The following is a 55,378-nucleotide window of genomic DNA, read 5'->3' on the forward strand; positions in this document are numbered from 1 at the left end:
CCCCGGCAGGCAAGCGGGGCGAAAGGGAGCCGTCCAATGGCTGCAGAAAAGGGTCAGTGGCCGAACCGTGTCGCCTCGAAGCGATTGAGCAGCCGGTGGATGAGGTAGCAGGCGAGCAGGGTGACCACGATGGCAAAGAGGATGCTGCTCACCCGATAGAGGGCGCTGAACACCAGGTCGTTGCCCGGGGTCAGGTACTGGCCGAACAGGATGCCGAGGGTGGTGAGGGCACCGAAGCCGACTCCGGAGCCGCTCGCCTCCTTCACATGGGCATAGCTGAACAGCATGGCGCCGAGCCAGAGCACCGGGGTCACCAGCAGCAGCAAGCCGGACCAGTCATAGAGCACCAGCTGCCCCAGGATGCCGAAACTCACCCCCAGCAGGGTGCCCATGGCCCGCTTGCGGGCATAGTCCAGGGCGCCGTTCCAGTGCATGGGGAAGAGCAGCAGCAGGGTGGTGGCCTGGGCGGACATGGAGTCGCGCAGATCGAAGATCTGGAACACCAGGAACGAGAAGGTCGCGATGGACGCCCCCAGCAGGGCTTCGTGGCGCATCCGGTGCGGCGCCTTGGGGGAGGGGGCCGGCCTGGGGCGCTCCTCCACGTCCGGAATGAGGGCCGTCATCAGATAGGCGATGAGCACCGACAGGACGCTGGCCCAGAGATTGCTGAAGATGAGGTCGTTCAGATCAATCCCGGGGTAGCTGGCAAAGTGCAGCATGATGCTGAGGCTGAGCACCCCGTTGGCACCGAACAGGAACAGGCTGCCCCGGGACATGGCGGCGAAACGGTAGAGGAAGAGCAAAAAGACCAGGGGAGTCATGAGCCCCGGGTGGCCGCCGAACAGGCCGCCGAGCAGCCCCACTTCCAGACCGCACATGGCGGCGGAGGCGATGAGCTGGCGGGCGGCGTGACCGTTCATCACCGGCACCAGGCCGAGCAGCAGCACCGGGGTGACGGTGAAGAAGACCCCGTTGCTCCAGCCGAAGATCTTGCACAGCACAAACCCCAGGGTACAGCCAAAGGCGATGCGCAGACACTGGCGCAGTTCGTTGGGGGTGAGGGGTCTGTGCCACAGGTTCATGGTCGTCATCTCAATAGATGTAGTGCAGCAGGCTGAGCAGACGGATCTGGCCGCGGGCCAGCAGCCCGGTCAGGGTGTTGTCCGGCAGCAACTGCACCGTGGCGCGGGCCCCGGCCGGCAGGTGGGCGGGCAGTTGCTCCAGGGTCAGGTGCAGGCGCAGGCGCTGGGCATCCCGCACCCAGCGATCGGACTCGACAGGGTTCGCAAGCTGGCCGTTGGCGTCAAACTGGCCGGCGCTGACCCCGGCATCCAGGCTGGCGACGCGGGCAGGATAGAGGCGACCGGGCTCGCCGTCGAAGGCGACGAGGGCCTGACTGCCGGCGCTGACGTGGCGCAGGCTCTTCTCGCGAAAATCGGCGATCACGTCCACCTGCTCGGAGACCAGGGCCAGCAGGGGGGAGCCCGCATTGGCCACGCTGCCAGGCTTGAGCTGCAAGTTGGTGATGATGCCGTCCTGGCTCGCATGAACCCGGCTGTAGGCGAGGTTGAGCTCGGCCTGGGCGAGGCGGTTGCGGGCCTGGCGCAACAGCAGGTTGTCTTCCCCTGGCAAGCCGCGGTTGACGCGGGCCTGCTCTACCCGGGCCTGGCTGCCGAGCAGGTTGGCACGGGCGGTGCGGGCGGCGCTGTCGGCGTCATCTTTCTGCTGTTCAGAGACCATGTGACGGCGGTAGAGGGCGTCGATGCGCGCCGCTTCCCGCTGTTTCTGGTCGGCCTGGGTGCGCAGCGAGCTGTACTCCGCCTCGTAGGCGGTCAGGGTCGCGTCCAGCTGGCGGTTCTGCTGCCTGGCCTGATCCAGGGCGAGCCTGGCCTGATCCACGGCGAGCTGGAAGGGTTCCGGGTCGAGGGCGAACAGCAGATCCCCCTGCTTGACGTGCTGGTTGTTGGCGACGGCGACTTCGACCACCTTGCCGCTGACCTGGGGGGCCATCCGGGTGACGACCCGGGTGGCCATGGCCTGGGGGGTCAGGGGCATCTTGATGTCGGCCAGCAGAAAGTAGCCAAACACCAGGACGAAGCAGGCGATGGCCCACTTTATCCAGCGCTTGAATTGTTGATCCGGTGTCATCTTATTCTCTCTCTTCATGCTGTGCGGCTATCTTGCCAAGGGCGTTGGCGGAGATGCGGTGCACAATGTCTTCAAACTGGGCCAGCTCCTGCTGGCTGATGCCGGTGAGCAGCTCCCGGCGCACGGCGATGATGCGGCCCTCGATCTGATCGAGCAGCGCCTTGCCCGCCGGGGTCAGGGTGACGATGCGGGCCCGCTTGTCCTGGCTGCAGCAGTGGCGCTCGATCAGCCCCTGATCCTCGAGCTGACCCAGGGTCCGCATCAGGGAGGGGAGCTCTATCTCCAGGGCCTCGGCCAGGGTCTTCTGGCTGAGGTGGCCGCCGAGGCGGCTGAGTTTCCACAGGGCGGTCCAGCGGGGATGGGTGAGCCCCAGAGGTGCCAGCTCGAGATCGGCCACGGTGCGCCAGAGCCGGTGCAATCGCCCCAGCTGCTCGGCGAGGGAGAGTTCTCGCAACATCTCCAGATCCTTTTTCATGACGGGCACCTCAATTACTTAGCTTGCGAAGCATTATATTTATTTCGCAGGCTAAGTAAATAGTGTGATACAGCTCACGTTCAGGTTTTTTGCCCGGGCCGTGGTGTTTAAGTTTTTATATGGCTTTGCGGGCTAGCTAACCGACAACGGCCGGAGGAGGCGCTAGAGTGGCCACCTTTGAGGTGCGCCAGGCTGGCCATTGACCCGGCCGGGGGACACCCTCACCCTGGGCTTTCCCGTCCGCTGCAAGGTTGAACGATGAAACTGCGCCACCAGCTAGTCACCCTCTCGCTTGGCTTGTCACTGCTGCTGATCCTGATCCTGGGCTGTCTGCTCGCCCTCTTCATGCGCCACCTGCTGGAGAACAACCTGAAGGAGAAGGGGAGCGATCTGGCCCGGGTGCTGGCGGCGGACAGCCGGGTGGTCCAGGCCCTGGAGAAGGGGAGCGATCCCGGGCTGCGGGATTATGTGCAGGGGATCTGCAGCCGCACCGACGCCGCCTACATGGTGGTGACCGACGAACATGCCAGGCGCCTGAGCCACCCCTCCCCCGAGCTGGTGGGCCAGACCTTCCGGGGGGAGGACATCTGGCCTGCACTCCAGTCGCGCGAGAGCTACTGCTCCCGGGACGTGGGCACCCTGGGCCCCGCCATCCGCTGCTTCGCTCCCGTAGTGGGGCCCGATGGCCAGGCCATCGGCGCGGTGGCGGTGGGTTATCTGATGCGCACCGTGGAGGGCACCTATCAGGAGCGGATCGCCCTGCTGGTCGGCGCCATCGCGGCGGTGCTGGGGTGCGGCCTGCTGCTGGCGCTCTGGGTGCAGCACTTGCTGCGGCGCACCCTGCTGGATCTGGAGCCGGAGACCATCGCCAATCGCTTCGCCCAGCAGGATCTGGTGCTGGAGGGGATCTCGGAGGGGATAGTGGCCCTGGACAACCAGCACAGGATCACCATGCTCAACAGCGCCGCCTTCTATCAGTTGCGACTGCCCGGCACCGGGCGCCACGCCCTGCTGGGCCGCTCCCTGGCGGAGCTGGCCCCCGGCCTCGTGCCCACGTTGCAGCAAGGGGGGGCGGTCAGGTTCACCGTGCAGGGGGATGACTTCGTCGGCCACTGGCAGGAGCTCAGCGGTCGCGAGCCGGGGCGCATGCTCATCTTCAGCCGGCCAGACGGCACCGGCAGCCTGGGCATGCAGGTGACCCACCTGCGCCAGTACGGCGAGATGCTGCGCATCCAGACCCATGAATTCGCCAACAAGCTCAGCAGCCTCTCCGGTCTGCTTCAGCTCGGCCACGTGGATCAGGCGGTAGACCTCATCCAGCAGGAGAACGAAGCCTGCCAGAACATGTTGCAGGATCTGCTGCGGGTCATCGAGAACAAGCCGGTGGCCGGGCTCATACTCGGCAAGTTCAGCCGGGCGCGGGAGCTGGGGGTGGAGCTGGTGCTGGATGCGGGGTCGGCCCTCGGGGAGTATCCGGCCGAGGTGTCGGCGGATCTCATCACCTGCATCGGCAACCTGCTGGACAACGGCATTCGCGCCGCCTGGGGGAACCGCGAGCACGCCGCGCCCAGGGTGCTGCTCTCCCTCGATGATCTGGGGCGGCGGCTGGTGATCGAGGTGGAGGACAGTGGCGAGGGGGTGGACGAGGCGCTGGCGGATCACCTGTTCGACTACGGTGTCAGCCGCCAGACCGGGGATCACGGGGTCGGCCTCTTCCTGGTCAAGAAGACGGTGGCCAGGCGGGGGGGCGTGATAGAATGGCGCCGCACCGCCGAGCAGACGACCCTGTTCGGTATCTATTTGAATAAAAACCAATTGGTGTAAGTCATGAAGCCAATCTTCACGCTGATTATCGAGGATGACGAGCGGATAGGCGCCATGTTGGGGGAACTGGTCTCCTCCACGGCCGGGTTCTCCCTGATGGGGCGGGCCGGCACCCTGGCCGAGGCGGATCGCCTGATGGCGGGGAGCGAGCCCCGCTTGCTGATGGTCGACATCTCCCTGCCCGATGGTTCGGGCCTGGAGTGGGTGAGCCGGCTGCGCAGCCACAACCGGGAGGTGATGGTGATGATGGTGACCGCCTCCTGCGACGTGGAGACCATACAGCAGGCCCTCAACCTGGGCGTGCAGGACTACGTCATCAAGCCGCTGCGGCTGTTTCGCATCCAGCAGAGCCTGGAGGAGATCCTGGTCCTGCATCGCCGCCTGTGCGAGCCGGGGGAGCTGGCCCAGAGCGATCTGGACCGCCTGATGGGCAAGGCGCGCAACCAGGGGCGGGAGGCGCGGGAAACCCCCAAGGGGATCGACGCCATCACCCTGCGCCAGGTGCTGGACCTGCTGGCGGGGGAGCCGGACAACACCTTCTCCACCGACACCGTGGCCCTGCGCCTCTCCCTGAGTCGCACCACGGCCCGCCGTTACCTGGAGTTTCTGGAGTCAGAAGATCGGCTGGACGTGGAGCTCAACTACGGCCAGCGTGGCCGCCCGGAGCGGCGCTACCACTGGCGCCGGGAGTCGTGACCCCGCCGCAGGCACAACGCCGAAGAGGCCGCGCACACCATGCTGCGCAGGCCGCGCAGATAAAAGGGAGCCTTTGAGCTCCCTTTTGCTTTGCCCCGATGCGACCCGGCCCCTCTATCTGGGGTTGCCCGAGAAGGGGTGCAGGGCGGTACGGGCGCGCTCGAACAGGGCGATGAGGTGATCCGCCACGGCCCGCACCCGCCGGGAGTGGGCGAGATCGCTGTGGAGCACCAGCCAGATGGGCTGATCCACCCCGAGCTCCGGCAGCAGGCAGACCAGATCCGTCTGGCGGGCGAGGTAGTGGGGCAGCACCGCGAGCCCCAGACCGGCCTGGGCGGCGGCGAGCTGGGCCGCCAGGGTGCCGGTCTCCACCCGGCAGGGGCGGCCGCGCAGCATGCGGGTCATCCATCTGGCGGCGGGCAGGTGGCTCTGGGTTTCGTTCCAGCCGATGAAGTCATCCTGATCGAAGCTGGCGGCATCCACCCCGGGGCTGCGGGCATCGAGGTAGGCGCCGGTCCCGTAGAGGCCAAAGCCCAGGGTGCCCAGGCGCCGCAGGGTGAGGTGGCCGGCATCGGGCTTGACCATGCGCACCGCGAGATCGGCATCGCGCCGGTGCAGGTTCACCGTCTGCACCCCGGTGACCAGCTCCACCCTCAGCTCGGGGTGCTGGGCAAAGAGCGTCGGCAGGGAGGGGATGATGAGGGGGTTGGCCAGGTTCTCGGCGGTGGCGAGGCGCACGGTGCCGGCCACCTGTCCCTGCAACTGCCCCGCCTCGCCAAAGGCCAGCCCCGCATGTTCCAGCGCCTCGGCTCGCTCAAGCAGGGCCTCCCCGTCGTCGGTCAGGCGATAGCCCTGCTGGTGGCGGCTGAACAGGGGCAGGCCGAGGGCCGCCTCCAGCCTGTCCAGGCGCCGGGAGACGGTGGCCACCCCCATGCGCAGGGCGTGGGCGGCACCGCTCAGGGTGCCGCTGCGGGTGATGGCCAGGAAGACGCGGGCGTCGTCCCAGAGCAGGGGATCGTGCATAGCGTTTCCATAATCGGAAGATAGGTTGCCAGTTATCTCTATATCTCATTCATTTTCGGAAGACCATACTCCCCTGCAACTTGTCAGGGAGAAAATGCGATGCAACGACGAACACTGGGAGCCAATCTGCAGGTCTCTGCACTGGGGCTGGGCTGCATGGGGATGAGCGAATTCTACGGGCCGCGGGACGATGAGACGTCCTTGCGGGTGCTGGCGGAGGCGGTGGAGCGGGGCATCGACCTGCTCGACACCGCCGACATGTACGGCCCCCACCACAACGAGGCGCTGATCGGGCGTTTTCTCGCGGCCCGGCGGGGGCAGGTGAAGGTCGCCACCAAGTTTGGCATCGTGCGCCAGCACGGGGAGTACAGGCGTACCCTCGACAACAGCGCCCGCTATGCACGCCAGAGCTGCGAGGGTTCCCTGCGCCGCCTAGGCATCGAGCAGATCGATCTCTACTATGTGCACCGCCTCGATCCGGCCCATCCCGTCGAGGAGACCATGGCCGGGCTGGCGCAACTGGTGCAGGAGGGCAAGATAGCCCGCATCGGTCTGTGCGAGGTGAGCGAAGCCACCCTGAGGCGCGCCCATGCCGTACACCCGGTGGCGGCGGTGCAGACCGAATACTCCCTCTGGACGCGGGAGGTGGAGGCGGCGGTGCTGCCCGCCTGCCGGGAGCTGGGGATTGGTCTGGTGGCCTACTCCCCCCTGGGGCGCGGGTTTCTGACCGGGCGCTACCAGCAGGAGGCGGTGTTCGAGGAGGGGGATTTTCGGGCCGGCCTGCCGCGGTTTCAGGGGGAAAACCTCGCCACCAACCGCACCCTGGTGCAGGCGGTCATGGCCCTGGCGCAGCAGAAGGGATGCTCGGCGGCGCAGATAGCCCTGGCCTGGCTGCTGGCGCAATGGGAGGGGATAGTGCCCATCCCCGGCACCCGGCGCCTGACTCACCTGGCGGATAACCTCGGCGCCCTTTCGGTGCGCCTTACGCCTGCGGAGCTCGAGGCCCTGGGACAGGCCATCCGGACCCTGCCGGTGGCGGGGGAGCGCTATACCGCCGAGGGGATGAAGGGGGTGAACGCATGAGCGGCTCGCACCCGGATCGCCGTGAACGGGCGTTCGCGCTGCTGGCCCGGCTCGATCCCCAGGAGCCCACGCGGGTCGCTGCCAGCCTGGATGCCCTGTCACCTGAGCTTGCCGAGCTGGTGCTGGGGTTTGCCTTTGCCGATGTGCTCGCCCGTCCCGGCATCGATCTCTGCACCCGCGAGATGCTCACGGTGGCGACCCTGATGGGGATGGGCACGGCGCCCGGACAGCTCGAGTTCCATATCCGGGCCGCCCTCAATGTGGGGGTCAGCCGGGAGACCATCATCGAGATCCTGCTCCAGGTCGCCGTCTATGCCGGAGTGCCCGCCTGCATGAATGGCATCCGTGCGGCCCGCAGCGCCTTCGCCGCCCATGACAAGGGGCGGGGGGCAGGGATTAAGGTGGAGACGTCACCCTGACGAAAAGGTCAGGTGTGCCCTGACGAGGGCAGCAAGAAGGGAGCCGAGGCTCCCTTCTTTCATGGTGCTGGCGGGCTCAAGCCCCTTCCGGCAGAGGACGGCGTACCCTCGGCTTGAGCTGGGAGAGCATGACCCCGGTCAGGATGAGGCCGCCCCCCAGCAGGTGATAGCCGTGGATGGGCTCCCCCAGGGTGATGACGGCGATGAGGGCCGTGCACAGGGGCATCAGGTTCATGAAGACCGAGGTGCGCTCCGCCCCCAGGGTGGCGAGGCCGCGCATCCAGCAGTAGGCGGCGAAGATGGAGGAGGCGAGGCCGGCGAACAGCACCATGCTCCAGCCCTGGGCGGGAATGGCCAGGGAGTCGGCAGAGAGGGCCACCGGGATGAGCAGCAGCACCGCCAGCAGGATCTGCAGATAGAGGTTGAGCCAGGGGCCGAACGGCAGTTGCCAGCGGCGGATCAGCAGGCCATAGAGGGCATAGCTGGCCGCCCCCAGCAGCATCATGCCATCGCCCGGGTTGATGCCGCTGTGCAGCAGTGCCAGGGGGTTGCCCTGACCCAGCAGCCAGAGCACCCCGAACAGGGAGAGGCTCATGCCGAGCAGCGCCTGCTTGCCCGGCTTCTGGCCAAAGCAGCAGGCCCCGATGAGCAGGGTGAGCAGGGGCAGCAGGGAGCCGATGACCCCCATGTTGGTGGCCGAGGTGCTGTGGGCGGCGTAGTAGGCGAGGCACTGGTAGAGCACCATGCCGAGCAGGGAGAGCACCAGCAGCTTGCCGAACCAGGGGCGGATGTCGGCCCGGCGGCGCCAGAGCTGCGGCAGGCAGAAGGGGGAGAGCGCGAGGGCGGCGATCACCCAGCGATAGAAGGAGATGGCGGCGGGATCCAGCACGCCGGCGGCGGCCTTGGAGACCACGGTATTGGCGGCCCAGATCAAGATGGCGAGCAGGGGGAAGAGAAAAGGCATAGGCACTCCTTGGTACGATGGGGAGAGTCTAGCCTTGTCTTGAACGAGGTAAGTAGCGTAAATAAGACATGTCATAACCGCTTTGGGACAATCTGCATGGGCACCCTCACCCTGGCCGAGCAGGATCGCCTGCTGGCCGACCCCAACCCCCTCTACTTTCGCTACAGCCAGATCCAGGGGGGCAACGCCTGCGCCGAGCACGCCCACCCCTGGGGTCAGCTCAGCCTCATCAGCCTGGGGGTCATGGTGGTGGAGGTGGGGGGAGAGCGGCTGGTGGCGCCTCCGGACTACCTCATCTGGGTGCCGGCGGACCTGCCCCACACCGCCTTCAACGAGCAGACCCTGGATTACACCTCCATCTACGTGAGCCACGCCCTGGCACCGCGCCTGCCACGGGAACCCCAGCTGCTGGCCCTCACCCCCTTGCTGCGGGCCCTGCTGGAGGACTTCACCCAGCGCCGGGTCGGCCACATGGAGGATGAGTGGGATGCCCGTCAGGGTGAGCTCTTCATCGAGAAGCTGGCCCGCACCCGTTGCCAGCCGAGCTACCTGCCCCAGAGCCGGGATCGCCTGCTGGCCCCCTTGCTGGCGGCATTGCAGGCGGCGCCGGAGGACAACCGCACGCTGGTGGAGTGGGCCAGGGCGCTGCACACCACGGAGCGCACCCTGGCGCGGCGCTGCCAGAAGGAGCTTGGCATGAGCCTGGGCCAGTGGCGCACCCGGTTGCGGCTGGTGAAGGCGCTGGACTGGCTGCGGGGCGAGATGCCGGTGCAGGAGATCGCCTGGCGTCTCGGTTACGCCTCCACCTCGGCTTTCATCGCCATGTTCCAGCGGGAACAGGGCTGCGCCCCCCAGCGCTATCGCCAGCAGCTGGGCCAACCCGTGGCCTGAACCGCATGAAAAAGGGCGCCCGCGGGCGCCCTTGTGGATCAGGGGATGGGCTTAGAAGAAGCCGAGGGGGTTGATGTCGTGGCTCACCAGCAGGTTCTTGGTGTTCTGGTAGTGGTCCAGCATCATCTTGTGGGTCTCGCGACCGATCCCCGACTTCTTGTAGCCGCCAAAGGCCGCATGGGCCGGGTAGGCGTGGTAGCAGTTGACCCAGACCCGGCCGGCCTGGATGCCGCGCCCCATGCGCCAGGCCAGGTTGCTGTCCCGGGTCCACAGGCCGGCCCCCAGCCCGTACTGGGTGTCGTTGGCAATGGCCAGGGCATCCGCCTCGTCCTTGAAGGTGGTGACCCCGAGCGCTGGCCCGAAGATCTCCTCCTGGAACACCCGCATCTTGTTCTGGCCCGAGAAGATGGTGGGCTGGATGTAGAAGCCCCCCTCCAACCCACTGACGTTGGCCGGGCCGCCGCCCAGCAGCATCTTGGCCCCTTCGCCGCGGCCGATCTCCATGTAGCTCAGGATCTTGTCGAACTGCTCGCGGGACGCCTGGGCCCCCACCTGGGTCGTGGTGTCGAGGGGGTTGCCCTGCACTATGGTGCGGGCGCGGGCCAGCACCTTGTCCATGAAGTCGTCATAGATGCTGGCCTGCACCAGGGCGCGGGAGGGGCAGGTACACACCTCCCCCTGGTTGAAGAAGGTCATCAGCATCCCTTCCACCGCCTTGTCGATGTAGCTGCTCTCATGCTGCATCACGTCGGCGAAGTAGATGTTGGGGGACTTGCCACCCAGCTCCACGGTGGAGGGGATCAGCTTGTCGGCGGCGCAGCGCAGGATATGGGCGCCCACTTCAGTTGAACCGGTGAAGGCGAGCTTCTGGATCCGGTTGCTGGTGGCGAGCGCCTGGCCCGCCTCGGCGCCGAAGCCGTTGACCACGTTGACTACGCCGGGGGGCAGGATGTCCTTGATGAGATCCATCATCAGCATGATGGTGACCGGGGTCTGCTCGGCGGGCTTGAGCACGCTGCAGCAGCCGGCCGCCAGTACCGGGGCCAGCTTCCAGGCGGCCATCAGCAGGGGGAAGTTCCACGGGATGATCTGGCCGACCACGCCGATGGGCTCCTTGAAGTGGTAGCTGACGGTGTTCTGGTCCAGCTCGGCGGCGGAGCCCTCCTGGGCGCGGATGCAGCCGGCGAAGTAGCGGAAGTGATCCACCACCAGGGGCAGGTCGGCGGCCAGGGTCTCGCGCACCGCCTTGCCGTTCTCCCAGGTCTCGGCGACGGCGAGCACTTCAATGTTCTGTTCGATGCGATCGGCGATGCGCAGCAGCAGGTTGCTGCGCTCGGTGACGCTGGTCTTGCTCCAGCTGGCGAACGCCTTGTGGGCCGCGTCCAGGGCGAGCTCGATGTCGGCGGCGTCGGAGCGGGCCACCTCGCAGAACACCCGGCCATCCACCGGCGAGATGTTCTCGAAATAGCGGCCGGCGCGCGGCGCCACCCAGTCGCCACCGATGAAGTTGTCATAACGGGATTTGAAGCTGACCAGGGCACCTGCCTGACCGGGAGCGGTATAAATCATCTCATCATCCTTATGTGTGTGTGGTCCTGACCGGCCTGGCGGGCAGTCCGGTTGCTTCCTGTCATCGCAAGGGGCGTGCCAGCGGGTGGCGCTCTACACAAAAAGGTTGCAAAAACGTTATCAAACGGGGTGCCAAGGGGTATCTTGGTTAACCAGTGCCCCTCAGGACGGCCCCCGAACTGTGCCGTTTCTGAACATCGGGTGTGACACTGTGCCGTTTGTGAACAGGAGACGTGATGAAGGCGCTCCCCCAAGGAGGCCCTATTCGCGAGTGTGTAGAAGGAGGTGTGATGAGCGAGTTGCCTCAATCCGGTGCCAGCCCAATCCAGCGCTCCTGGGAGCGCTGCCTGCATCAGGGGCTGAGTCGCCAGCAGAGCGCCGAGCTGGACTTGCTGCCCCAGGGGGAGCTGTCGGCTCGCCAGGAGCAGCACAGGACGCTCATCGCCTGCTTCCAGCGCTTCGTGCTGCCGCTCTTTGGCCAGTTGCTGGCGGGCAGACCCTGTCGTCTGCTGCTGTGTGACGGCGAGGGGGCCATCCTCGCGGTGAGCGGAGACGACCGGTTTGCCCGCCATGCCGAGCGCATTTTTTTGCGCAGCGGCGCCCGCTGGGGGGAGGCGAGCAAGGGCACCAACGCCATCGGCACCGCGCTGGCCGAGCAGAGCGAGGTGCAGGTGCTGGGGGCGCAGCACTTCTTCGCCCAGCACAGCTTTCTCAGTTGCAGCGCCTGCCCCCTGCTCGGGCCGGACGGGCAACTGCTCGGCGTGCTCGACATCTCCACCGATGCGGCCCACCACGGCGGCGACATGCTGGGCACGGTGCGCCTCCTGGCCATGACCCTGGAAAACGCCCTGCTGGCCCGCCAGCCGGGCTGGCTGGTGGATCTCGATCCCCAGAGCCTCTGGTCTGCCCGTCTGCTGCTGGGGGAAGGGGGCGAGCTGCTCGGGGCCAACCGGGCCGGTCGGCTCTGGCTCGGCCAGCACCCCTTCGACGGCAAGCAGCTGCTGCGCGAGCGCCGCGGGCTGCGATTGGTGCCGGAGGCGGGGGAGCGCGCCGCCAGGCTCCCCCTGCCGAGCGCGGTTGAGGAGGGGGGATCGCAGGCGCAGCAGGTGCCGCTCAAGATGCTGGAGCGGGGCATCTCATTGCTCATCGAGGGGGAGACCGGCAGCGGCAAGGAGCACCTGGTGCGCACCCTGCACGCCAGATCGAGCCGTCGGGCGCGGCCTCTGGTGTGCGTCAACTGCGGCGCCCTGCCGGCGGAGCTGGTGGAGGCCGAGCTGTTCGGCTACGTGGGGGGGGCCTTCAGCGGTGCCCGCAGCCAGGGCAGCCAGGGCTATCTGCGCGCCGCCCACGGCGGCATCCTGATGCTGGATGAAATTGGCGAGCTGCCGCTCCAGGCCCAGACCCGGCTGCTGCGGGTGTTGCAGGAGCGCGTCGTCACCCCGGTAGGCAGCCACAGACCCGAGGCGGTGGACTTCTGGCTGGTCAGCGCCAGCCATCGGGATCTGGCGGCCATGGTGGCGGCCGGCACCTTTCGCGAAGATCTCTACTACCGCATCTGCGGCTGGCGCCAGCAACTGGCCCCCCTGCGGGCCTGGTCGGTGCCCGAGCGTCAGGGGCTGATCCTGAACCTGCTCGCCCAGATGGACCCGGCACTGCAACTGAGCCGGGAGGCGGAGCAGCGGTTGCTGGCCCACCCTCTGCCCGGCAACGTGCGCCAGCTCAAACAGGCGCTGGAGGTGGCCTGTGTACTGGCAGAGGGGCAGGGCTGGATTGAACCTGCCCATCTGCATCTGCCCGCCGTGGCGGGGGGGGCGAGCTCACCTTTGGGAGGGAATACCCTGCGCGAGCAGAGCCGGCAGCGGGTGCAGCAGACCCTGGCAGAGTGCGGCGGCAACGTGAGCGAGGCGGCGCGCCGTCTTGGCATCAGTCGCACCACCCTCTATCGGGCGCTGCGGGAGGAGGGGTGAAGGGTGTCGCGCCGTCCAGCGCTTGTGTAGACTGCGGTGGCAAGGACGTTTTTTCGTTATGTTTCCATCGCAGGGAGTGCGCAATGATCCATCTTACGACCGACGAGGCCCCCCGCCTCTCTCCCGGCGGCTGGCCGATGCCGCTTGCGCCCCATGGGGCCCGTGCCGGCTAGTCGGCACCCGTCTGCGCCCGGTGCGGCGCGTGTAATAACCTTGGATCTGGATCAGCGCGGTCCGGCGCTTCAAGGTGTAGGGTAAAAGCCCTTTTTCAGGTGTGATGCCGATGATCCCTTCCTATTCCCGCATGACGACGCTGTTGTTCTGGTGCCTGCTGGCGGCGAGCCTGCTGGCCATGGCGATATTCGAATTCGGACCCGAGCGGCGGCTCGACATCCTGAGCCAGGCCGGTTTGTCCGTGCGTGCCCAGGATGACAGGGCCCACAAGGGCTCCTCCGTCGCCACCCTGAGTCAGGGGGGCGACAGACCCGCCATCCAGTGCACCCTGCGAAGCCAATATGCCTATCCTTTCTGCGAGCTGGTTTTGACCCTGACCGACCCCGAGCGGGGGCTGGATCTCTCCGGCTTCACCGGGGTGCGGGTGAGGCTGGATGTAGAAGGGCAGGGGGTACAGGCCTGGCGCCTTTATCTGCGCAACTACGATCCCGTCTACTCGACGCGGGAAGACGAGAGTTCCCACAAGTTCAACGAAGTGCTCTTCACCGCCAGGGATTTTGGTCGTGAGCAGGATGTCCCCCTGAATGTCTTTGCCCCCAGCTCCTGGTGGGTGCAGCAGTACGACATTCCGCTGGTCCAGCAGGGGCCGGATCTGCACCATGTTTACGCCATCGAGATCGCCTCCGATGACAAGATGTTGCCGGGGGAGTACCGGTTGCGGCTCGAGCGGCTGGAGTTCTATGGCCGCTGGTGCAAGCCGGGGGACTTCTACCGCTATCTGCTGCTGGGGTGGCTTGTCTACGGCGTGCTGCTCTTCCTGGTCCAGAACCTGATGTTCGGGGATCGGCTGCGCAAGGCCAGGGAGGCGCGCCTCGCGGCTGAAGCCCTGAGTGCGAGCCTGTGCGAGCAGAACCGGCGCACCGAGGAGGAGGCCCGCTACGATCCCCTGACCGGGGCCCTCAACCGGCTCGGCGGCGAAAAGCTGCTCGGGGAGCTCGGCGAGATGCCGCTCTCCTTCATCTATATCGACATCGATCACTTCAAGGGGGTCAACGACGGTCACGGCCACCCGGTGGGGGACGAGGTGCTCAAGCACATGGTGAGCGAGCTGCTGCGCCATTGTGACAGCCTGTGCCGACTGGTGCGCTGGGGCGGGGAGGAGTTCGTGCTGGTCTGCCTCCATTACGACGAGGGACGGGCCGCCGCCCTGGCGGAGCGGCTGAGAGGGGCGCTGGAGGGGTACAGGCACTGGCCGCTGGGGCTCGGGATCACCGCCTCCTTCGGGGTGGCCGAGCGGCGCAAGGATAGCCTGGAGCAGGCGCTCAAGCGGGCCGACGAGGCGCTCTATCAGGCCAAGCAGAATGGTCGCAACCGGGTGGAGGTGGCGCCCGACTGATCCGGCGCTGGAGCCCATGGCCGGGCGGGGCTATCATGCGCCCCATCATTTATCCGAGGAGAGATGCCATGGCACAACACATTGGCGCCCTGACGCTGCTGGTGGCGGATTACGACGAGGCCATCGCCTTCTTCACCCGGGGAATGGGCTTCGAGCTACTGGAAGACACCCCCCTCGACGAGCCGGGCAAACCGGGCAAACGCTGGGTGCGGGTCGCTCCCAAGGGGGCTCCCGGCTCCGCCCTGCTGCTGGCCCGCGCGGCCAACGAGGAGCAGTGCGCCGCCATCGGTCGCCAGGGGGGCGGTCGGGTCTTCCTGTTCCTTGAGACCGACGACTTCTGGGGCGATTACGAGCGGATGCAGGCCTATGGTGTTCATTTTTGTGAACAGCCGCGCCTCGAACCCTATGGCACCGTGGTGGTGTTCGAGGACATCAGTGGCAATCGCTGGGACCTGCTGCAACTCGCTGCTGCCAACTGAATCTGAAAACGTTTATCATCCCGCCCGTCATAAAGTCATAAAAGTGTCACAGAAAGTTCTAATAATTGGCGCACCCATCTTCACAGAGGAGAGAGAAGGGATATGGCTAAGCGAATTCTGGTGGTCGAGGACGAGGCACCGATCCGCGAAATGCTCTGCTTCGTGCTTGAGCAGAAGGGATATGAAACAGTAGAAGCAGAAGATTACGCCGATGGACTGGCAAAGGTGCGCGAACCCTACCCCGAACTCATCGTGCTGGACTGGATGATGCCAGGCGGCAGCGGTATCCAGTTCCTCAAGCAGCTCAAGCAGGATGAGATGACTCGCCAGATCCCGGTGGTGATGCTGACCGCCCGGGGCGAGGAAGAGGACAAGGTGCGCGGGCTCGAGGCCGGTGCCGACGACTACATCACCAAACCCTTCTCCCCCAAGGAGCTCACCGCCCGCCTGCACGCCGTGATGCGCCGTGTCTCTCCCACCTCGGTGGACGAGGTGATCGAGGTGCAGGGGCTCAAGCTGGATCCTGTTTCCCACCGGGTCAGTGCCGAGGAGAAGGCCCTCGACATGGGGCCGACCGAATTCAAGCTGCTGCACTTCTTCATGACCCACCCCGAGCGGGTCTACAGCCGCGAGCAGTTGCTCAACAACGTCTGGGGTACCAACGTGTATGTCGAGGACAGGACGGTGGACGTGCACATTCGCCGCCTGCGCAAGGCCATCGAAGAGACGGGGCACGACAGATTGATCCAGACGGTGCGCGGGGCCGGCTACCGCTTCTCGACCCGTCTCTAGGTCAGGGCCAGTGCCGCCAGCGCCTGCCGGCGGGCATTGGACCCGGCTCTTTGCTGTCTCTAGGAGATCTTAATGTTGCAACCTTACGCCTGGCGGCGACAGTTGTGGCGAATGGCGTTCTTCTACAGCCCCTTCGTCTTGGTAGGTTGGTTAATCGATCATCTCGTTCTCTGCCTGCTGGTGGCCACGGTGCTGCACCTGGTATGGCACTACCGCTTCCAGAAGCGGCTGTCGGACTGGCTGTGGCACGATCGCAGCCTGGTGCCGCCCCACGGCAGCGGCAGCTGGGAGCACATCTTCAACGGCATCTACAAGTTGCAGCAGCGTCACCGGGCCCGGCGCCGCGAGCTGGCGGGCCTCATCCGCCGTTTTCGGGAAGGGGCGGAGGCGCTGCCCGATGCGGCCGTGGTGTTTCGCACCGACGGCAGCATCCTCTGGTGCAACCGGCTGGCGGAGCAACTGCTCGGCTTTCGCTGGCCCGAGGATGCCGGCCAGCACATCGGCAACCTGATCCGTCACCCCGCCTTCGTCGCCTATCTGGGCAAGGGGCAGTATGACGAGCCGTTCGAGATGCACTCCCCCATCAACGAGGAGAAGTTCCTCGAATTTCGCATCATGCCCTATGCGGAGGACCAGGCCATGCTGGTGGTGCGGGACGTGACCCGGCTGCGCAGCCTGGAGAAGACGCGCAAGCACTTCGTCTCCAACGTCTCTCACGAGCTGCGCACCCCCCTCACCGTGCTCAAGGGGTATCTGGAGATGACCGAGGAGCCGCCGCCCCCCGCCATGTGGGCCAAGGCGCACAAGGTGATGATGGAGCAGACGATCCGCATGGACAATCTGGTCAACCAGCTGCTCACCCTGTCGCGCATCGAGGCGGCGCCTACCGTGGATCTCTCCCATCTGGTGGACATGCCCGCCATGCTGGGGCTGCTGGAGCAGGAAGCACGGGCGCTCTCCGGCGAGCGGGCCCACGAGATCGTCTTCATGGTCCAGCCCAATCTGCTGGTGCGCGGGGATCAGGATCAGCTGCGCAGCGCCGTCTCCAACCTGGTCTACAACGCCATCCACTACACCCCGGCGGGGCGCAAGATCACCGTGGAGTGGCGCAAGCAGGGGAGCATGGCGCTGTTTGCGGTGCAGGATGAGGGGGAGGGGATCCCTCCCGAGCATCTGGCGCGGCTCACCGAGCGGTTCTATCGGGTCGACAAGGCCCGCTCGCGCCACACCGGAGGGTCCGGGCTCGGCCTTGCCATCGTCAAGCATGCCCTGAGTCATCACGATGCCCATCTCGATATCGAGAGCCGGGTCGGTGCGGGCAGCCGCTTCAGCTTTCTTATTCCCGCCCGCATGGTGCTGGTGAAATAATTTTTTGTGTCAATGTGTTGGCAACGAGAGAAGGGCTGCATCGCAGCCCTTTTTTCATCCGGGCCACTCTCGGCCCATGTCATCAAAGTGTCATATAAATTCCATAAATTTGTCACTGCCAGGCCAGATACTGGCGCCGTCTTAAAGAACGGACCTTCTGTAACACTGGAGAAGGAGTGGTGCTGGCCCACGGATCATTGCGATCGGGTGTCAACCACGTTTAGACGTCAACCTGACGATTGCCTTCTGCAACCTTGGACTTGGAGAGATTGGATGAAACTCAACAAACTGGCTGGTGTCATCGGATTCACCGCAGCAACCCTGTTTTCTGTCAGCGCTCTGGCTGCCGGTGTGGATAAAGACCTGCCGGAATACACACCGACCAGCGGCATCTCGGGCAACCTGTCCTCTGTCGGCTCGGACACCCTGGCCAACATGATGACCCTGTGGGCCGAAGAATTTAAGCGCATGTATCCCAACGTCAACGTGCAGATCCAGGCCGCCGGTTCTTCCACCGCACCGACTGCCCTGACCGAGGGCGTCGCCCAGTTTGGCCCCATGAGCCGCGCCATGAAGGCCGGTGAAGAGGAGGCATTCGAGAAGCGCTACGGCTACAAGCCGACCGCCATCCGCGTCGCCGTCGATGCCCTGGCCGTGTTCGTCAACAAGGACAACCCCATCAAGGGGCTGACCATGTCGCAGATCGACGCCATCTTCTCCAGCACCCTCAAGTGCGGCGAAGCCAAGGCTGCCACCAAGTGGTCTGATCTGGGTCTGGACGGCAGCTGGTCCGGCAAGGATCTGCAACTGTTCGGTCGCAACTCCGTGTCCGGTACCTACGGTTACTTCAAGGAACACGCCCTGTGCAACGGTGACTTCAAGAGCGGCGTGAACGAGCAGCCGGGCTCCGCCTCCGTGGTACAGTCCGTCTCCTCCTCCCTGAACGGCATCGGCTACTCCGGTATCGGCTACGTCACCTCCGGCGTGCGCGCCGTTCCGCTCTCCAAGGATGGCAAGACCTTCATCGAGGCGAGCTCCGACAACGCCATCACCGGCAAGTACCCGCTGTCGCGCTTCCTGTACGTCTACGTGAACAAGCATCCGAACAAGCCGCTCTCCCCGATGGAGCAGGAGTTTGTGAAGATGATGCTCTCCAAGGCGGGCCAGACCATCGTTGCCAAGGACGGCTATGTGCCGGTCCCGGCCAAGGTGGTTCAGGCCGACCTGAAGAAGCTGGGCATCATGTAACAGAACATGCCCTTGCAGAAAAACGAGCCCCATGCGGGCTCGTTTTCATTGGTTCGCTCCAGGATCTTTTTGGTCGCAGGGCGCAGCGCCCGGCTTGCGCCGGGCGGCGGCATTTCCGAGAATAGGGCAACTTCACGGCAAAGGACCCTCTCATGCGCGCATCTTCCCTCTCCAGACTGGCCCTGACGGCCCTGTGCAGCGCCCTGCTGGCCGGCTGCGCCCAGTCGCCGACCGGTCGCAACCAGATGCTGCTCTTCTCCCCCCAGCAGATGAACCAGCTGGGGGCCGACTCCTTCACCCAGATGAAGCAGCAGGAGAAGGTGAGCACGGATGCCAGGATGAATGCCTATGTGGGCTGCGTGGCCAAGGCGGTGACCGCCCAGGTGCCTGCCAGCTATGGCATCACCAGCTGGGAGGTGGTGGTGTTCGACTCCAAGGAGATCAACGCCTTCGCCCTGCCCGGCGGCAAGATAGGCGTGTACAGCGGCCTGCTGAAAGTCGCCAAGAATCAGGACCAGCTCGCCACCGTCATCGGTCACGAGCTGACCCACGTGCTGGCCCAGCACTCCAACGAGCGCCTCTCCCGGGATCAGCTGACCGGTATCGGGCTGGCGGTGGCGGACGCCGCCATCGGCAGCAGCGACAGCCTCGGGGGCGCTGCCACCATGGCCGCCCTGGGCCTCGGGGTCCAGGTGGGGATAGCCCTGCCTTATGGCAGAACCCAGGAGAGCGAGGCGGACCGGCTCGGTCTCGAGCTGATGGCCCGCGCCGGGTTCAACCCTGCCGAAGCCGTCACCCTGTGGCAGAACATGAGCGCCGCCTCCGGTGGCAAGGCACCGCCCCAGCTGCTCTCCACCCACCCCAGCGACCAGAGCCGGATCGCCAACCTGCAGGCCCAGCAGGCCGAAGTGCAGCCCCTGTACCAGCAGGCGAAAGCATCAGGGCTGGTACCCCAGTGCAAGGCGTAAGCCTGCGCCTGGCGCGTCCCGCCGATGCCGCCGCCATGACGGTGATGCAGCGGGCGAGCTGGCTGGCAGCCTACGGGGAGGTGCTGGGGGCCGACATGCTGGCCCAGCTGGCGGTGACCGACCACCTGCAGATCTGGCGACACCGGCTCGCCGAGCCCGGCCCCGTTCCCATGCTGGTCTGCCAGGACGACGTGGTCATCGGCCTGCTCTACTGGCAGCCCTCTTTGGAGGAAGGCTTGATGACGGCGCGGATCCGGGCGCTCTACCTTCATCCCGATCACTGGCGTCAGGGTCATGGCAAACGGCTGTGGCAGGCGGTGGCGGTGCAGATGCGCCGGGCCGGTTGCGAGTGCGTCAGGCTCTGGCTGCTGGATGGCAATCACATCGGCGAGGGATTCTACCTGCGCCGCGGCTTCATGTTCGACGGTCAGGAGCGCACCCTGATGAGCCTCGGACAACCTTGCCAACAGCGACAAATGTTCCGTTTGCTTTGAGCTGGCTCCCGTTTTTCGCCCTCGGTCACTTTATTTTTTTTGCGAATTAATACAATGTGCCCCATCTGGACAGACTGAGGTGGCCGGGTCCACCGCAAGGGAGTGTGGCATGTACTACGGATTTGACATTGGCGGCACCAAGATAGCGTTCGCTGTGTATGACGGCGCCTTGAATCTCTGTCACGAGGAGCGCATGAGCACTCCCGGCAATGATTACGAAGGGTTGCAGCAGCTGATCCGCGAGCGGGTCGAGGCGGCGGATGCGCGCTTCGGGGTGAAAGGGGTTGTCGGCATCGGGTTTCCGGGGATCCTCAATCGCCTCGACGGGAGCATAGTGGCGGCCAACCTGCCCGCCATCCATGGCCGCCATCTGGGGGCGGATCTGGCCGAACTGCTGGGCCGACCGGTCAAGGTCGACAATGACGCCAACTGTTTCCTCTGGTCGGAAGTGCATCAGGGGGCCGCAGACGGTGCTGGCAGCGCCCTCGGCGTCACCATAGGCACCGGCATCGGCGGCGCCGTCTACCTGGCGGGCAAGCTCATCCAGGGGCGCAACTGGCTGGCGGGGGAGATAGGTCACTACCCGCTGCCCGCCACCATCCTGATGAAATACCCGGATTTGCCCCGTCCCCGCTGTGGCTGCGGGCGCCTGGTCTGTTTCGAAACCTATGCGTCGGGCACGGGCCTGGAGCGGCTATACCACCATGTTCATGGGGAACGGGTGAGCGGCCACCAGATCGTCGCCCGTGCCGATGCCCGTGAGGCGGCGGCCCTCTCGACCATCGACTGCTGGCTCGAGATCATCGCCGCTGGCCTCGCCACCGCCATCTCGGTGATTGATCCCGATGTGGTGGTGCTGGGGGGCGGCCTGAGCGCCCTGCCAGCCCTCTATGAGGAGTTGCCCAAACGTCTGCCCGGCCACCTGTTGCCCGGTGTCGCCCTGCCGGCGATCCGCGAGGCCCGCTTCGGTGGAGCCGGCGGTGTGCGCGGTGCAGCCCTGCTCAATCTGTGAGATCGGACAGAGGGTCTGATCTCCCCGAACAAGGAGTCATCATGACCCGTCTTGAAATCTGTATCGACAACCTCGAATCCCTGTTCACCGCCCAGGCGGCCGGCGCCGATCGCATCGAGCTCTGCTCTGCGCTGGGGCTGGGCGGTCTCACCCCCTCCTATGGCTTCATGCAGCAGGTGGCGCGCCACGCCACCATCCCCGTCTACGCCATGATCCGGCCACGTGCAGGGGATTTCTGTTTTGGCGAGGGGGAGTTCGACATCATGCTGCAGGATATCGCCGCCGCCCGTGCCGCCGGCCTGCAAGGGGTGGTGGTCGGTCTGCTGGATGAAGATGGACGGGTACCCGAAGGCAAGCTCCGGCAACTGGTCGAGGCGGCGGGGCCGCTCGGCGTCACCTTCCACCGGGCCATCGATCTCTCCTCCGACTGGCGGCTGGATCTCGAGACGATCGTCGCGGCGGGTTGCGAGCGCATTCTGAGCTCCGGCCATGCGCCGACCGCGCTGGCGGGGCTCGAAACCCTGCAGGCCATGCACCAGGCGCTGGCGGGACGGGCCAGCCTGATGCCGGGGGCCGGGGTCAACGCCGACAACGTGCGCACCATCATCGAATTCACCGGCGTCAATGAAGTGCACATGTCCGGCATGGGCTGGCGCGGCGGCATGGTGCCCCATGGTGTGAACATGGGCACCTCGGACGACGGCCGGGTCAACATCACCGACGGCGCCAAGGTCGCGGCGGTGAGGGCACTGCTGGACAAGGCCTGATACAGGCCGTGCGGCGCCATGGTGCCGCTCTCTGTGACGTCAATATGGGTACCTCGGACGATGGCCGGGTCAACATCACCGACGGCGCCAAGGTCGCGGCGGTGCGGGCACCTCGGACGACGGCCGGCTCAACATCACCGACGGCGCCAAGGTCGCAGCGGAGCGGGCGTTGCTGGACAATGCCTGATACAGGCCGTGTGGCGCCATGGTGCCGCTCTCTGTGACGTCAACATGGGTACCTCGGACGACGGCCGGGTCAACATCACCGACAGCGCCAAGGTCGCAGCGGTGCGGGCACTGCTGGACAGGGCCTGATACAGGCCGTGCGGCGCCATGGTGCCTCTATCTGTGACGTCAACATGGGCACCTCGGACGATGGCCGGGTCAACATCACCGACGGCGCCAAGGTCGCGGCGGTGCGGGCACTGCTGGACAAGGCCTGATGCAGACCGTGCGGCGCCATGGTGCCCCTCTCTGTGACGACAACATGGGCACCTCTGACGACGGCCGGGTCAACATCACCGACGGCGCCAAGGTCGCGGCGGTGAGGGCACTGCTGGACAGGGCCTGATACAGACTGTGCGGCGGCATGGTGCTCTGTTTTGCTCCCTTCTCCCCTTGCGGGAGAAGGGGCGGGGATGAGGGGGCCGATGTGAGGCGTCTCCCACCGGCGGGCAATTGAGGGGCGTCTTGGCAGCACGGTGCAAAAAAGTCTGTTATCATCCCGTCTCTTTTACCATCAGGACCCGGAGCAACCTCTCAATGTCCCAATACGATTCTATCGAACAGAAGGCCAGCTACGGCATCGGCCGCAACATGGGCGACCAACTGGCTCAGCAAGCCTTCGCCGGTCTGGATATCCCGGCCCTGCAACAAGGTCTGGCAGATGCCCTGAACGGCCTGGAGTTCGCGGTCAGCCGTGACGATATCAACGATGCCTTCCAGGTCATCACCGCCCGCATGCAGGAAGAGCAGGAAGCAGCCGCCAAGGCCGCTGCCGCCGAAGGCGAAGCCTTCCTGGCCGACAACGCCAAGCGCGCCGAAGTGAAGACCACCGACTCCGGTCTGCAATATGAAGTCATGGTCGAAGGCAATGGCGCCGTGCCGGTTGCCGGTCAGTCCGTGCGCGTGCACTACCACGGTACCTTCACCCACGGTGGCGTGTTCGACAGCTCCGTTGCTCGCGGCCAACCGGCCGAGTTCCCGGTGACCGGCGTGATCGCCGGTTGGGTGGAAGCGCTGCAGATGATGCCGGTTGGCTCCAAGTGGAAGCTCTACATTCCGCAGGATCTGGCCTACGGTGCCCGTGGCGCCGGCTCCATCCCGCCGTACTCCGCTCTGGTCTTCGAAGTGGAGCTGCTGGACATCCTGTGATCCGGCTGGCGTGATGCAAACGGCGACCCTGAGGTCGCCGTTTGTTTTTGGACCGCCCAAACGGGCCATGTGCCTTCGGCGGGGATTTGGATATAGTCAGAGCGTCGTCCATTCCGGCCATGTGAGGGAGACACGCCATGGCAGCCATCATCGAGGTCGTCGATCTCGTCAAGCACTTCCCCGGTGTCAAGGCGGTGGACGGGCTCAGCTTTGCCATTCCCGCCGGCAGTTGTTTCGGCCTGCTCGGCCCGAACGGGGCGGGCAAGACCACGACCATCGAGCTGCTGGAGGGGATCCTCACTCCGGACAGAGGCCAGATCCTGTTTCACGGCGCCCCGCGCGGCCCGGATTATCGCTCCCGCATCGGCATCCAGTTCCAGCACACGGCGCTACAGGATTTCCTGACGGTGCGCGATACCCTGCGTCTGTTCGCCAGCCTCTACCCCAATCCCTTGTCACGGGAGCTGCTCATCGATCTGTGCGCCTTGGGCGAGTTCATCGACAGGGACAGTCGCAAGCTCTCGGGGGGCCAGCGTCAGCGCCTGCTGCTGGCCCTGGCCCTGCTCGGGGATCCCGAACTGCTGTTTCTGGATGAGCCCACCACAGGACTGGATCCCCAGGCGCGCCACCACTTCTGGCAGCGAATAGAGGCGATCAAAGCCCAGGGCAAGACGGTGGTGCTCACCACCCACTACATGGACGAAGCGCAGCAGCTGTGCGATTTGATTGCCATCGTCGATCACGGCCACCTGCTCAGTCTGGATACGCCGGCTGCCTTGCTGGCGCAACACTTCGACGGCGTACTGGTGCGTCTTGGGGGTCACCCGGCCCTGGCTGGGCTCGGTTATCCCCTGCGTCCGGTCGGCGATCAGGTGGAGCTCTGTTGCCCCGACGTGGCGACCCTGTTGCCAGCCTTGCTGGATCTTGGTGTACCGCTCACCGGCATGCAGGTGCGTTCCCCCAATCTGGAGGATCTCTTCCTGAACCTGACCGGCCACAGCCTGCGGAGCGGCGCATGAGAGGGATGACCGAGTTCTGTCTGACCGTGGCCCCCGTGCTGCGGTACGCCTTGCCGACATCCAATCCCGGGAGTGGACGATGAAGGGATCCCTCAAGCGCATCGGGGCGCTCTTCTATGCCCGCACCCTCGAGTTCGTACGCGATCGCGCGGCCCTGGTGTGGAACCTGCTTTTCCCGCTCCTGCTGGTCATCGGCTTCTCCCTCATCTTCTCCGGCCCGCCCAAACCGCTGGTGCAGATCGGGGTGGTGGGGGAACTACCCGCAACCTATGCCCCGCTGCGCGCCGTGCCGCTGCTCAAGATCATCCCCTATGACGAGGCGTCAAGAGGCCAGCTCAAGGTCCGTCACCATCAGCTAGACCTGCTGCTCTCACCCGCCGGGGGGCGTTACTGGATAAACCCGGACGCCCCTCAGGGGGCCATGGCCGAGTATCTGCTGCGCCAGGCGGTGCAGGAGCCCTTGCAAAGAGAGTCCCTGAGCGGGCGTGCCATCCGCTACGGCGACTGGCTGCTGCCCGGGGTGATCGGCATGAACCTGATGTTCTCCGGCCTGTTCGGGGTCGGGTTTGTCATCGTGCGTTATCGCAAGAACGGGGTGCTGAAACGGCTGCGAGCCACGCCACTCGGCGCGCTGGAGTTTCTCTTCGCCCAGTTGCTGTCACGGGTGCTGATCACCCTGGTGGTGAGCCTGCTGGTCTTCTGCGCGGCCTACTGGCTGCTGGATGTGCCCCTCATCGGGTCGGGGTGGCTGCTGCTGGTGATCGCTCTGGCGGGAGGAACGGCCATGGCCTCCCTTGGCCTGCTCATCGCGGCTCGCCTGCAGAACGAGGAGCTGGCGAGCGGTTTGCTCAATCTCATCAGCTTGCCCATGATGTTTTTATCCGGTGTCTGGTTCTCGCTGGAAGGCGCGCCCGCCTGGCTGCAGCAGCTTGCGGCCAGGCTGCCCCTCAGCCAGATCATCGAAGCAGCCCGCGCCGTGATGCTGGAAGGGGCGGGATGGCAGGAGGTGGCAGGCCCTCTGGGTCAGGTCATGGTGTTCGCCCTGGTGTGCATCTCGCTGGGAACCATGCTGTTCAAATGGAGTGCAAAATGAAACCTGTTCTGTGGTTGTTGCTGGTGGCGGCCTTGCCTGTGCAGGCAGGTACCCTGCGTTGCAAGAACGCCTTGCTGACCGAGGGAGACACCACGGCAGAGCTGCTGGTTCGCTGTGGCCAGCCGATGCTCAAGGAAGATCTCACCCGCTTCGAGGAGAACGGCTTCGGGGCGAGAGTGACGGTCAAGTATGCCGAGCGCTGGACATACAACTTCGGCAAGCGGGAATTCATGCAGTTTGTCACCGTCGAAAACGGCGTCATCACCGACATTGCGGATGGTCCACGGGGAGGATGACCTCCTGGTCTTATGAAGCCCAGCCTGCGGGAGATGAGGTCGCCATTTCCCTGCCTTTTAGCTCCTGTTTATTTGCTTTTCCCTGCCTGTTATTGCCATTTTTCCATATGGGGTCATGCTGCCTCACTCTGGTGCTTTTGGTATAAAACCGAATCTGATGAGTCAGTTGTCAGCAGAAATGGCTGCCCCAATGCGGTGCGGCCGATTTATTTTCGAAAAATAATCCTCATGCCAAGAAGGGTTTTAAGCAGCAGGCTATTTGGCAAATAAGGGTCTACTTTTGATTCTGAGAGTGCATATTCCCCCGTTTAGATATTTTGTTCTGTTGCACCATGGTTGGGCCGGATTGCACCGATTGACAGGTTTTTCTGCGGCTGGATAAGCTGCCAAAAAGCAGGGAAACGATGGCATCTCGCTAGATTTTGATGCCTGTTCGAATCAAACCACAGGGAAGAGTGACATGAAGCAGATACACAAGGCAGGTATGGTGATGGCGCTGTCGCTGATGGCAGCCAATGCGTGGGCGGACGGTACGCTGGATGCCGTCAAGAAGAAGGGATTCGTGCAGTGCGGGGTCGGTGACGGCCTGCCCGGGTTCTCCAACCCGGATGCCAAGGGTACCTGGACCGGGCTCGACGTGGACGTGTGCCGCGCCGTGGCCGCCGCGGTACTGGGGGACGCCAGCAAGGTCAAGTATGTCTCCCTCACCGCCAAGGAGCGCTTTACCGCCCTGCAGTCCGGGGAGGTGGACCTGCTATCGCGCAACACCACCTGGACCCTGACCCGGGATGGGTCGTTGGGCCTCACGTTCGCAGGGGTGAATTATTACGACGGGCAGGGGTTCCTGGTCAAGCAGTCCCTCGGGGTCAAGAGCGCCAAGGAGCTTGACGGTGCCGCCGTCTGTATCCAGTCCGGCACCACCACCGAGCTCAACCTGGCTGACTATTTCCGCGCCAATGGCGGCATGAAGTACACCCCAGTGGTGTTCGATACCTCGGATCAGACCGTCAAGGGCTTCGAAGCTGGCCGCTGTGACGTGCTGACCTCGGATCAGTCCCAGCTCTATGCCCTCAAGATCAAGCTCACCAAGCCAGAGGAAGCCGTGGTGCTGCCGGAGGTCATCTCCAAGGAGCCGCTGGGCCCAGCCGTGCGTCAGGGTGACGATCAGTGGTTCAAGGTGGTGCGCTGGAGCCTCAACGCCATGCTCAATGCCGAGGAGGCCGGGGTCACCTCTGCCAACGTGGACGAGATGCTCAAGTCCACCAACCCTGACATCCGTCGTCTGCTGGGGCTGGAAGAGCCCAAAGGGACTGTGCTGGGGCTGGATGACAAATGGGCCTACAACATCGTCAAACAGGTCGGCAACTACGGTGAATCCTTCGATCGCAACGTCGGTGCCGGCTCCCCCCTCAAGATTGATCGCGGCATCAATGCCCTCTGGAACAAGGGCGGTCTGATGTACGCGCCACCCATCCGCTGAGTCGACAGTCACCGGGGGGCCTGGCCCCCCATGTTATCCCTGGCTTTGTCGGAGTCATCCTCATGGCGTTACACGCATCAAACCATAGGAAAGAACAGGGCCGCTGGTGGTATGACGCCAAGGTGCGGGCGCTGTTCTTCCAGTGCCTGGCCATCGCGGCGGTTATCGGGTTTCTGTTCTATATCGTCAACAATGCCCTGACCAATCTGGCCACCCGTGGCATCACCACAGGCTTTGATTTTCTGGGCAACACGGCCGGTTTCGGCATCTTGCAGAGCCTCATCCCCTACGACGAGACCTATACCTTTGGTCGCACCTTCGTGGTGGGCCTGCTCAACACCCTGCTGGTCTCCGTGCTCGGCATCCTGTTTGCCACCCTGCTCGGGTTCGCACTCGGGGTCGCGCGCCTGTCGCGCAACTGGCTGGTGGCCAAGATAGCGGCCGTCTACATAGAGACGTTTCGCAACATCCCGCTGCTGCTGCAGATCTTCTTCTGGTACTTCTCGGTGCTGCGTACCCTGCCTTCCCCGCGTCAGAGCGTGGATATTGGCGGGCTCGCCTTCCTCAACGTGCGGGGCTTCTATCTGCCCAAGCCCCTGTTCGAAGAGGGATTCGGCTACGTGCTCTGGGCACTGGTGCTGGCGGTGCTGCTGAGCTGGGGGTTGGGCCGCTGGGCTCGCCGCCGTCAGGCCCTGACCGGCAGGATCTTCCCGTTCTGGCGCTGTGTGGCCGCCCTGGTCATTTTGCTCCCGGGGATCACCTTCCTGCTGGCGGGCAGCCCGCTCAGCTGGAGCGTGCCTGCGCTGCAAGGGTTCAACTTCCGGGGGGGGCTGACGGTGCTGCCGGAGCTCGCGGCCCTCTTGCTGGCGCTCACCATCTATACGGCGGCCTTCATCGCCGAGATAGTGCGATCCGGCATCCTGGCCATCAGCAAGGGGCAGACGGAGGCGGCTTCCGCCCTCGGGCTCTCGCCCACCAAGACGCTGCGGCTGGTGATCATTCCCCAGGCCATGCGGGTCATCATTCCTCCCTTGACCAGCCAGTATCTGAACCTCACCAAGAACTCCTCCCTGGCGACCGCCATCGGCTACCCGGATCTGGTCTCGGTGTTCATGGGGACGACTCTCAACCAGACAGGGCAGGCCATCGAGGTCATCGCCATGACCATGGGGGTCTATCTCGTCATCAGTATCACCACCTCGGTGCTGATGAACATCTACAACCGCAGAATGGCGCTGGTTGAGCGCTAGGGAGCTGTCATGTTCGTGAATGAATTGCAGGAGGCGCTGCCGCCTCCCAACCACCGTCGGGGGCCGCTCGCCTGGATCAGGCAGAACCTCTTCCCCAACTGGTGGAACGGCCTGCTGACCCTGGTGCTGGCCTATCTGCTGCTGCCACTCATCTGGTCTGCACTGGACTGGGCGCTGTTCTCGGCCACCTGGCAGGGGAGCAACCGCGAGGCCTGCGTCCAGGGCGGTGCCTGCTGGATCTTCATCGAGAGCCGGCTGGGGCAGTATCTCTATGGCTTCTACCCGGCCGATCAGTACTGGCGCATCAACCTGACCTTCGCCGGTCTGGCGGCGCTGCTGGCCTTGCTCATCTGGCCAAAGACCCCGCGCAAGGGGTGGCTGGCGCTCTTCACCCTGCTGGTGTTCCCTGTCATCGCCTTCTTCCTCATCCATGGGGGAGCGGGGCTGGAGGTGGTGGAAACGAACCGCTGGGGCGGGCTGATGCTCACCCTGGTGCTGGCGGTGGTGGGCATAGTGGTCGCACTGCCGTTCGGCATCCTGCTGGCACTGGGGCGTCGCTCCCACATGCCGGTCATCTCCAGCCTCTGTACCGTCTACATCGAGTTCTGGCGGGCGGTGCCGCTCATTACTGTGCTCTTCATGGCGTCCGTCATGCTGCCACTGTTCATGAGTACCGAGGTGGAGCTCGACAAGCTGCTGCGGGCGCTCATCGGCATCATCCTGTTCCAGGCGGCCTATGTGGCCGAGGTGGTGAGAGGGGGGCTGCAGGCGATCCCCAAGGGGCAATATGAGGCGGGGGATGCCCTGGGGCTCTCCTACTGGAAGGTGATGGGCCTCATCATCATGCCCCAGGCCCTCAAGATCACCATTCCTTCCCTGGTGAACACCTTTATTTCCCTGTTCAAGGACACCAGCCTGGTGCTGATCATCGGGCTGTTCGATCTGCTGGCCATCTCCAAGGTGGCCCTGGCGGATCCGGCCTGGCTGGGGTATTCCACCGAAGCTTATGTCTTTATCGCCATGATCTTCTGGATGTTCTGTTTTGGCATGTCCCGCTACTCCATCTATCTGGAGCGCAAACTCAACACGGGCCACAAGCATTAGGAGTCGTTCTGATATGAAAACGGACGCAGTTGTCGAACTGAAAGAGGTCAACAAGTGGTACGGTGAGTTTCACGTGCTGCGCAACATCAACCTGCAGGTGGGCAGAGGGGAGAAGATCGTCATCTGCGGGCCATCGGGGTCGGGCAAGTCCACCATGATCCGCTGCATCAACCGGCTGGAAGAGCACCAGAGCGGAGACATCCTGGTCAAGGGCACGGCCCTGACCTCGGATCTCAAGAACATCGAGACGGTGCGCCGGGAGGTGGGCATGGTGTTCCAGCACTTCAACCTCTTCCCCCATCTGACCGTGCTGGAGAACTGTTGCCTGGCGCCCATTTGGGTCAAGCAGTTGCCGCGCAAGGAGGCCGAGGAGATTGCCATGAACTTCCTGCGCCGGGTGCGGATCCCCGAACAGGCGCTCAAGTATCCGGGGCAGCTCTCCGGTGGCCAGCAGCAGCGGGTCGCCATCGCCCGCAGTCTGTGCATGAATCCCCAGGTCATGCTGTTTGACGAGCCGACGTCTGCGTTGGATCCCGAGATGGTGCGGGAGGTGCTGGATGTGATGGTGGAGCTGGCCCACGAGGGGATGACCATGCTCTGCGTCACCCACGAGATGGGGTTTGCCAAGCAGGTGGCGGACAGGGTGATCTTCATGGACCGGGGGCAAATCATCGAAGAGAACGTGCCGGATCAGTTCTTTGACAACCCCCAGTCCGATCGGACCAAGCTCTTCCTCTCCCAGATCCTGCAGCACTGAGGCAGGGCACAACCTTCAGAAAAACAGCCCGCACGCTCGAATGAGCGGCGGGCAAATGTGTACATGGAAGTCGACGACAGACAGAAAGGAGTATGTCAGCCCGGCAACAGGGTGGTGGTGCGCAGATCGCGCACGGCCAGGTTGATCTGCCGGGCCAGGCTCAGCGCCTGATGACAGCTCAACGGCTTCACATCGATGATCCCCCCTTGAAACTCAAACCGCCCCAGTGCTTCAACCATGAAACTTCCATGATGGAAGCTCTTGATATAGCGAGCAATTCGACGGGGAGACCACTGCTTGAACACCTTCATGGCAAGAGACCCTGTTGTTTGGACAGGGCACACTATGCCGACGGACCGTGACACTGATGTGACACTTGATAAAGATTTGTATGAATCTGTCTTGTGATCGGCTGGCGTGCAGCTCCGGCGTTGAAAAAGTAGTGAGAGTCCGGGTCCGGGGCCCGATATACTGCGGCCATTGCAGACATGACAAAGGTGCCGCACGTGGAGTGGGTGGACATAGTTGACGAGCAGGACAGGGTGATCGGGGTGGCCGAGCGCGCCAGGGTGCGTCAGGAAAACCTGCGCCATCGTGCCAGCTACATCCTGGTGCTGGATGAGGCTGAGCGCATCCTGGTGCAGCGGCGCACCCCGAGCAAGGATTTTTGCCCCGGCATGCTGGATGCCTGCGCCGGTGGCGTGGTGACCACGGGGGAGGCCATGGCCCTTTCCGCCCGGCGTGAGCTGGCCGAGGAGCTGGGGATCCGCGACGTGCCCCTGCAGGATTACGGCACCTTCTATGCCGAAGGGGAGGCGAGGGGCAGCCGCTACCGGGTCTGGGGCGGCTTGTTCAGCTGTCACTATCAGGGGCCGCTGCAACTGCAGGCCGAAGAGGTGAGCGAGGTGCACTGGATGAGCCTGGGCGAGATAGCCGATCGGGCGGACGAGTTCACGCCCGACTCCCTGCTCGCCATCGCCACCTGGCAGGCAAGGCGCCTGCCATCAGGCCAGAAATAGGGGCGACAGGCGTTCGCTCCCCGATCGCTTTGTTGCTGCTCGATGGACCCCTTCGCCTTCTGGTGGAATGGGGTAGACTGGGCCTCTTTGAACCACAGAAGGATGCGTCATCATGATCACGGTCGGTCAATCCCTGCCCGCAGGGGAATTTACCTTTATCACCGCCGAGGGCAAGCAGGTGAAGGATACCCAGGCCCTGTTTGCCGACAAGCGGGTGGTGCTCTTTGCGGTGCCCGGCGCCTTCACCCCCACCTGCTCCAACGCTCACCTGCCGGGCTACGTGGTGCTGGCCGATCAGTTCAAGGCCAAGGGGGTGGAACTGTGCTGTCTGTCGGTCAACGACGCCTTCGTGATGAAGGCGTGGCAAGAGGCCCAGAACGCCTCTGCCATCACCATGCTGGCGGACGGTGACGGCAGCTGGACCCGGGCACTGGGTCTGGCCAAGGAGACCGGGGCCTTCGGCGGCGTGCGGGCCCAGCGTTTTGCCCTCATCGCCAACGATGGTGTGGTGGAGCGGCTCTTCGTGGAGGCGCCAGGCAAGTTCGAGGTGTCGGATGCCCAGAGCCTGCTGGCGGCGCTGTGAAAGATTAATCGGTGTTTGATTACACCTTGAAATAGCAAGCGGCCCCGTTACACTGAGGCCGCGTTTGGATGGAGCCAGGCAACTTGCCTGGCTCTCGTGTTTGCCGTGGATGAGATAGAACAATATGACCCTGGCTTTTGTTGCCCTGATTGCCGGACTGGCGTTGCTGGTCTGGAGTGCCGACAAGTTCGTGGACGGCGCCGCCGCCACCGCCCGTTACGCCGGTATGCCGCCGCTGCTGATCGGCATGGTGATCATCGGTTTTGGTACCTCGGCCCCCGAGATGGTGGTCTCCGCGCTGGCGGCCTCCCAGGGCAATCCCGGGCTCGCGCTCGGCAATGCCTATGGTTCCAACATCACCAATATTGCCCTGATCCTGGGTCTGACCGCCCTGATCAGCCCCATCGCCGTCGCCTCCCAGGTGGTGCGCAAGGAGATCCCCATCCTGCTCGGCATCACCCTGCTCTCCGGCGCCCTGCTCATCGATGGCCATCTGGGCCGGATGGATGCCGCCATTCTGGGGGCCGTGTTCGCAGTGCTGATGGGCTGGTCCATCTGGGCCGGCATGAACGGCAAGGGGGATGCGCTGGATACAGATACCGAGAAGGACATCGTCTCCGAGGGCATGTCTCTCAAGAGCGCCATCCTCTGGCTCATCGTCGGCCTGGTGTTGTTGATCGGGGCTTCCCGTCTGCTGGTGTGGGGGGCGGTGACCATCGCCCAGGGCTTTGGCATCAGCGATCTGGTGATTGGCCTGACCATAGTCGCGGTGGGGACCTCCCTGCCGGAGCTGGCATCGTCCCTCATCGCCATTCGCAAGAACGAGCACGATCTGGCCCTTGGCAACGTGCTGGGTTCCAACCTGTTCAACACCCTGGCCGTGGTGGGCATCGCCGCCGGCATCCACCCGCTCGAGGTGGCGCCCGAAGTGCTTTCCCGCGACTGGAGCATCATGATGGGACTGACCCTGTTGCTGCTGGTGATGTGTCTGGGCCGCAAGGGGCAGGGGCGCATCAACCGGCTGGAGGGGGGCGTGCTGCTCGCCTGCTTCGTCGCCTACACCGGCTGGCTGCTGACGAGCCAGTTCATCTAGTCTGGTGATGAAATGAAAGAGGGGACGCCGCGGCGTCCCCTCTTTTTTGTGCGCGGGGCCTAGTCTCAGGCCACGGCAACCAGCTTCTGCTTCTGGGCGCTGTCCAGGATCAGGATGCTCGCCTTGGGGAAGAAGTTGAAGGTGGACGCGGAGGCCCAGGTGTAGGCCCCCATCACCCGACCCACCACCAGCTCGCCGATCTCGAGATCCGGCAGCATGATGCTGTCGCGGATGACGTCCACGCTGTCGCAGGTGGGCCCGGAGAGCACCGCATTGTGCAGTTCGCCGTGGGCATAGGGCGTGCTCACCGGGTAGGTGACGTGGTCGTAGAGCTGGCCGTTGTAGCTGCCGTAGAGACCGTCATCCAGGTAGTACCAGATCTTGTCGCCGCGGTGGGCCTTGCCCATCACGCTGGAGACCGAGGTCATGGCCGGCGCACTGATGAAGCGGCCCGGCTCGGCAATCTTCTGCACCGTGGCGGGCAGCTTGGCCAGGGCTTCGCGGATCGGGGCGCAGAAACCGTCGATGTCGAACTCGCCACCGTCATAGTCCACCGGGAAGCCGCCGCCGATGTCCAGCACCCAGGGCTTGAGCCCGAGCTCCCAGGCCTGCTCCATGATCTCGCGGCAGGCGTCGATGGCCTGCACGTGGCGACGGGCGTGGGGCACCTGGGAGCCGACGTGGAACGACAGCCCCATCACCTTGATCCCCTTGGCCTGGGCCAGTTGCAGCAACGGCAGTGCCTGCTCCGGGGTGCAGCCGAACTTCTTGGAAAGATCGACCTTGGTCTCGGGGTTCGGGAAGCTGACCCGCAGCAGCAGTTTCACTTCATCCTTGTAGGGCAGGAACTTTTCCAGCTCCAGCGGGTTGTCATAGACAAACACGGTACAGCCGAATTCCAGGGCATAACGGATGTCGCTGTCACGCTTGATGGGATGGGTATGGATGCAGCGTCCCGGGCGAACCCCTTGGCTGCGCACCAGATCCACTTCGCCATTGGTGGCCAGATCGAAACAGGCCCCCTCTTCCTTCAAGACAGAGACCACCGCCTCGTGGGGCAGGGGCTTGAGTGCATAATGCAAGCGCACATCGGGCAGGGCGGCCGCCAGGGCCCGATACTGTTTGCGGACGGCTGCCTTGTCGAGCAGCAGCAGGGGGGAGCCGAATTGTTCAACCAACTGACGGTAATCTTGTGCGACCAGGGTCTCGTTCATTCTCTTTTGATAGTCCTTAGGGGGCGTGATATGCCCAAGCCATATGCGATTGAACCGGCGACGGCCGGCTCAGGCGAGCGGTCCGGAGGGACCCACCAGGCACATTGCATAACTCCCTTGCAAAGTGCTTAGTTATGCGCGGGATTATCGGCTTATTGAGTTTGTGTGCAAGCATTTTGATTGGATATGTCGGCAAGTTTTTCTGGTCGAGACGAAACAGGCTCTTGATACGGGGAGCGATCAGGGCCGTGATGGGGAGCACCTCCGAAGGGAGCTTGATAAGCTGTTGATAGTTAACGAACTAATAACATCAGGCCTGGGGGTTGCGGCCAGGTAAAAAGGGGGCGCCGGGGCCAGGGAGTGCGAGACAGCTCACATTTTTTGGATTACCATGCCCGCTTCCTGATCCAAACTAGTTCGGATGAAGGTAGCAGGAGAGCGATGGGCAACCATCCACCGAAGAAGTGAATCTTTCAGGTACCGGGCAACCGGTGTGGACTGCTACTGGACGATACTCTGGAGAGACCCGTTGAATCGGGCGCCGAAGGAGCAAGGCACCGTGATTGCATCGCAATCTGGCGCCGGAAACTCTCAGGCAAAAGGACAGAGGGGATGGGATGGTTGTACCTGAGCTTGAAACTGTTCACGGTCTGTCACGAGAGGTCGTCAGCAAGGTAAAGAGCAGCGCAGGAACCGGAGCGTATAGACATACGTGAGGATTCCGAGTCGCGCATGAGCCTTGATCACGACCTCGCAGCAAGAGTGTGAACACGTTTTTGGCCCGCATCCGATCGCCTCTGGTTGATCGCGACACCTATGGGAAGATCATCCTTCTCCTCCTTAATCGTTGTTTTTTAAGGAGGATGCATGTCATCAATTCAATCGGCGCTCGCCGCCATCGATAGCTTTATCTGGGGTCCCCCCCTGCTGATCCTGCTGGTCGGGACCGGTATCTATCTCACCTGGCGTCTGGGTCTGCTTCAGGTAGTGCGCTTGCCGCTGGCCCTCAAGCTGGTCTTTGGCCGCGATCAGGGGCAGGGCAAGCAGGGGGATGTCTCCAGCTTTGGTGCCCTGTGCACCGCCCTCTCCGCCACCATCGGCACCGGCAACATCGTCGGGGTCGCCACCGCCATCAAGCTGGGGGGCCCGGGCGCCCTGTTCTGGATGTGGATGGCTGCCCTGTTCGGCATGGCCACCAAGTACGCCGAGTGCCTGCTGGCGGTGAAATATCGCCAGCAGGACGCCAACGGCCAGATGGCGGGTGGCCCCATGTACTATCTGGAGAAGGGGCTCGGCTCCAGGCCGCTCGCCAAGCTGTTTGCCCTGTTCGGCATCGGCGTCGCCTTCTTCGGCATCGGTACCTTCCCCCAGGTCAACGCCATCAGTGATGCCATGAGCCTCTCCTTCTCGGTACCCCGTGAAGTGACCGCCGTGGTGCTGACCCTGATCGTGGCGCTGGTGACCCTGGGGGGTATCCAGTCCATCTCCAGCGTGTCGAGCAAGGTGGTGCCTTTCATGGCCATCTTCTACATCGTCGCCTGTGCCGGGGTGCTGGTGAACAATGCAGGCGCCCTGCCCGATGCGGTCATGCTGGTGATCGGAAGCGCCTTCACCGGCCATGCGGCCACCGGCGGCTTCGTCGGCGCCGGCATCATGCTGGCGATCCAGTCCGGGGTGGCGCGCGGGGTCTTCTCCAACGAGTCGGGGCTGGGCTCGGCCCCCATCGCGGCGGCGGCGGCCAAGACCGATTCCTGCGTGGAGCAGGGGCTGGTCTCCATGACCGGCACCTTCATCGACACCCTCATCATCTGCACCATGACCGGTCTGACGCTGGTGGTGACCGGGGTGTGGAGCGGCGATGCGAGCGGTGCGGCCATGACCAGTCTGGCCTTTGCCCAGGGGCTGGATGCCCATGTGGGCCAGTATCTGGTGAGCATCGGCCTCCTGTTCTTCGCCTTTACCACCATCCTTGGCTGGAACTACTACGGCGAGCGCTGCACCGAGTACCTGTTCGGGGTGAAGGCGATCAAACCCTACCGCCTCATCTATCTGGTGCTGGTGGCGAGCGGTGCCTTCCTCCATCTGGACCTGATCTGGCTCTTGGCGGACATCGTCAACGGCCTGATGGCGGTGCCCAACCTCATCGGCCTCATCGGCCTGCGCCACGTGGTGATTGCCGAGACCCGCGCCTACTTCAGCCGGGACCGGGATACGGAATCCGAGCCCGAGCCGCAGACGGCCTGATGAGAAGCGGGCCTGCGGGAAGTCCTGTCACCGGGTCCCTGTCCATGGCGTCAACCGGGATCCGGGCTGGGATGGCAAAACCCGCAGCTTGATCCCGGCTCCTCTGACAACATCTGTGCGAAATACGCAAAAGCTACGACGCTCATCGTGGCTTTTTTGCATTTTACGCAATAAATGGCGGCGCTTGTTGCCCCCAGGGGGTCAGGGGGAGGGAATATCTCCGGTAAGCCGCTGCGCCAGCGCTTCGCTCACCCGGCTCACCAGGGCCGCCTCATCCCCCTGCCAGCCAATGGCGTGGGCCAGTGTGGTGGAGGTGCCCGGAGCAAAGCGCAGCTCGCCCCCGGCCAGTTCGTAGAAGCGGCTCGCCATCCGGGTGCCCTCGTCCACATCCCCCGCCACCAGCAGCATGGCCTGGGCCAGCACGGCGCCGTCGTGATCCCGGCCCGGCGCCAGCCAGCGCTGGGCGGTGCCGGTCACCTTGCGCCCTCCGATCACCAGGTTGTACTGGCCGTCGCAAAACGAGCCGGGCACGAAGTCGTAGCTGCCCGCAAGGCCGTATTCCTCCAGCAGGGCGAGCAGGGGCGCCCCCAGCAGCCGGTAATAATGAGCGAGATCCTGGGTGGTGCGAGGCAGCATGAGGGAGAGGTTGAGGATGCCGGCGCCGTGGGGCACGGCGGTGCCGCCACTGTCGCGCACGAACACCGGCCAGCCCTCGGCAGCAAGCTGCTCGCAGGCGGCCTGGTAGCGGGGCAAACGGGTGTCCTTGCGGGTGATGATGAGGCATTGGGGGCCCTGCCAGAGGAGGGCTCTGGGCTCGCCGTCACCGGCGCACTCCCGCAGCCAGCGCTGCTCCTCGGCCAGGATCTGGTCGGGTGTCTGGTGGGCGGGCGGCGGGGGCAGCAGGGTATAAGGCATGAAAGGCATCCTTTGGCAGAGGCTGCCAAGCACAGTACGCGCGGGGGCAAACAAGGTAAAGCCCCGCGTGGCGGGGCTTTGGTGCAAGGATGGCGGGGCCTCAGGCCCGGGGGGCGGCGCGCCTGGGCAGCAGCAGATTGAGCAGGATGGCGGTGAGGCCGCCGGTGGCGACGCCGTAGGAGAGCACGCTCCTGGCCAGCTCCGGCAGGTGTTGCAGCACCTCGGGCACCTGGGCCACTCCGAGACCCATGGCGAGCGACACCGCCAGGATCATCAGGGCGCGGCGGTCCAGCTCCTCCTGGGAGATGATGCGCACCCCGGCGGCGGCGATGGTGCCGAACATGACGATGGTGGCGCCGCCGAGCACGGGTTCAGGTATTTGTTGCACCAGGCTCGCCACCGCCGGGAACAGGCCGAGCAGGGCCAGCATGGCGGCGATGAAGAGGCCGACATGGCGGCTGGCCACCCCGGTCAGCTGGATGACGCCGTTGTTCTGGGCGAAGGTGGACATGGGGAAGGTGGAGAAGACCGCCGCCAGCATGGAGTTGGCGCCGTCGGCCAGCACGCCCCCCTTGATCCGCGCCATGTAGACCGGCCCTTCCAGCGGCTCGCCGGAGATGTCGGAGGTGGCGGTCATGTCGCCGATGGCCTCCAGCGCCGTCACCACGAAGATGATGGCGAGCGGCACGAACAGCTGCCAGTCAAAGCCGAGTCCGTAGTGGAGCGGAACAGGGACCATCAGCAGGGGGCCGTCGAAGGTGGGGGCGCTCACTTTGCCCAGCAGCAGTGCCACCGCATAGCCCGCCAGCATGGCGATCATGATGGCGGAGAGGCGCAGCCAGGGGTTGCGACTGCGCTGCATCAGCACGATGAGGCCGAGCACCAGCAGGGAGAGAAAGAGGTTGGTGTGGCTGGCGAAGCTGCCGTCCGCCAGGGCGCCATAGCCGCCCCCCATGCTGATGAGCCCTACCTTGATGAGGGTCAGGCCGATGAGCAATACCACAATGCCGGTCACCAGCGGGGTGATGATCCGTTTGACCAGGTGCAGGAAGCGGCTCATGACGACGATGGTGAGGGCCGCTGCCAGCATGGTGCCGAACAGGGTGCCCAGCAGATCCTCGGTGGGCATGGCCGCCTGCTTGAGGGCGAGGCCGGAGGCGATGATGGGACCGAGGAAGTTGAAGCTGGTGCCCTGTACCGAGAGCAGGCCGGAACCGAGGGGGCCGAAACGGCGGGTCTGGATGAAGGAGGCGATGCCGGACATGACCAGGGACATGGAGACGATGTAGCGGGTGTCGTCGGCGGGGAGGCCGAGGGCATTGGCGATGATGAGGGGCGGGGTGATGATGGCGACAAACATGGCGAGCATATGCTGCAGGGCGGCGAACAGGGTCTGGGGCAAGGGTGGGACATCCTCGATGCCGTAGACCAGTTCGCTGTGGGTTCGCCTGGGGGGATGGGCCTCTCGGATGGCGCTTGGGGCGGCAGCCTGTTCCATAAATACCTCGAATGTGTGGGGGAGGGGAGAAAATTGGGCGCTATTTTAGTGATTGGTATCGCGCTTTCCAGCGCTAATTGAGCGCAAACTCGTTTATTTCCTGATGGGTTGAAACGTTTTCCTGTGGCGATTAAGATCCGCCGGTTTGTGTGAGACCGATCCCTCACAAAGGGGAGGGAGGCTGATGCATCAGGATGGGGACGGTGTAGAATGAGCCCTCGGTTCGAAGATGGAGACTCTGGATGCTGAAGCTGTCGGAGTTCTGGAGTGCCCGCGCCCACTCCGAAGATTTTACCCTGACCCGGATGGGCTTCATGACGGTGCGGCTGCGGCTGCTCACCTGTCTGCTGATGGCGGGGCTCCCGAGCTGGGCTCTGGTGGACTGGCTGACCCTGCCAGCCATCCAGTTCGAGGCGCTGTTCCAGGTCAGGATCTTCTGCCTGCTGGCCCTTTCGCCCCTCATCCCCCTCTCCTATCTCATCCACTTCAAGCGCGAGCGCATGAAGCTGGCGCTGGGCTACCTGATGGCGGTGATGATGCTCTTCTCCCTCATCTGCCTGCACAGCTTCGGCGCGGATCAGGAGATGCAGGCGGGCTACATGGCCTTCCCCTATCTGCTCATCAGTCTGTTCGCCATCTTCCCCATTCCCCTCTCCCTCAGCCTGCAACTGGCGGGGGGCATTCTGGCCACCATGCTGGCGGGCAACTGGCTGCTGGTGGGCCAGCCTCTCTGGAGCGTGCAGACCCTCAACCAGGTCTGGCTGCTGGGGCTCTTTGCCATCGCCAGCGCCTGGGTGCAGTGCGGCCAGCTCAACATGCTGCTGCAACTCTATCGGGAATCCACCACGGACGAGCTGACCGGCATGATGAACCGCCGCCTGCTGATGAAGCAGCTCGAGAAGGCGAGGGCCGCCATGATCCGTAAACAGGCCCCCTTCGCGGTGCTGCTGCTGGATCTGGACCGCTTCAAGCGCATCAACGACACCTTCGGCCATCTGGCGGGGGATGCGGTGCTCAAGGAGGTGGCGGCCACCCTGTCGGAGCAGCTGGAGCCCGGCATGGTGCTCGGGCGTTACGGCGGGGAGGAGTTTGCCATCCTGTTGCCCGGTTGCACGGATCTGGCACAGGCCAAGCGGGTGGCGGAGCGGCTGCGGGTCGCGGTGGAGGCGAGGTTGGTGAAAAGCCCCACCTCCGACGAGCTGCTGGAGGTGACGGTGAGCATCGGTCTGACCCTGGCCCAGCGTGGCGAGGGGGTGGAGGTGCTGCTCAACCGGGCGGACGAGTGCCTCTACATGGCCAAGATGGCGGGTCGCAACTGCGTGGTGGCCGAGGCAGGGAAACCCGCGGGCGATGCAGGGCGCACAAAAACGGATGCCGCCTGAGGGCGGCATCCGGTGATGACGGGGCTGGCGTCAGGCCAGGGTGTATTTGCCGGAGAGCTGCTGGGCCAGCAGCTTGAACATGTTGAACACCGCCATGGTCTTGCCGGTCGGGGTGCCGTCCTCTGCCAGGAAGAACTCCCCCTTGAACACCAGAATGTCCCCCTTCTGCTCCACCGAGTCGGCGCGCATGCCGTGGATGAAGTCCTCGTGTTCACGAATGATCTTGTTGGCCATCTCCAGCAGGGCAGTCTCGGTGATCCGCTCTTTTTGTGGTTGCATGCTCGTCTCCTTAAACGACTACTGGGCAGGGGCACCAGGGTCGGCATGGCCGGCGCACCCCGCCTCTGATTGAAGAGGGGGCCAGCATACTGCAAAGCGGGATTTTCTGTCATTGATATGACCCCGCATTTTCCCGCTTTGCGCTCTTCCCTTATCCCAGCACCAGATTGCGCAGCCAGCGGCGCTGGCGAATGCGGCGCTGCACCAGCAGCACCTTGGAGAGCTCCTCCAGCAGGACCACGGCCACCACCCAGGAGAGGGGCCAGCCCAGCAGGCTGACCGCCACCCAGGCCAGCGGCAGGCCGATGCACCACATGCCGACGATGTCGATGAAGATGCTGTAGTTGACGTCCCCCCCCGAGCGCAGCACCCCGACGATCCCCACCATGTTGAACACCTTGAGCAGCATGCCGAGGCACATGATGGCGAGCACCTGGCCGGCCTCCGCCATCAGCTCGCCCGGCAGGTTGCCGACCCATTGCAGCAGGCTGCCCTGCATCAGCCAGACGGCGGTCCCCACCAGCAGGGCGCCGACGGGGGCCAGCAGCAGGAAGAGCTGGGAGTGCTGCCAGGCCTCGTCATACTCCTCTGCCCCGAGCCGGTGACCGAGCAGGGTGGAGCAGGCCACCGCCAGCCCGAAGAAGAGGGAGATGAGGATGCTCTCCAGCGTGCCGAGGGTGGTCATGATGGCCAGGGCGTCGGTGCCGAGGTGCGCGTAGAGGAAGCCGTAGAGCAGCATGCCGAAGGCCCAGAGCCCGTCGTGCAGCAACAGCGGCAGGGCGATCAGGGTGAAGCGCACCACCTCCTTGCGCCTGAAGGCGGCGAGCCAGTCTTGCTTGCGCGGGATGAGACGGGGCTCGGCACGCCACACATAGGCAAGCAGCAGCGCGGTCTGGAGCAGGCGCGAAAGGGTGGTGCCCCAGGCGGAACCGGCTACTCCCATGGCGTCGGCGCCGAAATGGCCGAAGATGAGGGCATAGTTGAGGATGACGTTGGCGATGATGGCGATGATGCCGATGCGGGTCGGCGCCGCGGCATTGCCCACCGAGCGCAGGGCCGACTCCAGGGGCACCACCACGGCGGTGCAGAGGATGGTGGCGCCGGTGATCATCAGGAACTCGTCGGCCAGCTCGCGCAGCGCGGGCTCCTGGCTGGCAAACCCGAGCACGCTGCCCGGTGAGAGCACATAGACGAGGGCAAAGGGCAGGCTCACCGCCAGGGCGCCCACCAGGGCCAGGGCCAGGGAGCGGCGCACCCCGGCCATCTCGCCACGGCCGAAATATTGTGCCGCCAACACCGAGACCCCGCCCGAGAGCCCCGCTATCACCAGCAGATTGAAGAAGAAGACCCGGTTGCCCAAGCCGACCGCCGCCACAGCCGTGGTGCCGAGCTGGCTCACCATCATGATGTCGATGAGGCCGAGCAGGGAGAACATCATGGATTGCAGCGAAACCGGCAGGGCCAGTCGCCACAGTCGCGTCATGAACTCGCGATCGGTGGTTTGTTTTAAAATCGCTTGCCAATAATTCATTTATGTTAACCGGGTTGGTAAAAATCAGGGTTTGTCGTGGGTATGATAGGGGGGGTGTCGGGAGGCTTCACTGTGAGCCCCTCTCGGCTTTCTTGTGCAAAACTATCCTGTTGAGGTGCTATGCCATTTATCAACGAGTGTCTGGAAATCGCCCCGGCCTGCGAAGAGCGGATGCTGGGACGCGAAGGGCTGCCCCTGCTTGGGGAGGCGGGCGTCTTCCTGACCGGTCTCTCGACGATACGGGAGCACTACCTTATCCGCCGCAACCGACCGGAGTTTCACATCCTGATGGTGAGCCATGACGAGGGGGGCGCCCTGCTCACCGATGGCGGGGAGCAGCCCATCCCGGCGGGAGCCCTGGTCTTTCTCCCGGCCGCCGTGCCGGGGGGCCTCAGGCTGGTGGGGGAAGCCTGGCATACCAGTTGGATCCTGCTGGACGACGTGCCGCGCTGGCAGCATCTGCACCGGCTTGGCCATCGCATCTGGCAGGGAGAGGAGGGGGAGCAACTCTACCATCTGCTCAGCCTGATGCAGGGGGAGGGAATACGTTCGCCACTCCAGCCCCAGCTGCTGAGCCTGCTGCTGGCGCTCTTGGAGCGAACCCTGCAGGGGGAGGTGCGCGGCACGCCGGAGCTGCGGCTGCAGGCGCTGTTTCGGCGGGTGGAGGCACGTCTGGACGAGCCCTGGAGCGTGGCCCTGCTGGCCGACCAGATGGCCTGCTCGGTGCCCCATCTGCACCGGCTCTGCCAGCAGGTGTTCGGCATGGGCCCCATGGCCTGGCTCACCGGGCTTCGCATGAACAAGGCGCGCCAGTTGCTGCTCTACACCAACTGGCCGCTGGCCGAGCTGGCGGCCCGGGTCGGATACAGCGACGGCGCCAACTTTGCCAACCGTTTTCGCCGCCTGACGGGTCAGACTCCGGGGGCCTTTCGTCGACTGGGTCGCAAACCTTTCGCAAGGGAGGTGCAAACCCTTTGAAATTGTTGGCTCAAGCCCATAGGATCGACGGGCCACACAGTCAAGGTACAGATCCATGTTTGAAGATAATAATCAGAAACGTCCCCTCTACATTCCCTACGCAGGTCCAGCCCTGCTGGAGACGCCGTTGCTCAACAAGGGCAGCGCCTTCACCAGCGAAGAACGCAGCAGCTTCAATCTGGAGGGTCTGCTGCCCCAGAACATCGAAACCATCGAAGAGCAGGCAGAGCGTGCCTATCGCCAGTTCATGGCGTTTGGCAACGACATGGACAAGCACATCTATTTGCGCAACATCCAGGATACCAACGAAACGCTCTTCTACCGCCTGCTGAACAACCACCTCACCGAAATGCTGCCGGTCATCTACACCCCGACGGTCGGCAAGGCGTGCGAGGAGTTCTCCAACATCTATCGTCGTGCTCGCGGCCTCTTCATCTCCTATCCGGACAAGGACAGGATCGATGACATGCTGCAAAACGCCACCAAGCAGAACGTCAAGGTGATCGTGGTCACCGACGGCGAACGCATCCTGGGCCTCGGGGATCAGGGCATCGGCGGCATGGGCATTCCCATCGGCAAGCTCTCCCTCTACACCGCCTGTGGCGGCATCTCCCCGGCCTACTGCCTGCCGGTGGTGCTGGATGTGGGCACCAACAACCAGCAGTTGCTGAACGACCCCTTCTACATGGGGTGGCGCCATCCGCGCATCTCCGGCGAAGAGTATGACGAGTTCGTCGATGCCTTCATCCAGGCGGTCAAGCGCCGCTGGCCGGACATCCTGCTGCAGTTCGAGGATTTCGCCCAGGGCAATGCCACCCCGCTGCTCAACCGCTACAAGGATGAGCTGTGCTGCTTCAACGATGACATTCAGGGGACCGCCGCGGTGACCCTGGGCAGCCTCATCGCCGCCTGCAAGGCCTCCGGTGCCAAGCTCTCCGAGAAGCGGGTCGCCTTCCTCGGGGCGGGCAGTGCCGGGTGTGGCATCGCCGAGCAGATCGTGGCGCAGATGAAGGCCGAAGGGCTGACCGACGCCGAGGCGCGGGGCCGGGTCTTCATGGTGGACCGGTTCGGTCTCATCACCGACAAGATCCCCAACCAGCTCGACTTCCAGCGCAAACTCTCCCAGCCGGTCGAGCGGATCAAGGAGTGGCCGGTGGGGGACAACATCTCCCTGCTGGAGGTGATGGAGCACGGTCGCCCGGACATCCTGATCGGGGTCTCCGGCCAGCCGGGTCTGTTTACCGAAGAGGTGGTCAAGACCATGCACAAGCACTGTGCCCGTCCCATCATCTTCCCGCTCTCCAACCCCACTTCCCGGGTGGAAGCCACCCCGGCGGATCTCATTCGCTGGACCGACGGCCAGGTGCTGGTCGCCACCGGCAGCCCGTTCGCACCGGTGGAGTACAAGGGCAAGCGTTACGTCATCGCCCAGTGCAACAACTCCTTCATCTTCCCGGGGATCGGCCTTGGGGTGATCGCCTCCGGTGCCAACCGGGTGACCGATGCCATGCTGATGTCGGCCAGCCGTGCCCTGGCGGATTGTTCACCCCTGGTGAAGGGGGAAGAGGGTTCCTTGCTGCCGGATCTGGCGGACATCCATCAGGTCTCCCGCTACATCGCCAAGATGGTGGCCAAGACCGCCATGTTGCAGGGCAAGGCGGTGCAGACCCCCGATGATGTGATCGATCAGGCCATCGAGGCGAACTTCTGGCGCCCCGAGTACCGCCGCTATCGTCGTACTTCCTTCTGATCCCAAGGGGACAGACATGCAGAAGGGATGCCTCGGCATCCCTTTTTTGTGCACGGCGGTGAAGGAAGAGGAGGTTATTGTGCCGGTTGCTCGGTGGGGGCGGACTCGGCGGGATTGCTGACGCCGGTGACCCGGATTTCGACCCGGCGATCCGGGGCCAGGCAGTCGATGAGGGCGGCCCTGGCCTTGATGGCATCACACTGGGTGCCGGTGACCGGGTTGCTCTCGCCATTGCCCTGGATGCTCACCTTGTCGGCGGGCAGCCCCTTGCCAATCAGGAAGTTGGCGACCGTGCTTGCACGGGCCTCCGACAGTGCCTGGTTGTTGGCATCCGAGCCGATGCGATCGGTGTAGCCCATCACCATGGCGTTGCCATCCTTGGGTTTGACGTCGACGATCTGCTGGTAGAGGGCGTCGAGTGCCTGCATCCCCTCCGGTTTGAGCTCCGCCTTGCCAAAGGCAAACAGCACATCCGAACTCAGGTTGAAGGTCTGATCCACCGGCTCGGGAGCCGGGGGCGGCGGTGCCACGACCAGAGGCGCGGCCACCGGCACTGCGGCGACGGTGCGATTGGGGTGAAGCACCAGCTCGATGGTGGCGGTACTGATGTCGCTGACCCAGCGTTTGGTACCGCTGCCCACCTTGTCGTTGTCAGGATCGTCCCCGACTCGCACCATGTAGCGGTAGCGGGTCTGGATGTCTACCCAGTCGCTCAGTCTGGCGGTCAGTCCCAGACCCGCCAGGGGAGCCAGGTTGTCATCTCCCCCGTTGACGGAGTCGACGTGATAGAGATAACCGCCCCCTTCGGCAAAGACAGAGAAGATGTCCCCCAAGGGCAAACGGCCAATGACCGACAGGGTGGCCCCCTTGCTGTTGAAGTCCTGGCCGGCGATATCCCAGTCACCGGTGGAGAGGTAACCGAGTTCGGTCCCCAGGTTCTCGTTGTAGTTGTAGCCGACAAAGGCGTTGATGGCGGTCGCGTCCTTGCCGACACCCTGGCTGAAATCATCGATGTCATGGGCAAAGGCCCAGCCACCCCCAGCCCCCACATACCAGTCGTGAACAGGTGCCGCCTGGGCGGCACTCGTCGCCAATGCCAATGCAATCCACACAGGTTTCAGTCTTATGTTCATCGCGTATCCTCGTCGATGTTGGGTGTTATAGGGCTCCCAGCCCTTTGCTATGTATAGCCAACATTATGTATAGGCGATGTGAGCGCATTAACCATTTAAGTGACGCATCTGTATGGAAAATCGGTGAGACAGGCAGGTGGGCTGCCCGCGCTGGCGGTGCCGTCCGGGCATTAAAAAAGGGGCCGGAATGGCCCCTTTTTGCAACAGGTGGTTGTCCCCTTATTGCTGCACTTCCTGTACGCCGGTGACGCGCACTTCGACGCGGCGATCCGGTGCCAGGCAGGCGATCAGCTGAGCCTTGGCCTTGATGCCGTCACACTGGGTGCCGGTGACCGGGTTGGCTTCACCACGACCTTCGATGGAAACCTTGCCAGCCGGTAGACCCTTGCCAACCAGGAAGTCGGCCACGGTGCGGGCACGGGCTTCAGACAGCTTCAGGTTGTAGGCATCGGAGCCGATGCGGTCGGTGTAACCCACCACCACGGCGCTGCCATCTTTCGGCTGGACGTCGACGATCTGCTGATACAGGGTGTTGAGCGCAGCAGCCCCTTCCGGCTTCAGGGTGGATTTGCCGAAGGCAAACAGCACGTCCGAGCTCAGGGAGAAGTTCTTGTCGACCATGACGGGCTCGGGAACCGGCTCGGGAGCCGGTGCCGGGGCCGGTGCCACATAGGTGGTGCGGTTCGGGTGCATCACCAGTTCCAGGGTGGCGACGCTCATGTCGGTTTTCCAGGTTTTCTGATCGTCACCCAGATCCCACATGTAGCGGTAGCGGGCCTGCAGGTCGATAAGGTCGGAGAGCTTGGCAGTCAGACCCAGACCCGCCAGCGGCGAGGTGCCGTTGTCGCTCTGGCCGTTGCCGTTGACGTGGTTGAAGTAGGCACCCCCTTCGGCGAAGACGGAGAAGATGTCATTCATGGGCAGGCGTGCGATACCGGACAGGGTGGCACCCTGGGTCTTGAAGTCGACGCCATCGACGCCAGCCTTGCCGGCATAGAGATAGCCGAGCTCGGCGGCAAAGTTCTCGGTGAAGTTGTAACCGCCGAACAGGGAGAGCGCGGTGGCGTCCTTGTCAGCATCCTGGCCGAAGGTATCCAGGTCGTGGCCATAGGCCCAACCTGCACCCATACCCGTGTACCAGTCGTCGGCCGCCTGAGCGGTGGTGGTTCCCATGGCTGCAATGGCCAGAGCAATCAGGGTTGGTGCCATTTTCATTTTCATCGTTTTATCCTCGTTGAGTTGCCGTGCTATGGGCGTACTGCGCACTCTTTGTTATACCGGTCGCAGATGACACTTCATGTGCGACACCGTGAGCGGATCACGGACGGCTTGAATAAAAAATGGATGGAAACCTGGATTCTCATGAAGCTGTTTCTCCATGGACAACTAACCGGGCACTAAGCACTTTTAATAGTTCATCCAATGTCTTACAAGCGTTGCTACTGTATTCTTTTGAATCAGCGTGATCAAGTTTCTGCACAGATATGCAGCGCCGACACCGGTGTCGCGGGGCCGCAATACGGGGGTAAAGGGGAGAAAGGTGAGACAGAGAGTGTCGCTGGGGGGAGGAGAGAGACAGTAAAAGGGGATGCCGTGGCATCCCCTTTTTTACGTTACCTGAGCGAAGTCAGATTACTTTTGAACTTCTTGTACGCCGGATACGCGAACTTCTACGCGACGGTCCGGAGCCAGGCAGGAGATCAGCTGAGCCTTGGCCTTGACGCCGTCACACTTGGTGCCGGTGACCGGGTTGGCTTCACCGCGACCTTCGATGGCAACCTTGCTGGCAGCCATACCCTTGCTGACCAGGAAGTTGGCAACGGTGCGGGCACGAGCTTCAGACAGCTTCTGGTTGTAAGCGTCGGAACCGATACGGTCGGTGTAACCAACAACAACGGCGTTGCCGTCTTTCGGCTGGAACTCAACGATTTGCTGGTACAGAGCGTTCAGGGCTTGCACACCTTCGGCCTTCAGGCTGTCTTTGCCAAAGGCGAACAGCACGTCGGAGTTCAGGGCGAAGTTCTTCTCAACGATTTGCGGAGCCGGGGCCGGTGCTTCTTCAACAACCGGGGCCGGAGCAGGCGCTACGTAGGAAGTACGGAACGGGTGGTAAACGGCTTCCAGGGTCGCAACGCTCTGGTTGGACTTGTAGCGTACGTTGTCGGCGTGCAGGTCAGCCACGTCCCACATGTAGCGGTAGCGAGCTTGCAGATCCAGCGCGTCGTTGACCTTGTAGGTCACACCGGCACCGGCCAGCGGGGATACTTTGGTATCGCTGGTACCCAGACCGTCGGTGTGGCCCCAGTAGGCGCCAGCTTCACCGAACAGGGAGAAATCGTTGCCCAGCGGCAGACGGGCGATACCGGACAGGGTGGCACCCTGGCTCTCGTAACGGTTGCCGTCGGTGTTGCCACGGCCGGTGTACTGGTAGCCCAGCTCGGAACCGAAGTATTCGTTGAAGTTGTAACCAACGAAGGCATTGGCAGCAGCCGCATCTTCTTCGCCAACGTTCACGCCTTCGATCTTGTTCAGACCGTTGAAGTGAGTTGCACCAACACCGGCGCCGAAGTAGATGTCGTCAGCGGCGTGAGCTGCAGTTGCACCCATGGTGGCCATAGCGATGGCGATCAGGGAAGGAGCCATTTTCATCATAAAATAATCCTCGTTGAGATGGCACGTTGTTCACGTGCTTCGCACTTTGTAATTTATGTAAGCTGCTGGCTCTGTCGACCAACGACGTTGGTGCGAACAGGGATCCTAGATCCATCCAGGAGGCACGTATCTGGGTGCACAAGTGCGCGGGTTGCACTGTCGACAATGCATACACCGCCACGAACAGCCGACGTCATTCCGATGACGTGGCGCACTTTATGCCCATTTCAAAACATGATCAAGCTCACAGATAAGGGATGGGGCAAATTGTGTCGTAGGGATAACTGGCTGTTTCTTGGGATTTATTAGTGATCCAAGTAGGCGCGATGCAGTTTCTTCTCAAGCTTCATATAAGCCTCAGCCCAAGCGTGCCGCGGGGTGGCGTCACCCGCCCTGACCGAGAGGACTGCAAGATAGTCCGCCTCGGTTGCTTCGCACAGCAAGGGTGTGAAACTGAGCAAGAAGTGACGGGCGAGGTAGGGATCGAGAGGCCAGATGTTGAGGATGGCCCGCGCCACGGGCTTGACGGCGGTGGAGCAGATGAAGTGCCGATGACCCGCTTCCAGCCATTGGGCCATCTCGGCGAGGCTTTCTTCCGGCACGATGCCGCCATCGCCTTTCTCCCTGGCCAGCGTCATCGTGTGACCATTGCCCAGTGCCAGGGTGCCGTTTTCTGCCACGACGCCGTCGTGGCTGCGCAGGGGAAGCGTCGTCTGGCCTTCAAGATAGAGGCTGCAGCTGTCCGGGAGGGCCGCCAGCACGGTGGCGGCGTCCCCCTGCATGGCCATGGGCAGCCAGAACGCTTCGGCCCGGGTCTGCAGACCCTGGGCGAGCTGACGGGGGAGGGAGTCCGGGTCGGAATGAAGACGGGAAATGATGCCGGGAAATGCCATGTTGATGACTCTCTTGGAAATAACCGGCGAATTATACGAGGGATGGCCGGGCAACAAGAAAGGTTTCTTTTCGAGACTGTTTACCTGAGGCGACGCAGCGATTACCATCCCCGAGGTTTGTGAAGGGTTGTCGTCGAAAGACGCTGATTATAGATAGAGGCTCGACCATAACGAGTCCGTTCAAAACTGATACACTTGACTACGAGTCGTCGCGAAAAATAAAGGTGGAGTCAATCCGCCGAACGGAGTATGGAACACATGAATTCAAATATCGTAACTGTTGGCAAGAAGATCCGTCAGATCCGCGAAGCGGTAGGCCTGAGCCGTCCCAAGTTTGCCGATCTGCTGGGCGTCCCCCCAACCACCCTGAAGAACTATGAACTGGGTTACCGTGAAGTCGGAGGCGCCTTCCTGGTTGCCCTGGCCCACCACCCCGATCTGCACAAGTTCACCCTCTGGCTGCTGGCTGACAAGAAAGTCGCCGAAATCGGCCAGATCGGTCCGGACGATATTGCCAAGGCTTGATTCAGTTCAACCTTGATAAAAATGCCGCCCTCGAGGCGGCATTTTTTATTTGTCAAAATGGAAAATTATTTAATTAAATAATGGGTTGTGTGCGGCCAGCGGCGATTTTCACTAAATCCTCTGTCGGGCTGGATTAATCTACGGAACACTCCGACCCTTTTAATTCAGGCGGTGATCCACACAGCGAGACAACGATGAGCCAATCCATTACCAAAGCCAGAGATGGGTTTACCAGCACCTTTGGCGTGCTGGCCGCGACCCTGGGGTCTGCCGTCGGGCTCGGCAATATCTGGAAGTTTCCCTATCTGACCGGTGAGAACGGTGGCGCCGGTTTTCTGCTGGTCTATGTCGTCGCCACCCTGCTGGTGGGATTGCCGGTGATGATCTCCGAGATCATGCTGGGGCGCGAGGCCAGGACGGATGCGGTCAGCGGGCTCATCAAGCTGGCCCCGAAGGGGCAACCCTGGTGGCTGATCGCCGCCATGGGGGTGAGCGCGGCCTTCCTCATCATGTCGTTCTACTCCGAGGTGGCGGCCTGGGTGTTTGCCTACATCTTCAAGGCGGCCAGCGGCGAGATCCTCTCCACCGATCCTGCCGTCACGGGGGCTGCCTTCAATTCACTCATCACGGATCCCTTGCAGAGTCTGCTCTGGCAGTGGCTGGTGCTGGCCCTGATGGGGGGGATCTTGCTGATGGGGGTCTCCAGGGGGATCGAAGCGGTCACCAAGCGGTTGATGCCACTGCTCTTCATCCTGCTGCTGGTGATAGGCGTGCGCAGCCTGACTCTGCCCGGGGCGAGCGAAGGACTGCATTTCCTGTTCTCGCCGGATTTCTCCAAGGTGACCGCAGGCGTCGTGCTGACGGCCATGGGGCTGGCGTTCTTCAAGCTCTCCATCGGGATGGGCTGCATGATGACCTATGGCAGCTATTTTCGCGATGATCAGCACATCCCTCTCACCACGGTACGGGTGATGTGCGCGGATCTCTTCGTCTCCATGCTGGCGGGGATCGCCATCTTCCCGGCGGTGTTTGCCTTTGGCTTCGAGCCGAGCGCAGGCCCCTCCCTGCTGTTCATCACCATACCCGCGGTCTTTGCCAGCATCCCCTTCGGCCACCTCTTCATGGTGCTCTTCTTCGTGCTCTCCGCCATTGCAGCCACCGGGGCCATGCTCTCCATTCTGGAGGTGCCGGTCTCGGTGCTCTCCGAGCGCTTTCACATGAGCCGCACAAGGGCGACCCTGATCAACCTGCTGGTGCTGGGGGCGGTCGGCTCGACCTGTGCGCTCTCGAGCAGCACGCTGGCGGATGTGCAGGTTGGCGGGAAAACCATCTTCGATCTGTTCGACTTCGTCTCTTCCAACGTGCTGATGCCCCTTGGCGGCATCTTCCTCTGCCTCTTTGTGGGCTGGGTATGGGGATTCGAGCGGATGACGACGGCGCTGACCAATGGAGGCAAGCTGGTGCTGCCCATCCTCAGCCCCCTGTTTTTCATCATCCGCTATGTGTCGCCGCTGCTGATCCTGGTGGTGATGCTCAAGGGGCTGGGGCTGTTCTGAGGCGCGTCGCCCGAAACAAAAAAGCGCCTATTGGCGCTCTTTTTGTCTTTTACCCCGATATGCCTTCATATCAGGCAGAGTCGTGACAGCTCCTCCTTGAGCTGCTCCAGGTTGCGCTCGACACAGGCTTCCCCCTCGTCGATGGCGTCGCTCGCGCGGTGGAAATCCATGATGGAGAGGTTGCCAAGGCGCGGGCAGAGCTGGATCTCGGGGGGATCCCCGGCCATCCGGGCACGGGTGATGCGCTCCTGCATGATGTTGATGGAGCCCGTCATCACCCCCCACATGCCGGGGGTACTGGGCTCGCGCTCGCCCCGGTTCAACCACTGGCTGAGCAGCCCCCCCTGCACGGGCTCGTCCGGTTCGTCGGTCCAGGGCTGGTGCATATCGGTGTTGAGGTTGACGGCGATCACCACCTCGGCTCCCATGGCGCGGGCCAGGGAGATGGGGACCGGGTTGACCACGGCCCCGTCCACCAGCCAGCGATCCTCCACCCGGGTCGGGGTGAGCAGGCCGGGCATGCCGCAAGAGGCGCGCACACACTGGCGAAGCGGCCCTTCCTGCAACCAGATCTCGCGGCCGGTATCGAGTTCGGTGGCGACGCAGGCAAAGGGCAGCGGCAGGCTTTCGATGGCGGGATCCCCCAGATGGCCGGCGGCGATGCCAAATACCTTGTCACCGCGAAACAGGCCGCCGGAAAGGGCAGGATCGAGCAGCCCCATGACCTGCAGGCGGCTGAAGCCGCGCACCCAGCTCTCCAGCTTGTCCAGTTCACCAGCGGCATAGGCGGCGCCGACAAAGCTGCCGATGGAGCAGCCAGCCACCAGATCCGGCTTGACGCCCAGTCGCTCCAGGGCACGGATGATGCCGATGTGGGCCCATCCTCGGGCCGCACCGCTGCCCAGAGCCAATCCCAGACGGGGTTTTCGTGACACAGTTGCGTCTCCTGACATGAAGTGGGAGTCCAGCTTACTCCGGCTTCTCCTGTCCGTCATCCCGCCACGCTTCGCTGCGATTGCGGCCGTCGGCCTTGGCCTGATAGAGGGCGATATCGGCGCGGCGGATCACCTCCTGCAAGGAGATGGCTGGTGATTGACGACAGTGGCCCAGGCTGACGGTCACCTTCAGCTCGGCCGCAATCGCGCTCCAGGGATGCTCTGCTATGCACAGGCGAAGCCGCTCGGCCAAAGGGGCCAGAGGGATCGCTTCATCGGCGACGAGCAGCAGGAACTCCTCGCCGCCCCAGCGGATCAGGTGGCACTCCCGGGTCAGCAGGGACTGACAGAGCTGCACCAGACGGATGAGGACCTGATCGCCCACCCCGTGGCCGAAACGGTCGTTGACCTGTTTGAAGTGATCGCAGTCAAACATGATGGCGCCGATACGTTGGCGGCCTGCCAGGGCCTGGCGGTGTTCGAAGGCATCGAAGTAGTGGCGGTTGAAGGCGCCGGTCAGGGCATCGTGGCGTGACAGGTAGTTGAGGCGCCGGTTGAGGCGCTGGGCACGCAGGCTGGAGACGGTCGCCACCACCAGACAGAGAATGGTGATGAGCGCCGTCGCCGATTGCCACAACAGCGTCTGCAGCAGAGGCAGCAGCGGGATGCGATGGATGAGGGAGAGCGGTGTCTCCGGGATGGGATAGACGAGCTGCAAGGCGCCCTGTTGCCACTCATATTCCGCTGACTGCGCCGTCCTGACCGGGGGCGGCGCGGTAGCGGACTGGCTGCTGGCGAGGATCTGCTGATGGGCGTTGAGCAGGAACAGGGTGCCAATCCGGGGGGCGAGGCGGTGCAGGGTCTGCGCCAGCGTGACGGTCTGGATGTCGATGCTGAGCAGGCCAATGATCTGGCCGCCCTGGGTAATGGGCTGGGAGAGGGTGATCATCTGCCCCCGTCCGGCAAAATCCTGGTAGGGGCGCGAGAGCATGGCGTGCTCCAGGTGGGGATACCTGGCCATCGCCTCCTGCCAGTAGGCCTTGCTGTAAATCACGGGATCGAAGCGAAACTGGCTGGATGGCACCCAGGGATAGAGGTAGATGAAATTGTCCGTACCGGTGAAGTAGATCCAGGCCACGTCCCTGTCCAGCAGCTTGCTGGCCGTGGCGAGCAGGGGGGAGAGGCTGAGGGCGAGATGTATTCTGGCTTGCCGCTCGCTGCCGTCGTGGGGCAGCGGGCCCTGCCCGGTCAGGTTGCCGATGAGGGCGGGGGGCAGATCGACGGGGATGCGATCCAGGTTGATGCCGTGCTCCCCGTCGGATTGCAGCGCCTGATAGAGCTGGCGAGAGAGCACGGACTGGGGATTGCTGCGCAGGCGCTCCTCCGCCTGGCCGCGCATGGCCTCAAGGAAGGTCTCCATCCGCTGGTGCTGGCTGCTGAGCTGAGTCGCGGCGTTGATGGTGTCACGCTTGTTGATCTCGGTAACCTGGCGAAACGCATGTTGCAGGGCGAGCAGCAACAGCAGCAGGCCGAGGCCCAGCAGCAGCCACTGCAATCGGTATTTGGCAAAGGCGGGGGAGGGAATGGACATGGGCGTACCGGAAGATGGCGAGAGTCGGCATCAGTGTAAGGCAGAACCCTGACGTGCGTGCCGACAAGATGCGTTTTTGATGATCTTCTCACCGGACTGTTACGTTTTGTCACATTTATACATAGTCACGGCATAGTCAGGGGGTAACATGGTGCCATCCTTGATGAAGCTATCTCTTCTTCCTCTCTCTTTGACTGCATGGATCTTGTGATGAAAACGCGCGTGTGGCTGTGGCTTTTCCCTCTTCTTCTATTGCTGGCGGCGGGCGCCTGGCATCTGCGGCAGGCTGAACCCGCCAGCAAGCCTGCACCAAGAGAGATCAATATCAGGGCCGAAACCGTCAGGCAGAGTCTGGCCGAGCCCTCCATCAAGCTGGTGAGCAAGCTTGCGGCCAATCGCTCCGTGGCCATCAGCCCCGAGGTGACCGGCCGCATTGCCACCATCGCGGTGAGTTCCGGCCAGCAGGTCAAACAGGGGCAGACCCTGATCGCCCTGGATGCGGGCAAGCAGCAGGCGGAGCTGGCCGAGCAGAGCGCCAGCGTGCGCGACGAGGCTCGCAAGCTGCGGGACATGCGCAAGCTGGTGGCGCGAGGCGCCGTCACCACCTCGGAGCTGGAGGGGCAGGAGGCGACTGTTGCCCAGGCCCAGGCCCGGGTCGATGCGGCCCGTTACGAGCTCTCCCTGCGCACCCTGGCCGCCCCCTTCGACGGCACCGTCAGCCTCATCGATCTCAGCGAAGGAGCCCTGGTCAACAGCGGCGACGTGCTCTTGCATCTGGACGAGCTGGCAAAACTGCGGCTCGATCTGGCGGTGCCCGAGCGCTACCTCTCCCTGCTGCGCCCCGGCATGGCGGTGACGGCAACCAGCTCGGCCTGGCCGGATCAATCCTTTTCCGGCGTGCTGGAGACCCTCGACAGCCGGATCTCCAGCGACACCCAGAACATCAAGGCCCGCGTCATCCTGCCCAACACCGGTGGCCAGCTGCGTCCCGGCATGCTGATGAACGTGGATCTCTCTCTGCCACCCCAGAAGATGACCCTGATCCCCGCCCAGTCGGTGGAGTATGCCGGCGAGCAGCGCTTCGTCTATCGCCTGGAGGCGGACGGACGGGTGAAGCGCGTTCCGGTGGAGCTTGGCGACACCCATGGCGAGGCCGTCTGGGTGCTCAAGGGGTTGAACGTCGGCGATCGCATCGCAGTGGAGGGGCTGGTCAATCTGCGCGACGGCGCCTTGGTACGTGATCTGGGCGAGGTGAAAGGCTGATGTGGCTCTCCGATATCTCAGTACGCCGTCCCCTGGTGGCGGTGGTCATCAGCGCCCTGCTCACCGTGTTCGGCCTGGTGGCCTTCAGCAAACTCACCGTGCGGGAGATGCCGGATGTGCAGACCCCGTCCGTTTCCATCACCACCACCTATGAGGGGGCGGCCCCCGAGGTGATGGAGAGCCAGGTCACCAAGCCCATCGAGGATCAGCTCTC

General features: G+C 63.8%; 52 protein-coding genes, 4 pseudogenes and 1 riboswitch (1 of these 57 only partly in view). Of the genes and pseudogenes, 38 read left to right on the forward strand and 18 right to left on the reverse strand.

The genetic code is table 11. The features are described from left to right. Positions 1–53: 53 nt before the first annotated feature. Genes AB5Y51_RS14205 through slyA form a run of 3 tightly spaced genes read right to left on the reverse strand, consistent with a single transcriptional unit; the run spans position 54 to position 2,623 of the window. A complete protein-coding gene (locus AB5Y51_RS14205) occupies positions 54–1,082 on the reverse strand; it encodes a DUF2955 domain-containing protein (RefSeq protein WP_201894452.1) in 1,029 nt (342 codons plus the stop codon). Between the two features lie 10 nt (positions 1,083–1,092). After that, entirely contained in the window at positions 1,093–2,148 is a 1,056-nt protein-coding gene (locus AB5Y51_RS14210; RefSeq protein WP_103260631.1) for an HlyD family secretion protein, read from the reverse strand. 1 nt (position 2,149) lies between these two features. After that, positions 2,150–2,623 carry a transcriptional regulator SlyA gene (slyA, locus tag AB5Y51_RS14215; RefSeq protein WP_041213370.1) on the reverse strand — a complete coding sequence of 158 codons (474 nt, stop codon included), beginning with the start codon at positions 2,621–2,623 and terminating at the stop codon, positions 2,150–2,152. A 258-nt stretch (positions 2,624–2,881) separates the two neighbouring features. Here slyA and AB5Y51_RS14220 point away from each other — a divergent pair, with 258 nt between their 5' ends. Beyond that, positions 2,882–4,447 (forward strand): sensor histidine kinase, encoded by a 1,566-nt coding sequence (locus AB5Y51_RS14220; RefSeq protein ID WP_041213369.1) that lies wholly within the window; start codon positions 2,882–2,884, stop codon positions 4,445–4,447. A 3-nt stretch (positions 4,448–4,450) separates the two neighbouring features. Further along, positions 4,451–5,143, forward strand: coding sequence for a response regulator (locus AB5Y51_RS14225; protein WP_039039279.1), 693 nt, complete (start codon positions 4,451–4,453; stop codon positions 5,141–5,143). A 114-nt stretch (positions 5,144–5,257) separates the two neighbouring features. Here the strand turns inward: AB5Y51_RS14225 and AB5Y51_RS14230 are convergent, their stop codons facing one another. Next, entirely contained in the window at positions 5,258–6,166 is a 909-nt protein-coding gene (locus AB5Y51_RS14230; protein WP_368178617.1) for a LysR family transcriptional regulator, read from the reverse strand. A gap of 99 nt (positions 6,167–6,265) precedes the next feature. Here AB5Y51_RS14230 and AB5Y51_RS14235 point away from each other — a divergent pair, with 99 nt between their 5' ends. Both AB5Y51_RS14235 and AB5Y51_RS14240 read left to right on the forward strand, forming a co-directional pair. Further along, the gene (locus tag AB5Y51_RS14235) at positions 6,266–7,249 is read left to right on the forward strand and encodes an aldo/keto reductase (protein ID WP_368178618.1); all 984 of its coding nucleotides are present in this window, start codon (positions 6,266–6,268) and stop codon (positions 7,247–7,249) included. Then, a complete protein-coding gene (locus AB5Y51_RS14240; protein WP_368178619.1) occupies positions 7,246–7,668 on the forward strand; it encodes a carboxymuconolactone decarboxylase family protein in 423 nt (140 codons plus the stop codon). Before AB5Y51_RS14235 ends, AB5Y51_RS14240 begins: the two co-directional genes overlap by 4 nt. 76 nt (positions 7,669–7,744) lie before the next feature. Here AB5Y51_RS14240 and AB5Y51_RS14245 read toward each other — a convergent pair whose 3' ends face one another. Continuing rightward, positions 7,745–8,632 (reverse strand): DMT family transporter, encoded by an 888-nt coding sequence (locus tag AB5Y51_RS14245; RefSeq protein WP_182957536.1) that lies wholly within the window; start codon positions 8,630–8,632, stop codon positions 7,745–7,747. 96 nt (positions 8,633–8,728) lie between these two features. On the opposite strand from AB5Y51_RS14245, the gene AB5Y51_RS14250 reads away from it, so the two are divergent. After that, positions 8,729–9,523, forward strand: coding sequence for a helix-turn-helix transcriptional regulator (locus tag AB5Y51_RS14250; protein WP_010673466.1), 795 nt, complete (start codon positions 8,729–8,731; stop codon positions 9,521–9,523). Positions 9,524–9,574: 51 nt separating this feature from the next. On the opposite strand, the gene AB5Y51_RS14255 is transcribed toward AB5Y51_RS14250, so the two are convergent. Continuing rightward, on the reverse strand, positions 9,575–11,092 hold the full coding sequence (locus AB5Y51_RS14255; RefSeq protein ID WP_368178620.1) for an aldehyde dehydrogenase family protein: 1,518 nt from the start codon (positions 11,090–11,092) through the stop codon (positions 9,575–9,577). Between the two features lie 290 nt (positions 11,093–11,382). Here AB5Y51_RS14255 and AB5Y51_RS14260 point away from each other — a divergent pair, with 290 nt between their 5' ends. The 22 genes and pseudogenes from AB5Y51_RS14260 to AB5Y51_RS14365 all read left to right on the forward strand — a co-directional run bounded on the left by AB5Y51_RS14260 (position 11,383) and on the right by AB5Y51_RS14365 (position 30,130). Beyond that, positions 11,383–13,059 (forward strand): sigma-54-dependent Fis family transcriptional regulator, encoded by a 1,677-nt coding sequence (locus tag AB5Y51_RS14260; RefSeq protein WP_368178621.1) that lies wholly within the window; start codon positions 11,383–11,385, stop codon positions 13,057–13,059. Positions 13,060–13,342: 283 nt separating this feature from the next. Continuing rightward, a complete protein-coding gene (locus AB5Y51_RS14265; protein ID WP_042014624.1) occupies positions 13,343–14,629 on the forward strand; it encodes a GGDEF domain-containing protein in 1,287 nt (428 codons plus the stop codon). A gap of 68 nt (positions 14,630–14,697) precedes the next feature. Beyond that, positions 14,698–15,108, forward strand: a complete 411-nt coding sequence (locus AB5Y51_RS14270) for a VOC family protein (RefSeq protein WP_042864239.1) — start codon at positions 14,698–14,700, stop codon at positions 15,106–15,108. Positions 15,109–15,210: 102 nt separating this feature from the next. After that, the gene (phoB, locus tag AB5Y51_RS14275) at positions 15,211–15,900 is read left to right on the forward strand and encodes a phosphate regulon transcriptional regulator PhoB (protein WP_010673471.1); all 690 of its coding nucleotides are present in this window, start codon (positions 15,211–15,213) and stop codon (positions 15,898–15,900) included. A gap of 72 nt (positions 15,901–15,972) precedes the next feature. After that, complete coding sequence (phoR, locus tag AB5Y51_RS14280; protein ID WP_042014623.1) at positions 15,973–17,268, forward strand: phosphate regulon sensor histidine kinase PhoR; 1,296 nt, start codon at positions 15,973–15,975, stop codon at positions 17,266–17,268. Positions 17,269–17,541: 273 nt separating this feature from the next. Beyond that, entirely contained in the window at positions 17,542–18,516 is a 975-nt protein-coding gene (locus AB5Y51_RS14285; protein WP_039039286.1) for a PstS family phosphate ABC transporter substrate-binding protein, read from the forward strand. A 152-nt stretch (positions 18,517–18,668) separates the two neighbouring features. After that, the gene (locus AB5Y51_RS14290) at positions 18,669–19,484 is read left to right on the forward strand and encodes a M48 family metallopeptidase (RefSeq protein ID WP_010673474.1); all 816 of its coding nucleotides are present in this window, start codon (positions 18,669–18,671) and stop codon (positions 19,482–19,484) included. Continuing rightward, positions 19,472–19,978: a GNAT family N-acetyltransferase gene (locus AB5Y51_RS14295; protein ID WP_039039287.1), complete on the forward strand. Its 507-nt coding sequence runs from the start codon at positions 19,472–19,474 to the stop codon at positions 19,976–19,978. Before AB5Y51_RS14290 ends, AB5Y51_RS14295 begins: the two co-directional genes overlap by 13 nt. A 109-nt stretch (positions 19,979–20,087) precedes the next feature. Further along, positions 20,088–20,990: an ROK family protein gene (locus AB5Y51_RS14300; RefSeq protein ID WP_041214715.1), complete on the forward strand. Its 903-nt coding sequence runs from the start codon at positions 20,088–20,090 to the stop codon at positions 20,988–20,990. 41 nt (positions 20,991–21,031) lie between these two features. Continuing rightward, the gene (locus AB5Y51_RS14305; RefSeq protein WP_151028551.1) at positions 21,032–21,757 is read left to right on the forward strand and encodes a copper homeostasis protein CutC; all 726 of its coding nucleotides are present in this window, start codon (positions 21,032–21,034) and stop codon (positions 21,755–21,757) included. Positions 21,758–21,795: 38 nt separating this feature from the next. Further along, positions 21,796–21,867 (forward strand): annotated as a pseudogene (locus AB5Y51_RS14310) (copper homeostasis protein CutC); the annotation flags it as partial. A gap of 115 nt (positions 21,868–21,982) precedes the next feature. Beyond that, positions 21,983–22,072 (forward strand): annotated as a pseudogene (locus AB5Y51_RS14315) (copper homeostasis protein CutC); the annotation flags it as partial. 38 nt (positions 22,073–22,110) lie between these two features. Next, positions 22,111–22,200, forward strand: a pseudogene (locus tag AB5Y51_RS14320) (copper homeostasis protein CutC); the annotation flags it as partial. A 41-nt stretch (positions 22,201–22,241) separates the two neighbouring features. After that, a pseudogene (locus AB5Y51_RS14325) lies at positions 22,242–22,328 on the forward strand (copper homeostasis protein CutC); the annotation flags it as partial. A 191-nt stretch (positions 22,329–22,519) separates the two neighbouring features. Continuing rightward, positions 22,520–23,131, forward strand: a complete 612-nt coding sequence (locus AB5Y51_RS14330) for an FKBP-type peptidyl-prolyl cis-trans isomerase (protein WP_010673478.1) — start codon at positions 22,520–22,522, stop codon at positions 23,129–23,131. 137 nt (positions 23,132–23,268) lie between these two features. Beyond that, positions 23,269–24,150 (forward strand): ABC transporter ATP-binding protein, encoded by an 882-nt coding sequence (locus AB5Y51_RS14335; RefSeq protein WP_368178622.1) that lies wholly within the window; start codon positions 23,269–23,271, stop codon positions 24,148–24,150. A 79-nt stretch (positions 24,151–24,229) separates the two neighbouring features. Then, complete coding sequence (locus AB5Y51_RS14340; protein ID WP_253585344.1) at positions 24,230–25,243, forward strand: ABC transporter permease; 1,014 nt, start codon at positions 24,230–24,232, stop codon at positions 25,241–25,243. Further along, entirely contained in the window at positions 25,228–25,539 is a 312-nt protein-coding gene (locus tag AB5Y51_RS14345; protein WP_029313965.1) for a DUF2845 domain-containing protein, read from the forward strand. The genes AB5Y51_RS14340 and AB5Y51_RS14345 overlap by 16 nt, the downstream gene beginning before the upstream one ends. Before the next feature lie 460 nt (positions 25,540–25,999). Then, complete coding sequence (locus AB5Y51_RS14350; RefSeq protein WP_010673482.1) at positions 26,000–27,019, forward strand: amino acid ABC transporter substrate-binding protein; 1,020 nt, start codon at positions 26,000–26,002, stop codon at positions 27,017–27,019. A gap of 62 nt (positions 27,020–27,081) precedes the next feature. Then, positions 27,082–28,269, forward strand: a complete 1,188-nt coding sequence (locus AB5Y51_RS14355; protein WP_368178623.1) for an amino acid ABC transporter permease — start codon at positions 27,082–27,084, stop codon at positions 28,267–28,269. A gap of 9 nt (positions 28,270–28,278) precedes the next feature. Then, positions 28,279–29,373 carry an amino acid ABC transporter permease gene (locus AB5Y51_RS14360; protein WP_266136562.1) on the forward strand — a complete coding sequence of 365 codons (1,095 nt, stop codon included), beginning with the start codon at positions 28,279–28,281 and terminating at the stop codon, positions 29,371–29,373. 13 nt (positions 29,374–29,386) lie between these two features. Then, positions 29,387–30,130: an amino acid ABC transporter ATP-binding protein gene (locus AB5Y51_RS14365; protein ID WP_010673485.1), complete on the forward strand. Its 744-nt coding sequence runs from the start codon at positions 29,387–29,389 to the stop codon at positions 30,128–30,130. Between the two features lie 95 nt (positions 30,131–30,225). Here the strand turns inward: AB5Y51_RS14365 and AB5Y51_RS14370 are convergent, their stop codons facing one another. Next, the gene (locus tag AB5Y51_RS14370; RefSeq protein WP_010673486.1) at positions 30,226–30,441 is read right to left on the reverse strand and encodes a DUF1107 family protein; all 216 of its coding nucleotides are present in this window, start codon (positions 30,439–30,441) and stop codon (positions 30,226–30,228) included. A gap of 177 nt (positions 30,442–30,618) precedes the next feature. Between AB5Y51_RS14370 and yfcD the strand changes: the two genes are divergently transcribed. From yfcD to AB5Y51_RS14385, 3 genes are all read left to right on the forward strand, one after another. Beyond that, positions 30,619–31,149: an NUDIX hydrolase YfcD gene (gene yfcD / locus AB5Y51_RS14375; RefSeq protein ID WP_368178624.1), complete on the forward strand. Its 531-nt coding sequence runs from the start codon at positions 30,619–30,621 to the stop codon at positions 31,147–31,149. A gap of 112 nt (positions 31,150–31,261) precedes the next feature. Continuing rightward, on the forward strand, positions 31,262–31,732 hold the full coding sequence (locus tag AB5Y51_RS14380; protein ID WP_139700541.1) for a peroxiredoxin: 471 nt from the start codon (positions 31,262–31,264) through the stop codon (positions 31,730–31,732). Between the two features lie 124 nt (positions 31,733–31,856). Then, entirely contained in the window at positions 31,857–32,825 is a 969-nt protein-coding gene (locus tag AB5Y51_RS14385; protein WP_368178625.1) for a calcium/sodium antiporter, read from the forward strand. Positions 32,826–32,890: 65 nt separating this feature from the next. On the opposite strand, the gene AB5Y51_RS14390 is transcribed toward AB5Y51_RS14385, so the two are convergent. After that, on the reverse strand, positions 32,891–34,039 hold the full coding sequence (locus AB5Y51_RS14390) for a type III PLP-dependent enzyme (protein WP_010673490.1): 1,149 nt from the start codon (positions 34,037–34,039) through the stop codon (positions 32,891–32,893). 506 nt (positions 34,040–34,545) lie between these two features. Further along, positions 34,546–34,656, forward strand: a riboswitch (glycine riboswitch). A gap of 250 nt (positions 34,657–34,906) precedes the next feature. On the opposite strand from AB5Y51_RS14390, the gene AB5Y51_RS14395 reads away from it, so the two are divergent. After that, on the forward strand, positions 34,907–36,283 hold the full coding sequence (locus AB5Y51_RS14395; protein ID WP_368178626.1) for an alanine/glycine:cation symporter family protein: 1,377 nt from the start codon (positions 34,907–34,909) through the stop codon (positions 36,281–36,283). A gap of 201 nt (positions 36,284–36,484) precedes the next feature. On the opposite strand, the gene AB5Y51_RS14400 is transcribed toward AB5Y51_RS14395, so the two are convergent. Beyond that, positions 36,485–37,198 carry a protein ligase gene (locus tag AB5Y51_RS14400; protein ID WP_368178627.1) on the reverse strand — a complete coding sequence of 238 codons (714 nt, stop codon included), beginning with the start codon at positions 37,196–37,198 and terminating at the stop codon, positions 36,485–36,487. Positions 37,199–37,298: 100 nt separating this feature from the next. Beyond that, complete coding sequence (locus AB5Y51_RS14405; RefSeq protein WP_368178628.1) at positions 37,299–38,696, reverse strand: nucleobase:cation symporter-2 family protein; 1,398 nt, start codon at positions 38,694–38,696, stop codon at positions 37,299–37,301. A gap of 242 nt (positions 38,697–38,938) precedes the next feature. On the opposite strand from AB5Y51_RS14405, the gene AB5Y51_RS14410 reads away from it, so the two are divergent. Beyond that, positions 38,939–40,078, forward strand: coding sequence for a diguanylate cyclase (locus tag AB5Y51_RS14410; RefSeq protein ID WP_277856129.1), 1,140 nt, complete (start codon positions 38,939–38,941; stop codon positions 40,076–40,078). Between the two features lie 30 nt (positions 40,079–40,108). On the opposite strand, the gene AB5Y51_RS14415 is transcribed toward AB5Y51_RS14410, so the two are convergent. Both AB5Y51_RS14415 and AB5Y51_RS14420 read right to left on the reverse strand, forming a co-directional pair. Next, positions 40,109–40,357 carry a YciN family protein gene (locus AB5Y51_RS14415; RefSeq protein ID WP_010673495.1) on the reverse strand — a complete coding sequence of 83 codons (249 nt, stop codon included), beginning with the start codon at positions 40,355–40,357 and terminating at the stop codon, positions 40,109–40,111. Positions 40,358–40,508: 151 nt separating this feature from the next. Next, positions 40,509–41,888 carry an MATE family efflux transporter gene (locus tag AB5Y51_RS14420; protein ID WP_368178629.1) on the reverse strand — a complete coding sequence of 460 codons (1,380 nt, stop codon included), beginning with the start codon at positions 41,886–41,888 and terminating at the stop codon, positions 40,509–40,511. A 120-nt stretch (positions 41,889–42,008) separates the two neighbouring features. Here AB5Y51_RS14420 and AB5Y51_RS14425 point away from each other — a divergent pair, with 120 nt between their 5' ends. Both AB5Y51_RS14425 and AB5Y51_RS14430 read left to right on the forward strand, forming a co-directional pair. Further along, entirely contained in the window at positions 42,009–42,866 is an 858-nt protein-coding gene (locus tag AB5Y51_RS14425; RefSeq protein WP_162726164.1) for an AraC family transcriptional regulator, read from the forward strand. Between the two features lie 55 nt (positions 42,867–42,921). Beyond that, positions 42,922–44,616 carry an NAD-dependent malic enzyme gene (locus AB5Y51_RS14430; RefSeq protein ID WP_039039301.1) on the forward strand — a complete coding sequence of 565 codons (1,695 nt, stop codon included), beginning with the start codon at positions 42,922–42,924 and terminating at the stop codon, positions 44,614–44,616. A gap of 74 nt (positions 44,617–44,690) precedes the next feature. Here AB5Y51_RS14430 and AB5Y51_RS14435 read toward each other — a convergent pair whose 3' ends face one another. The 4 genes from AB5Y51_RS14435 to AB5Y51_RS14450 form a co-directional block, all read right to left on the reverse strand. Beyond that, a complete protein-coding gene (locus AB5Y51_RS14435; protein WP_323882449.1) occupies positions 44,691–45,749 on the reverse strand; it encodes an OmpA family protein in 1,059 nt (352 codons plus the stop codon). 219 nt (positions 45,750–45,968) lie between these two features. After that, the gene (gene ompA / locus AB5Y51_RS14440; protein ID WP_039039303.1) at positions 45,969–46,970 is read right to left on the reverse strand and encodes a porin OmpA; all 1,002 of its coding nucleotides are present in this window, start codon (positions 46,968–46,970) and stop codon (positions 45,969–45,971) included. Between the two features lie 411 nt (positions 46,971–47,381). Next, positions 47,382–48,401 (reverse strand): porin OmpA, encoded by a 1,020-nt coding sequence (ompA, locus tag AB5Y51_RS14445; protein ID WP_010673501.1) that lies wholly within the window; start codon positions 48,399–48,401, stop codon positions 47,382–47,384. A gap of 305 nt (positions 48,402–48,706) precedes the next feature. Continuing rightward, positions 48,707–49,294: a hypothetical protein gene (locus tag AB5Y51_RS14450; RefSeq protein ID WP_368178630.1), complete on the reverse strand. Its 588-nt coding sequence runs from the start codon at positions 49,292–49,294 to the stop codon at positions 48,707–48,709. 258 nt (positions 49,295–49,552) lie between these two features. Between AB5Y51_RS14450 and AB5Y51_RS14455 the strand changes: the two genes are divergently transcribed. Continuing rightward, entirely contained in the window at positions 49,553–49,819 is a 267-nt protein-coding gene (locus AB5Y51_RS14455; RefSeq protein WP_010673503.1) for a DNA-binding transcriptional regulator, read from the forward strand. Positions 49,820–50,013: 194 nt separating this feature from the next. Beyond that, positions 50,014–51,375: a sodium-dependent transporter gene (locus tag AB5Y51_RS14460; protein ID WP_368178631.1), complete on the forward strand. Its 1,362-nt coding sequence runs from the start codon at positions 50,014–50,016 to the stop codon at positions 51,373–51,375. Positions 51,376–51,440: 65 nt separating this feature from the next. Here AB5Y51_RS14460 and rssA read toward each other — a convergent pair whose 3' ends face one another. Continuing rightward, complete coding sequence (gene rssA, locus AB5Y51_RS14465) at positions 51,441–52,310, reverse strand: patatin-like phospholipase RssA (protein WP_041213338.1); 870 nt, start codon at positions 52,308–52,310, stop codon at positions 51,441–51,443. Between the two features lie 34 nt (positions 52,311–52,344). Continuing rightward, on the reverse strand, positions 52,345–53,901 hold the full coding sequence (locus AB5Y51_RS14470; protein ID WP_324018208.1) for a diguanylate cyclase: 1,557 nt from the start codon (positions 53,899–53,901) through the stop codon (positions 52,345–52,347). A gap of 210 nt (positions 53,902–54,111) precedes the next feature. On the opposite strand from AB5Y51_RS14470, the gene AB5Y51_RS14475 reads away from it, so the two are divergent. Together AB5Y51_RS14475 and AB5Y51_RS14480 are read left to right on the forward strand one after the other, a co-directional pair. Next, positions 54,112–55,164: an efflux RND transporter periplasmic adaptor subunit gene (locus tag AB5Y51_RS14475; RefSeq protein WP_010673507.1), complete on the forward strand. Its 1,053-nt coding sequence runs from the start codon at positions 54,112–54,114 to the stop codon at positions 55,162–55,164. Then, positions 55,164–55,378, forward strand: partial view of an efflux RND transporter permease subunit gene (locus AB5Y51_RS14480; protein ID WP_368178632.1) — the 5' portion only. The gene runs 2,932 nt beyond the window's last position; only the first 215 of its 3,147 coding nucleotides appear in the window; its start codon is at positions 55,164–55,166; its stop codon lies off the right edge, out of view. The genes AB5Y51_RS14475 and AB5Y51_RS14480 overlap by 1 nt, the downstream gene beginning before the upstream one ends.

The sequence above is a fragment of the Aeromonas sp. R7-1 genome, from assembly GCF_040908115.1.
Lineage (GTDB): Bacteria > Pseudomonadota > Gammaproteobacteria > Enterobacterales > Aeromonadaceae > Aeromonas > Aeromonas caviae.

Bases quoted from the DNA above. Each gene is read 5' to 3' on its own strand.
- AB5Y51_RS14205 (WP_201894452.1), bottom strand. From the start codon at position 1,082: ATGAACCTGTGGCACAGACCCCTCACCCCCAACGAACTGCGCCAGTGT.
- AB5Y51_RS14210 (WP_103260631.1), bottom strand. From the start codon at position 2,148: ATGACACCGGATCAACAATTCAAGCGCTGGATAAAGTGGGCCATCGCC.
- slyA (WP_041213370.1), bottom strand. From the start codon at position 2,623: ATGAAAAAGGATCTGGAGATGTTGCGAGAACTCTCCCTCGCCGAGCAG.
- AB5Y51_RS14220 (WP_041213369.1), top strand. From the start codon at position 2,882: ATGAAACTGCGCCACCAGCTAGTCACCCTCTCGCTTGGCTTGTCACTG.
- AB5Y51_RS14225 (WP_039039279.1), top strand. From the start codon at position 4,451: ATGAAGCCAATCTTCACGCTGATTATCGAGGATGACGAGCGGATAGGC.
- AB5Y51_RS14230 (WP_368178617.1), bottom strand. From the start codon at position 6,166: ATGCACGATCCCCTGCTCTGGGACGACGCCCGCGTCTTCCTGGCCATC.
- AB5Y51_RS14235 (WP_368178618.1), top strand. From the start codon at position 6,266: ATGCAACGACGAACACTGGGAGCCAATCTGCAGGTCTCTGCACTGGGG.
- AB5Y51_RS14240 (WP_368178619.1), top strand. From the start codon at position 7,246: ATGAGCGGCTCGCACCCGGATCGCCGTGAACGGGCGTTCGCGCTGCTG.
- AB5Y51_RS14245 (WP_182957536.1), bottom strand. From the start codon at position 8,632: ATGCCTTTTCTCTTCCCCCTGCTCGCCATCTTGATCTGGGCCGCCAAT.
- AB5Y51_RS14250 (WP_010673466.1), top strand. From the start codon at position 8,729: ATGGGCACCCTCACCCTGGCCGAGCAGGATCGCCTGCTGGCCGACCCC.
- AB5Y51_RS14255 (WP_368178620.1), bottom strand. From the start codon at position 11,092: ATGATTTATACCGCTCCCGGTCAGGCAGGTGCCCTGGTCAGCTTCAAA.
- AB5Y51_RS14260 (WP_368178621.1), top strand. From the start codon at position 11,383: ATGAGCGAGTTGCCTCAATCCGGTGCCAGCCCAATCCAGCGCTCCTGG.
- AB5Y51_RS14265 (WP_042014624.1), top strand. From the start codon at position 13,343: ATGATCCCTTCCTATTCCCGCATGACGACGCTGTTGTTCTGGTGCCTG.
- AB5Y51_RS14270 (WP_042864239.1), top strand. From the start codon at position 14,698: ATGGCACAACACATTGGCGCCCTGACGCTGCTGGTGGCGGATTACGAC.
- phoB (WP_010673471.1), top strand. From the start codon at position 15,211: ATGGCTAAGCGAATTCTGGTGGTCGAGGACGAGGCACCGATCCGCGAA.
- phoR (WP_042014623.1), top strand. From the start codon at position 15,973: ATGTTGCAACCTTACGCCTGGCGGCGACAGTTGTGGCGAATGGCGTTC.
- AB5Y51_RS14285 (WP_039039286.1), top strand. From the start codon at position 17,542: ATGAAACTCAACAAACTGGCTGGTGTCATCGGATTCACCGCAGCAACC.
- AB5Y51_RS14290 (WP_010673474.1), top strand. From the start codon at position 18,669: ATGCGCGCATCTTCCCTCTCCAGACTGGCCCTGACGGCCCTGTGCAGC.
- AB5Y51_RS14300 (WP_041214715.1), top strand. From the start codon at position 20,088: ATGTACTACGGATTTGACATTGGCGGCACCAAGATAGCGTTCGCTGTG.
- AB5Y51_RS14305 (WP_151028551.1), top strand. From the start codon at position 21,032: ATGACCCGTCTTGAAATCTGTATCGACAACCTCGAATCCCTGTTCACC.
- AB5Y51_RS14330 (WP_010673478.1), top strand. From the start codon at position 22,520: ATGTCCCAATACGATTCTATCGAACAGAAGGCCAGCTACGGCATCGGC.
- AB5Y51_RS14335 (WP_368178622.1), top strand. From the start codon at position 23,269: ATGGCAGCCATCATCGAGGTCGTCGATCTCGTCAAGCACTTCCCCGGT.
- AB5Y51_RS14340 (WP_253585344.1), top strand. From the start codon at position 24,230: ATGAAGGGATCCCTCAAGCGCATCGGGGCGCTCTTCTATGCCCGCACC.
- AB5Y51_RS14345 (WP_029313965.1), top strand. From the start codon at position 25,228: ATGGAGTGCAAAATGAAACCTGTTCTGTGGTTGTTGCTGGTGGCGGCC.
- AB5Y51_RS14350 (WP_010673482.1), top strand. From the start codon at position 26,000: ATGAAGCAGATACACAAGGCAGGTATGGTGATGGCGCTGTCGCTGATG.
- AB5Y51_RS14355 (WP_368178623.1), top strand. From the start codon at position 27,082: ATGGCGTTACACGCATCAAACCATAGGAAAGAACAGGGCCGCTGGTGG.
- AB5Y51_RS14360 (WP_266136562.1), top strand. From the start codon at position 28,279: ATGTTCGTGAATGAATTGCAGGAGGCGCTGCCGCCTCCCAACCACCGT.
- AB5Y51_RS14365 (WP_010673485.1), top strand. From the start codon at position 29,387: ATGAAAACGGACGCAGTTGTCGAACTGAAAGAGGTCAACAAGTGGTAC.
- AB5Y51_RS14370 (WP_010673486.1), bottom strand. From the start codon at position 30,441: ATGAAGGTGTTCAAGCAGTGGTCTCCCCGTCGAATTGCTCGCTATATC.
- yfcD (WP_368178624.1), top strand. From the start codon at position 30,619: ATGACAAAGGTGCCGCACGTGGAGTGGGTGGACATAGTTGACGAGCAG.
- AB5Y51_RS14380 (WP_139700541.1), top strand. From the start codon at position 31,262: ATGATCACGGTCGGTCAATCCCTGCCCGCAGGGGAATTTACCTTTATC.
- AB5Y51_RS14385 (WP_368178625.1), top strand. From the start codon at position 31,857: ATGACCCTGGCTTTTGTTGCCCTGATTGCCGGACTGGCGTTGCTGGTC.
- AB5Y51_RS14390 (WP_010673490.1), bottom strand. From the start codon at position 34,039: ATGAACGAGACCCTGGTCGCACAAGATTACCGTCAGTTGGTTGAACAA.
- AB5Y51_RS14395 (WP_368178626.1), top strand. From the start codon at position 34,907: ATGTCATCAATTCAATCGGCGCTCGCCGCCATCGATAGCTTTATCTGG.
- AB5Y51_RS14400 (WP_368178627.1), bottom strand. From the start codon at position 37,198: ATGCCTTATACCCTGCTGCCCCCGCCGCCCGCCCACCAGACACCCGAC.
- AB5Y51_RS14405 (WP_368178628.1), bottom strand. From the start codon at position 38,696: ATGGAACAGGCTGCCGCCCCAAGCGCCATCCGAGAGGCCCATCCCCCC.
- AB5Y51_RS14410 (WP_277856129.1), top strand. From the start codon at position 38,939: ATGCTGAAGCTGTCGGAGTTCTGGAGTGCCCGCGCCCACTCCGAAGAT.
- AB5Y51_RS14415 (WP_010673495.1), bottom strand. From the start codon at position 40,357: ATGCAACCACAAAAAGAGCGGATCACCGAGACTGCCCTGCTGGAGATG.
- AB5Y51_RS14420 (WP_368178629.1), bottom strand. From the start codon at position 41,888: ATGAATTATTGGCAAGCGATTTTAAAACAAACCACCGATCGCGAGTTC.
- AB5Y51_RS14425 (WP_162726164.1), top strand. From the start codon at position 42,009: ATGCCATTTATCAACGAGTGTCTGGAAATCGCCCCGGCCTGCGAAGAG.
- AB5Y51_RS14430 (WP_039039301.1), top strand. From the start codon at position 42,922: ATGTTTGAAGATAATAATCAGAAACGTCCCCTCTACATTCCCTACGCA.
- AB5Y51_RS14435 (WP_323882449.1), bottom strand. From the start codon at position 45,749: ATGAACATAAGACTGAAACCTGTGTGGATTGCATTGGCATTGGCGACG.
- ompA (WP_039039303.1), bottom strand. From the start codon at position 46,970: ATGAAAATGAAAATGGCACCAACCCTGATTGCTCTGGCCATTGCAGCC.
- ompA (WP_010673501.1), bottom strand. From the start codon at position 48,401: ATGATGAAAATGGCTCCTTCCCTGATCGCCATCGCTATGGCCACCATG.
- AB5Y51_RS14450 (WP_368178630.1), bottom strand. From the start codon at position 49,294: ATGGCATTTCCCGGCATCATTTCCCGTCTTCATTCCGACCCGGACTCC.
- AB5Y51_RS14455 (WP_010673503.1), top strand. From the start codon at position 49,553: ATGAATTCAAATATCGTAACTGTTGGCAAGAAGATCCGTCAGATCCGC.
- AB5Y51_RS14460 (WP_368178631.1), top strand. From the start codon at position 50,014: ATGAGCCAATCCATTACCAAAGCCAGAGATGGGTTTACCAGCACCTTT.
- AB5Y51_RS14470 (WP_324018208.1), bottom strand. From the start codon at position 53,901: ATGTCCATTCCCTCCCCCGCCTTTGCCAAATACCGATTGCAGTGGCTG.
- AB5Y51_RS14475 (WP_010673507.1), top strand. From the start codon at position 54,112: ATGAAAACGCGCGTGTGGCTGTGGCTTTTCCCTCTTCTTCTATTGCTG.